This is a genomic window from Weissella koreensis KCTC 3621 (assembly GCF_000277645.1).
Genome location: NZ_AKGG01000012.1, coordinates 171,993 through 216,387, shown reverse-complemented (window position 1 = coordinate 216,387; position 44,395 = coordinate 171,993). Strand labels below are relative to the sequence as shown.

Sequence of the window (44,395 nt, the reverse complement as noted above, 5' to 3'; positions counted from 1 at the left end):
AAGCCACTCTTGATTCATACAAAGAAACAGGTGTAGAACAGTATGAATATTTGGCGACATTAGAATCTAATACATGTGATGTATGCGCAAAATTAGACGGTAAAATTTATGATGTTAAAAATAAAAAAGATGGTGTTGATTATCCACTAATTCACCCTAATTGTCGTTGTACAACAGTCCCTTATTATGGCGATGTGAAAGATGAAAAGCGATGGTCTCGCAATCCTGATACTGGGAGAGGTGAGATTATTGATGGTATGAGTTTCAAGCAATGGTCGGATAAGGTTGGATTATTTACTGAACGTGATTTTGGTAAAGGCTTTGTTGATATGAAATCCCATATTAAGGGTAAAACATCTGCTAAGTTGTATAAAGATACTATCAATAGGACTCGTAGATTGGCTAATGAAGATCCTAATATTCGTGATTATGTGGCTAAACATGGTCTAAAGGTTGGTTTTGAAGATGATATATCGACATCATACGCTGTTACTGAGTGGGGTAAGAATTATCCAAAGATGGAAATCAATTATAATAATAAGAGATTTGGTCGTAAGAACCTTCATCGTAAGGCTATCGAAGGAGACATTGATGCTGGTTGGCTGATGAACATTCCAAAAAATCAAGCATTGAATTATATACCAACTCATGAAATGGGGCATGTGTTGCATAATGTTTTGTTTGAAAAACACAATCCAGATTTACCTAATACAAAATTTTATCGTAATGATTGGATTGATGGCGTTTTTGATAAGGTTTATAATGAAGCTACTAAGAAAACTGGGATGACGAGCAGAGAATTGAATGATCTGTTTGTTTCTGGATATGGTAAGCACAATAAACGTGAGTGGTTTGCAGAAATGTATGCAGAAATGAAACTAAGTGATGGAAATCCATTGACTGAAGCATTCAAGAAAGTATTGAGGGAATTGTAATGGCATTATCAAGACCATATTTTCTAGAAAATAAAGACTGGTATGTTGAAATTGATACTTTTCCTAATGAGAATGAGTATGGTAATTTTATTGATTACGAATTAACTGATAAGGCTCCACAAAAAGCCATTGATAGTTACAATGAATTTATGCCTTTATTGCGTAGTGATAAAGATTATTAAATAAAATAGTTTATTAGGGCAACTACATAATTGTAGCTGCCTTTTATTTTGCACTTGACCTGAACACGTCGTAAAAAGGTTCTTTTTTCATACTAAAATCTAGCTTGGTTAGCGTAAAAAACCGTAGGAGGACGTTATGAAACGTGATTTTTTGAAGAACTTAGGTATTACTGATGATGAAACTATTAAACAGATCATGGATGCAAATGGTCAAGATATTGAAACTGCTAAAACCGGTTCTCAATCGGATTATGATGCTGTTGTTGCTGAACGTGATGGTTTACAAGAACAGCTGAAAAGTCGTGATAAAGATATGAAGGACCTAAAGAAGCAGGCTGGAGATAACGAAGAGTTGAGTAATAAGTATACAGAGCTTCAAGCAAAGTATGATGAGGATACTCAGTCGTTAGCAGCAGATTTATCAAAGACAAAGCTCAACAGCGCTGTATCAGAAGCATTAGCGAATACAAAGGCTCGTGATGTTAATGATATTAAGGCTTTGTTAGATATGGACCAAGTGGCATTAGGTGAAGATGGTAAATTATCAGGATTAGATGAGCAAATCGAAGGGTTACAAGAAACTAAGTCGTATCTGTTCGAAGGAGAAGTTATCGCTAAGGGTGGCAATCCAGCGGACGGTAAAGGTGGTAAAGGTGCAACTGATCTTATGGCAGAGGCATTAGGTATCATCGAACAAAAATAGAAAGGTATTTATAAAATGGCAGATCGTAACAAAAATTATAATTACATTACTAAAGATGACAACATCTTTGATCAAAAGATCAATCAAGGATTGATTACAGGAATTTTAGGATCACCAAACGTTAATTTGGTTAATGGGGGAAAGTCATTTACTTTGACTACTATCTCGACATCAGGTTTAAAAGATCATAATCGTAATAAAGGGTTTAATGTTGGTACCGCTAAGAATGATAAAAAGGTCTATACCATGGAGCAAGACCGAGATATTGAGTTCTATATTGATAAGCAAGATGTTGATGAGACGAATCAAGATTTGGCAACAGCGAATATCACGAAGACCTTTGTTGAAGAAAATGTTCAACCGGAAATTGATGCCTATCGTTTTGCTAAGTTAGCGAAGAGTGCGGTTGAAGCAGAGCACGGCACTGAAGAAACTTTAACTGTTGATAATGTTTACTCACGATTAAAGGCTTCAATCTTACCTATTCGCAAGTATGGTTCACAAAATATTGTTGGATTTGTTTCTAGCGAAGTGATGGATATGTTGGAACGTTCAAAAGAATTCACTCGCAACATTACCAATCAAAATATTGGACAAACTGCATTAGAATCTCGAATTACATCTATTGATGGTGTTCAACTGATTGAAGTTTGGGACGAATCACGTTTCTTTGATGGATTTGATTTCACTGATGGTTATAAGCCAGCAACAGATGCTAAGGCAATTAATTTCTTATTTGTGGTTAAGCCAGCGGTTATTGCTATCGTTAAGGAAAATGCTATTTACTTATTTGCTCCCGGAGAAGTTGGTCAAGGTGATGGTTATCTTTATCAAAACCGTTTATATCATGATTTGTTCGTCAAGGAACAAGAAAAAGACGGAATTGCGGTATCTTTAAAGCCGAGTAGTAGCACAAAGTAAGCCGAGTATAAGCTTGGATTCTGTTACTGATACAACGGCAATAATTAATGTGAAGGAGGACTAAAATGTCATATACATTTACTGATAATACTGGAAAAGTTCTAGGTTCTAATCTTGAACCAGATGAGAACGGAAACGTAACCATCACAGGACTTTCACCAGAAACAACTTATTCAGGAGTTACTACTATTGGAGATAATGGTGCTCAATCAAATTCGATTGATATTACCACTAATGCAGCAGCTCCAGTCAATGTTTCGGTAACTGGAGTAACGATGTCTCAAAAGACAGCTTCAATGAAAGTTGGAGATACTAAGCAAGTAATTGGTAAGGTTGCTCCTGAAAATGCAACCAATCAAAACATCACATATTCATCAGAAGATGAAGCGATTGCCACTATTGATGATCAAGGTAATATTACAGCCATTGCAATTGGAACTGTTAATGTAATTGGTACGTCGGAAGATGGATCATTTACTGATAAAACAGCTGTTACTGTTGCCGAAGCAACAAAGTAGGTTAGACATGATCGATGTAGAAAAGTTAACTAAAAATGTAACATCTATGAACCCAAAGGCTGATGATGGTCAAACTGATGATCAATATAAGCTTATCTTGGATATGTTGATCAAGAAGCTTTTAACTGACGTTTCTGCATACTTGAATGTGATTACAGAGGATATTCCAGAGCAACTATATCCGGATATTTTGATGGTTATCACTAGTTGGATTCAGGATAATAAAATTCTATTACCTGATGAAGAACGAAACTCTGGACCAGTATCGAGTATTACTGAGGGAGATACCAGCGTTTCTTATGCGGTAAGTCAAACTGCTGTATCTAAAATTTCAGGAGCGGACTTTTTGTCCGTATCTGGATTTAAGCAAACATTACGTAGATATAGAAAGGTGGACAAACCATGGGGGATGCCTTACGACTTGCCTCCTCAATGAAGCACGCTAAAAGTTCGATTGAATCAATGTATCGAGATAAGATTAGCGTATTCAAAAAGGTGGATAAACCTACAAACGTTGGTTTTGATAATCGAAGTGAATTAGTAGAATTGTATTCTAATATTCCGGCTAAGGTTTCTATGAGTGGTCTTAAATCAACCGCAAATGAAGCACAACCAATGCAACAATATGATGCAGTCATTTACACCTCTAATAACATTACAATCCCAGCAGGGGCGATTATTAAGATTAGGGATAGTAATGGGAATGCTATTACTTATCGTCGGGCATCTCATGGTTATAAATCGTATGCTACTCATCAAGAAATTCAAGTCGTTTATGACGAGGTAGATTAATGGGTAGTGCTAATTTTGATTACTCTGAATTTGAAAAATACGCTGATAACTTTAAGAAAATATCATCAAAGATTGTTAACTTGGATACAGCAGTCGAAGCGTTACAACGAGCTGGTAATAAATCATTAACAACTGTTAAAAAGGCAACACCTACTAAAGGTGGGACTTTAAAACGTGGTTGGGCTGTTGAGAAAGTTAAAAAATCTTCAAATGGTGCGAGTTTGATGCTTATTAATAACATTGAATATGCACCATTCGTGGAATATGGTCATCGTCAAAAGGTTGGGTTATACGTTCCTGAGTTGGGTAAGAGATTAGTTAAGCCGTGGGTGAATGGGGCGTTTATGCTAACAGATTCAATGGATGAAATAGCCCGACATTTAGATGATGAAGCGGATAAGTTAATGGCTCAATTAACAAGCATGCTGGAGGATTTTTAATGTTAGAAGTCGCTGAAATGATAGCAACTACAATCAAGCAGATTATTCCAAATGCTAAGGTATCAGATGAATTCCATGACGATGCCAGTGATATGGTCGGTACTTTTGTAGTTAATCAAACAAATATAGAAAGCACTTATAAGCCTTCATCAGAACAGATGATCGCTTTTTTATTTGATGTTGTTTATTTCCCTAAGAGTGAAACTGGAAAACGTAAAAGAGAACTAAGGCAGACGGAGGAAGCGTTGATTAGTGGGATTGATCCATTAATAAATGCAGATGGATCGCCTGCCTTTCATGTATCTAGACTTGAATCAAATACAATTGATGATATTTTACATGTGACTTTTACAGTTCGTGCAAGGATGGCAAAATTTGATGATCCGTACTTTTCTGGTGAAGTGAGCACTAATACAAATATGAAAAATTAGGAGGTACTAATGCGAAAATATACACGCAATGAGTTAGTAAATATGAGTTCATTTCCAGGTTATAAGCGAGATTTATATAAACTAGCTTTACAGGATGGAATTCGATATACATTGGCGGAAGCTGATGCGTTGGTACAAGAATTTAAGGAGGACATGTTTTAATGGCTGGTGGAAATTGGAAAGATCAAAATAAAAAACTGCCTGGTACGTTTATTAACGTACGGACTGCTGCGCAAAATCCAGTAATGTCTGATGGAGATCGTGGAACTGTTTTGACATTACTATCTGGTCTGAATTGGGGGCCTGAAGGAATTGTAGAAGTAAATAAAGGGACTGACTTTATTTCTGCCTTGGGTCATGATTTAACTGATGATGCATTGACCGGTATTCGAATGATTTTAGCTAATGCTAATAAGGTATTAATTTTCAACGTTAATCCAGGTGTCAAAGCGACTGGAACTGCGGAAACGATTCCTTGGAAATTTGAAGCTAAGTTTAATGGTGCCGTTGGTAATGATGTAGCTGTGACTGTGGCAAGTGATGCGAATGATGCAACAAAGGCAATCATTACTACTACATTTAAGGGAGCTTTGATTGATAAACAATCAGCACGTAAGGCATCTGAATTCAATGGTAATAATTTTGTAGTAGCAACGGTAAAGCTTGACATTAATGACGACGGTTTGGAAATGATTTCAAACTTGGTTACCCCGGTAGCTATTCAAATGAGTGGAGGCGCTGCTGAAACCAGTGAATCAAGTCTTACTTTAAACGAAGTAAGTGACACAACTGCCACTGTAAATATCCAAGAATATTCAACAGGAGATGGTGCGGACCCAGTTACTGAATTCCAAAAGGCGATGGATACTTATGAATTCAATGTAGTTGTAGCCGCTAATTCATCTGATAAAGCGTCAATTAATCGAGTTATTGCTGCTGGAGTTGAACGATTGCGTGATGAACAGGGTCGTAAAGTTATGGCGGTTGTTCCGGCAAGTGCTGGAGTTGAAGCAGATTATGAAGGAGTCATTTCATTAGGAAATGCGTTAGTATTTAACGACTTGAAATTGACACAGGCTCAATCTGCTGGTTGGGTGGCTGGAGCGACTGCTGCTGCTGAATCTAATCAATCGCTAACGTATCGCCAAGTTAATGGGGCAACTGATGTGGATGTTCGTTTTACAGAGGAACAAGCAATTTCAGCTATCAATGATGGTCAAATGTTGTTCACTGCTTCTCGTGGAGCTGTGAAGGTGCTGGAAGATATTAATTCACTGCATACTTTTACTGATGATAAAGGAAAAGCATTTTCTAAGAACCGAGTAATGCGTGTTGTAGACGATATTGCTAATTGGGTTCGGATTAATTGGGAAGATAACTATATTGGTAAAATTACAAATAATTCCCAAGGACGTGACCTGTTCAAATCGGCTATTGCTACAAAATTAACTGATTTACAAACAGCACAAGCTATTCAAGATTTTGCTGTTGAAGACATTACAATTGCTCAAGGAAATGATAAAGATTCTGTTGTAGTTGGCTTGGCTGTGACGCCAACCGATGCCATGGAGAAGCTTTACATGGATGTAGTAGCAAACTAAGGAGGACAATATGACATTTAAAAAGCCTGGTGATGTAATTAATTCTCGATCAGGATTAATGATTATGACGGTTGATGGTGAGAATAGAACTCTTGCCGAATTGACTGAAGTAGAAGCACAAATAGAAGGTAATATCGAAGAAATTAATTTATTAGGACGGCGCATGAAAGCACATAAGTTGACTAGCCTTGAAGGTACGGGTTCACTTAATTTCTATCATGTTTCTAGTGATTTTTTGGTTATTTACAACGAATATAACGAAACAGGTATCTGGCCAGATATTTCTATTACCATGACTGTTGAAGATACGTCATCAAATACAGGAAAACAGGTTGTTCAATTAATAGGAATAACCTTCGCTCAAGCTGCAATCGGAAACTTAAATTCTGATGATGGCTTCCTTGAAGGTGAAACTGATTTCAACTTTGACGATTATAAGATTATTCAAACATTTGCATAATAAGGAGAATTAACATGACTGAAGAAAATAAGAACGTAAGCTTAGAAGCATGGTTGTTGCCTGAACAAGAAGATGAAACGGTTGAGTTAAAGGTTTCTGAAAAGCTTCCAAATTTCATTATCAAAAAGATTTCTGCAACTCGTATTAATAAGTTACGTAAGCAAGCAGAACGCCCCACAGGACGTGGTAAGCAACGTGAGGTTGATGGAGATGTCTTGTCTTCATTGCTAATCGGCGAAGCCGTTGTGGAACCTGACTTAAACAATGCAACAATTCAAGAACACTATGGAACAATGGGTGATCCAGATGCTACGCTACAAGCAATGCTGTCTGCTGGACAATATGGATCGTTATCAACGGCTATCAATGATTTCAGTGGTGGAAATTCAACTCTTGACGATATGGTGGCCGAAGCAAAAAAATAAGTAAGCACTCTGGTTTAGAGTTTAATTATTATTGGCGTGCAATGTTTGAATTTGGTTGGACACCCTCTCAATGGCTTTCATTTACTGTAGAGGAGAAGGCGTTAATTATTGCTGGATTCCAAAGGCATGATGAAGAACAAAAAAGAGAAGAGCAAAGAGCTAAATCAAAAGTAAAACATCATTAACGAACTAAGAGCATGGGAGGGATATTCGTTCCTACTCATGCTCTTTTTTTGTAGAAAGGAGTTTAAATGGCTAAAGAAGTCTCAACAAGATTAAGCTTGGTTGATAATTTTACAAACACTTTAGGATCGATTAATTCATCGTTAGGAAAGGGATTATCATCAATGAGTGCCTTTAGCAAAGGTACTACATCGAGCATGAATGGAACCAAAAATGGGCTTAATGAAGTTGGTTCAGCTGCCAATGAGACAGGTAGTATTTTTAAGTCCGTTTTGGGAGCAAATATAATTGGGTCTGGTGTTACCAAAGGTATTGGATTAGTTACGACTGGTATTCATGGAATGATTGAAGAGCTAAATAGTTCTTCAAAGGCATGGCAAACATTCGAAGGAAACATGAATCAGATGGGTGCGAGTCCAAAAGAAATCGCCAAAGCTAAGTCATCCATGCAAGATTATGCAACTAAAACCATCTATTCTGCTTCAGATATGGCGTCGACTTATGCACAATTAGCCGCCGTTGGAACTAAGAATACTGGTAAATTAGTTAAAGGTTTTGGTGGATTAGCTGCCGCTTCAGAAGATCCTACACAAGCAATGAAGACGTTGAGTCAACAGGCCACTCAGATGGCTGCTAAGCCTAAGGTTGCATGGGAAGACTTTAAACTTATGTTGGAGCAGTCTCCAGCTGGAATGTCTGCTGTTGCTAAATCCATGGGTAAATCCGCTGCTGAATTAATTGCTGATATACAGAATGGAAAAGTTAAAACACAGGATTTCTTTGATGCAATTTCTAAAACTGGAAATAATAAGGATTTCACCAAAATGGCTACTCAATTTAAAACAGTTGGCCAAGCTATGGATGGTGTCAAGGAAGAGCTTTCCAATAAATTACAACCATCATTTAAAAAGATTAGCGATGCTGGTATTAAGGCAGTGTCGGCAATTGGTAGCGCCATTGGAAATATGAATTGGGATGCAATAGCTGGTGGCGTTGATAAAGTATTGAATACTATTAGCAAGTTAATTAATTACGCCTCAGATCATTCAGATTGGATAGCTCCATTAGCAAGTGGAATATTTAAATTTGTAAAAGCCGCTGCCCCAGTGGCTGGCGTATTGATTGGTGCTTCTGGAGGAGTATTAGCTTTTAATAAAGCTTTGTCTGGTATTTCGACGGTGATGGGAGCAATTATGAAGCACCCCATTATTTCGCTAATAGTTGGTTTGGCCACCGCATTTATGTATGCATACCAAAATGTAAAACCTTTCCATGATGCTGTTGATAAAGCCATTCAAAAGATTGGTGAGTTAGCTGGTAAATTATCAGAATCTAAGGGATCGCTTGGTAATTTCGGATTTGCACTTGAAGCTCTTGGAGGAGTTATCGGAGCAATTGGCATCGCCAGATTAGTAAAAAAGTTTTTAGGTTTTAAAAAAGCTATGTCATCTACTAAGACTGCTGCCGAGGGAATGGCTGGTGGTCTTAAAAATGGTGCTAAAGGCACAAATAGTCTTAAAAATGGATTAAATGGATTGATGAAAGGAGCCAGTATTGCATTGATAATTGCATCATTAGCATTACTTGCAGCTGCTATAACTCCATTGTCTAAAACGGGATCACAAGGTGCTATTGCAATGATTGCTTTTGGTACTGCAGTTAGTATTATGGCGGCAGTTTTAGGCTCTATGGGTACAAAATTACAGACCAGTATGACTGGTATTTTAGCATTTAGTTTAGCTATATCTATGATGGCATTAGCTATGGCACCATTGGCGCAAACCGGAACGCAGGGAGCTATTGCAATGGCAGCATTTGGTGTAGTTATTGGTGGATTAGCTATTGTTATGGCATTAGTTGGACCTGCCTTAACAGCTGCATCAATTGGAATGTTGGCATTTGGCGCTGCTATTTTGATGGCTGGAATAGGTGTTGGAATAGCTAGTGCTGGAATGGCGTTATTGGCAACTCAGTTACCAATAATTTCTCAATATGGACTTAGTGCCGCATTGGGATTAGCAGCATTAGGATTGGCTGCAATTGGATTCGGAGTTGGTGCATTAGCTGCTGGTGTTGGATTGGTTGTTTTATCAGCTGGTCTTCTAATACTTGGAGTTGGTGCAACAATAGCAGCTGTGGGTATGGTTTTGCTAGGAGTTGCCACAATGGTTTTCGCAGTTGGAATTGCACTGGTAGGTGTAACCATTATGATTGTTGCCCTTGGGCTAACAATGATGTCTGCTACCTTACCGACGGTTGCATCTGGTTTAATGATGGCGACAATGGGAATGGTAATGTTTTCTGCTTCAGCAATACTTATGATGGCTATGTCAATTGTATTAGTTCTTGAATTCACATTGCTAGGTGTGGCTTCTTTGATACTTGGCGCTGGATTAATGGTTGTCGGAGCAGGAGCTATGGTTGCTGGTGCTGGATTTATGGTATTAGGCGCTGGTTTAATGGTTACGGCTGCTGCTATTGCTATGGTATCCACTGCTGTGATGATGATGTTTTCTACATTTGTGTCGATATTTAGTCAAATTGTTTCAGCTGTTACTTCGGCTATGAGTAATGTGGTTACGGCTGTTAGTAATGGTATTCACCAAGCTGTTAATGCAGTTAAAAATGTTGGGAGCTCCTTAATAAGTGCTGGTACAGATTTTGTTATGGGATTTGTTAAGGGTATTGAGGGAGCTATTGGAGATGCTGTTGCTGCGGCAGGAAAGATGGCAAAATCAGCCGTTGATGCTGCTAAGAGTTTCTTGCATATTCACTCACCATCTCGTGTAATGCGTGATCAAGTTGGTTATTATGTAGGCGCTGGTATGGCCGTTGGAATTGATGGATCAGCTTCAATGGTTGCTAAAAGTTCTACAAATATGGCAGAAAAAGCATATAGTGCAGCTTCTGCTGTATCTACACCTACATTGGCAGCACCACAAATTGATAAGATGGCAGAAGTTACAAATGTTGGATCAACATTGGCTAACGGGTTTATTCAAGCAACAAATGCATTGAGTGGATTCTTGCAACAGTTAACAGCGTTAAATAGTCAATACAATGTAGGTATTAGTGCAAGGACGAGTGAGGTTGGTGTGTCAACTTCACAATTAAAGCCCACATCTATTACGGGTAATAGTGTGCAAAATGATGAAAGAAATTCAAAAACAAGTTCAATTGTTATTGAAAAGGGAGCGATTCAAGTTGTTACGCCTGATCCTGAACGTAGTACTGAACAAATGATTCAAGAAATAGAAGATTTTTTGCTGAAGAGAGAAGACGGTAATTTATCTTTTGCTAGGGGGTAAAAATGGCAATTAGTTTATTTATAACTAGAAAAGATGGATCAGTTCATGAGATGCCAATGGTTCCTGAAACGATTAGTTACAGTAAAGAATCCGGCAATTCTCAAATTGATGTTATTCAATTAGGCGAAATTACACGGCTTGGAAATACAAAGTTATCTCGTATTGATCTAGATATTCGTTTGCCCGTAGATTTACGGGCTAATAAGTCATATATTACGGCTTCTAGATTAGAATGGGATAGCGGTAATAAATATCAAGATATGTTACATGATATTTTTGAAAATCATGAAGTGGCTAGGTTCGTCATTACAGATACATTTTTCAATGATGTATTTACAATTGAGAGTTATGAACCAACTCTTAATGAACAGGCTGGTATGTACACCGTATCGCTTAAATTAGTACAATGGGTCGATTATGCACCATTAATATTAACTCAGGCTCCAGTTCCAAAATCGCAACATGCAAGACCAACGCAGGTACAAAATCCTAGATCAAGTGGTGGAAATATTGGAGTGGGTTCAGTGGTAATAGTGAACGGTCAATTACATCGTGATTCATATGGAAGCGGGCCAGGATTAACGGAAGCCAATGCTACAAGAAAGGTTAACTTTACGGCTCCCGGACGTGCCTACCCATATCATGTAACGATGATGGATGGTGGTTGGCGTGGTTGGGTCAGTGCAGAATCAGTGAGGTTAGCATGATGGTTAGTAATGGTTATTTTTCAAATCAACAATCACATTTTACTGAAAAAATCACTAGGTTAACTGTTTGGAATTCAGCGTATAACGAAGATATGGACATGATCCGGAACGCTTCAGATGTTAAGTTACAGTATTCGATTGATGGTGCCACAACTTTGACATTCACAACCTTGAGATCATATTCATATAACTATATTCCTAACAGTGGAGATTTGGTTACTATGGACTTTGCTGGTAAACGGGTATTTACTGGTCGAGTATTCGTTCGAGAGTTATCGGATGATGTAAAATGGGCTATCACTGCATATGACAATATGCGCTATTTAAAAGGTACTGGTACGATTGTTTGGGGGGCGACGACATCTAGTCAACGCCTCAAAACTATCGCTGAAACATTAGGATTGCCTTACGAAATAAGGCATAGTAGTTTGACTGCTGCACCGGCAGAAGTATCTGATGGAGTTACTTTTTTCGATATGCTATCTAAAGCAATTGAATATGCCAATCATGATGGGAAATTTGTTATTTATGCAGATGAGTATGGTAAGTTGATCCATGAAGATGCTAGTTATTTGGATTATGGTCTGTTAATTGGAGATAGAAATGGGGCAATTGATTTTACATTTAAAGCCGATATTGAGGATTTGTATAATCAAGTCACTGTTACTAATGAAGATTCAGAGACAAAACAACGTACATCAAAAACAGCTAGTGATTATGAATCAATGGATAAATACGGACCATTATTTATGACAGAAAATGCCGATAGCAATACGAATTCATCTCAAATGTTAGATAAGGCTAAAAGTTTATTAAATGAAAAAAATAAGGAAAAAATATCGTTCTCTCTAAGTGCCATTGGTGACATGCGCTTTAGAGCAGGGACGATTTTTTATGTTGATATGTATGCGACTAACGCTATTGGTGTTGGTCAAAACAGACGAGTGTTTGCTACACAAGTTACACATACATTTGACAAAGGACACACTATGGAAATCGAGGTTGATTTACTATGACCCAAAAAAATAATGCTGGTAATTATTTGTTGTCAAAGTTAAATAGTAAAGGTGGAAAAGAGACTGATTATACTGATGAAGTTTTTGGCCAAGTAATCAGTACCTCACCGTTAAAGATATTAGTTGATTCTAGAATGACATTAACTGCTGAATTTTTAGAAGTGAGCATGTTGGCTAAACCATTATCTGTGAACGTTAAGATTCCAATTAAGGATGAAGATAATAAATTTGCTGAAGGGACAGTTAAAATTTGGAATGGTATGACAAGTGGCGATAAAGTGAGAATGCTTAGAGTTTCTAGTGGACAACGATTTGTGATTATGGAGGTAGTTTAATGTCTGAGTTAGATACAACGCCATTACCTTCAAGAACTTATCGAGTTTCTAACGGTCGAATTGTCATGATTGCTGATGGAGCTGAGGCGATGAACCAAGCGATCGATAAAGTATTGAGAACACCGAGATTTGAAGTGCCATGGCTTAGTCAACAATACGGAACTGACGTATTTCAATTAATTGGTCAACCAATTGATTATGCTAAAAGCGAAGTGGAACGTATGATTACTGAATCACTTTCTGTTGATGACAGAATTATTGATATTTCTGTCAATTCTATTGAACAAACAAGTAATACAGATTTGTTAGTTAAACTGACTATTACTACTATTTTTGGTGAATTTAAAAAAGAAACGGAGGTTAGTAAATGACAACGCCTAATGATTTATTAAGTGAATTGCAAAAACATAATTTTCAATATTTTATGGATATTATGTTAGAACGTGTTCCTGTAAATATGGACGTTCGTGAAGGGTCTGTTATTTATGACGCTTTGGCTCCTGTATCTTGGGCACTTGCTGAACAAAACATCAATATGGTGAATGTTTTACTAGATACTTACACTCAAACGGCAATTGGGGATGCATTAGATTGGCGTGGCGCTGAGAGGGGAATTGTTCGCAATATAGCTACAAAAGCTAGGGTCAAAGCATCGTTTAAGGACATGGAAGGTAATCCTTATAATCCTGAAGTTGGAACTCGATTCTCGTCAATTACAAATGATCAAACAGAACTAATTTATTATCAAGTTAGCGAAAATATTGTTGATGGTCAGGCTGAATTAGAAGCCGAAGCTGCTGGAGGTAATGGTAATTATTATCTTGGACAAATTCTACCAATAACTAATATGAATGGATTAGGCTATGCTGAAATTATCGAAATTACTGTCCCAGCACGAGAGGCGGAGAATGATGATGATTATCGAGCACGTATTTTGGATTATTCAAGCGTTGCCGAATACGGAGGAAACGTTGCGGATTATTTAAAATTTGTTGGTGAAAATGATGATATTGGTGCTGTTCAAATCTATCCAACTTGGAATGGTGGCGGGACAGTTAAAGTGGTGATCCTTGATAATGATTTAAAACCTGCCAGTGATACTCTAGTCAAAGAAGAACAAGAGATACTTGATCCGATAGAATTAAGTGGCGATGGATATGGAATTGCCCCAATTGGCCATACTGTAACTGTTGTTGCACCTGAAATTCATGCAGTAGCCGTGGATCTTACAATTGAAACAGCGACGGGGATTGATCCTGAAGATGTGGCAAATGAGGTTAAAGGAGCTGTTAAGGATTATATAGAAAATGAAGTTAAGTTAAATTGGGCTAATGCAACAGATACTAGAATTTATACAATGATAATTTATCGATCACAAATAACAGCTGCCATTTTAAAAAATACAACTTCAATTATCAACGTTCAAAAGGTATTAATTAATGGTAAGGAAGTTGATGAGATTATTAAAATGGATGCTAAAAAGCAGGAAGTTCCAATTACTGGTGAGGTGACTGTACATGCCTAGATTGATAAGGCTAATTGATTTAATGCCAACATATTATGATGAAGTTTTGGAAATGAATACTATTTTATCGGTTGAACAACCAATACTTGATGAACTTGAAGTAGTTATGGAGGAGCAAGCAGCTAATCAATTTGTCATGACGGCAGATGAAAAAGGGATCGGAGTATGGGAAACACTTGTTGGAATTAAAAGCGATAATAGTATGGATTTGGAGTCAAGGCGATACAATGTCTTGGCTTTAATTTTACCTGCAAATAGAATTACTATTCGATACTTAAGAAAGCTTTTAACGTCACTTAATATAAATGCAAATCTAACTGTAGATGGGCCTAATTTTAAAGTTAATGTCGATTTTTATTCGACAGATATGGGAGCATCAAAAAGATTAACTTCATTATTAAGGGCTTTGCTTCCTGCAAATCTTTCGTTTACTGCAATTAATAGTGGAGAAAGTTCAGAAAATACAACTATTTATACTGGTGTGGCTGGAATGTATAGCCGAATTAATACGAATAAGGGGGAAACCAATGGCTGAAAGTTATAACAAATGGTACATCACTCAAATGCAAATGAACGCCCAACAGGCGGCGACAAATGCAAAGAATCAAATTATTTTTAAACGGATTATTGCGTCATCTGATGTTTATAAGCAATCAGATTTGCAAACTTTAACAAACAGCGCAATTGGAACAATCAAGGTTAATCAAAGTGCACTGGTAGGGATGATTAAAATTGACCAAAATACCATAACTGTTGCTGCTAACTTTACTAATAGCGGACTAAAAGATGCTTACCAAATGAATACGTTATACTTAATCGCAGAGTACAATGGATCAGAATATTTGGCAGCTGCAACAACCGCTGTAAATCCATGGTACATGTCCGAAGAAAAACCAGATGAGCGTGTTGAATATACGTTCAAGGTTAAGATAGTAATTAGCAATACCGCTATTGTTAATACAACAATTGATCCAAATGTTGAAGTTTTACATGAAGAATTTGATGATTATAAAAAACATCAAGATGAACGAGATGTTGGTCAAGATGGTAAAATAACCGCTTTAGAAGAAGCTGATAAAAATAATGTTAAAATTACTGGAGAACAATCTATTGATGGCCCTAAGACGTTCATTCAAAAGATTCTTGGAAATATTTCAGGTACAGCTGGAGCAGCAATTAAGTTGTTGACCGGACGTAATATTACAACTAATCTAGCTTCAACTAGTGCAGCTAAATTTGATGGAACAGTTGATATAACTCCTGGAGTGTCCGGTATATTGCCTGTGTCTAACGGTGGAACGGGTACAAATAATGGTAAGACACCTAGTGCTTCTAGTGCTGATAAATTAAGTCAAGGTCGTAAAGTTCAGGTTGATTTAGCCTCTAATAATCCAATAAATTTTGATGGCACTGAAGATGCATACCCTGGTGTATTTGGTGTACTGACACCTTTTAATGGTGGAACTGGTAATACAACTGGTAATGCGCCGAGTGCTAGTAAATTAAATCCTGGGCGATATATTCGAACTGATTTATCTTCAACCAATACAGCAATATTTGACGGAACAGCAAATGTTACCCCTGGAGTTACTGGTGTATTACCTATTGCTAACGGTGGTACTGGACGGAGTGATGGTTTGGCTGATCCTTTAGGACGTTCAATTAGTTCTAATTCAGATTTGAATACTATAGTGAAGCTAGGATTTTATCATGCATCTCAAAATGCAACTGTGGCAACTTTTAAGAATAGCCCAACTAAGTATGCTTTTTCTATGGTAGTAGAGAGAAACGGTGCTGATGATGATGGAACGCCTACTAAATCAGGTTATGGTACTAAACAAACTTTAAGCGTCTACAACAGTTCAGATACTTATACTCGATATAATACGGGTGGGACTTGGAGCCGTTGGGTCAAGGTTCTTTTTGATTTTCCTAGGGCTATGTCAGGTAACTTCTCTGATATAAAATCTATCCTTACAGACATTCCAAAATGGTCAGGTCGTTGGTCCGCCTCTAATATGGCAATAGCTAACAAGCCTACAGGATTTGGAAATTATTGGGTTCTGGAAGTCATTCCTGGATATAATGCACAGAATGGGGTTCTAGTTGCTCACGACTATCAGTTAGGAAAACATAGTTTAGCAACAGTTAACAATGGAATATTGTCGTCTTGGACGTCGATTGGGGATGATACAAATACTGTGCATAAAAATGGTAACGAGACCATAAAAGGGGTTAAGAGTTTCGAAAATAATCTTCATATGATCAATCATCAGGCCATCTATTTTGACGCTCTTGAAGCTGACAAGATGAATACTCTGATGTATGCGACGCATCCTACAAAAAGTGGTAGTCCTGTTTTGCAGGTAATGTATGATTCCTTTGGACATATGCTTGGATTAGGTGCTGGTGGAACTACAATGGTTGGGGGAGGTGAGTCTGTTCTAACTTACATGAATCTTTTGAACGCAGGAGGAGCGAGACCTGCTGCGTTGAAAGATGTGGGGCCTAGCAACGAGCAACTATTACTAGCTTCCGACGGCTCTGTTATCATTCATTCTGGATATAATGCAGGAGGTACAACTGGAGCAACATGGCAGTTTGATTCTTCAGGTAATCTTCAACAATGGTATTCAGGGAAGTGGGTTAGTCGTATTAGTTCTAACGGAAATATGCTAGGTAACTTAGATGGTAATGCATCTAGTGCCACAAAACTTGCTACAGCTAGAACAATCGGTGGTGTTTCATTCAACGGAACAGCTAACATTAACTTACCTGGTGTGAATGTCGCTGGTAATCAAAGTACTACTGGTAACGCTGCAACTGCTACTAAGGCAGTAAGTGCTGATAAATTAACCACAGCTCGTAAAATTAACGGGGTTGCATTTAATGGAACAAGTGATATTTCTATCACTGATCCAAATGCCGTCCATAAAAATGCTGCACTCTCTATGAAAGAGTATTCTGTAAACTTTTTCGGAGCTACTAATGCACTTCAATTCCATGTAACTGATACTGGGGTTGGAGTAACAGTTGCTGGAACGTTGCACATGGCGCCAAGTAATGGTGGTGAAAAAGCTGGAGTTCAAATTCCAGCAGGAGTACCGCTTCCGCCTTATGATATTAGAATCCCATGGACTTCATGGGCTGGTATTGGGGGCGTCACACTTAGATCGGGATTTCATGGATTCTTTTTATTAAAGAAAGATTCAAGAGATATTTATTATAAGCAGCTATCGTTGAGAGAAAATGATGATAAGGACTACACTATATCAGCGGGAGTTGATACGAGTGGCTTTTATCCTACACATTAGTCAAAGGGAAGTAGAATGGAACAATTTTTAAAAATAATGTATATGAATTTAAACGGGGCCACGGAATCTACGGTCCTGTTTTTATTTATGATGATTGACACAGTATTTGCGAATACTTGGCGAAGACGTCGAGGTGTAGCAATTACAAGTGGAGGCGGATTAGGTGGATTAATTAAATCAATTCCATTGGCACTGATGCCAGTATTAATTTGGATTGTGGAAATTCCATTATCTTTGGCGCCAGATCATATTGCTGGATTGGCGATTAATTTTAACCCGGCTATTTTCGATCTAATTGCTTTCCTAGTCTTCATTTTAATTGCTTGGTATTGGGTAAAATCAATCTTGGCCAACGCAAAATTAGCTGGATATAATCCACCAGATTGGCTAGAAAAATTTATTGAAGATGAGTATCACGTTAAATTAGGCAAAATCGAAACTGAACCTAATTCAGCAAAAAAAGATCAAAAGATTAATGTATCTCAAACGTATGGTAGTCGAAATGATGACGACAAATTTAAATAGGAGGAAACAATAATGACAGAAGTATTTTCAAATTTAGCAACTAGTTTAGACCCTCGACCAGTATATAATGGTGGATTACGAACACGAGCAATCGACTTCGTGGTAATCCATCATAATGCTACTACCAGCAAAGAAGGAGCTATTGGAACGTGGGTAGTTGGCTCTGGAGCATTCACTTCGGCGCACTACGAAATAGCAAATGGCGAAATTATTGGAACATTGGGCGAAAACTTCATAGCTTATCATGCCGGTGGAACTGGTGGGACAGATGTTCCTAAGATTAGTGACATTAACAATCGTTCAATTGGACTGGAGTTTTTAAACTCGACTGGTGCACCGAATTGGGAAGTCGGAGATGAGACGTTACGATCTGGCGGTAAATTACTAGCAGATATTTGTGCTCGTTATGGATTGCCGATTGATCGAAGTGCTATCAAACTACATGGTGAGATTACAGCCACACAATGTCCCGGTGGATTAGATATTGATAAGTTAATCCAATATGCTCGTGAAGCTGCTGGCGGAAACGGTGGTGCAAGCAATGATACACCAGTGGAAGAATCAGAAGCTATGCGAAAGTTCAAAGAAGATAGCCAGTTTACATTGTATAAACCATTTAAGGTAGATAAAGTTGAAAATATTTATGGAATGTGGCAAGCTATCAGTTTTGAGATGGCAGGGGGTAAAGATGCAAATTGGCTCGATCATGGGATTCCACTTGCGTTAGTACATCGAACTGATGGTGGAGATAACAATGATGTTGAACCAGGGGCAATGATTGCTTTTGACAATGGATATAATAATGGAACTATTGATAAGTATGATGAACCTACAAATGGAGTTTATATTTCTTGGGGAAGTACTTATGACGGTACATGGTTTAATGCAGATGCATTGATGAATCATTAAAATAAATTAAAAGCCTACTGACTTAATTGTCGGTAGGCCTTTTTTGTTTGCGATAGTAGCGAACAGTAATATCATCATGATAAGACTGTACGATACACGAAAAACGCATTTTATTTATCATAAATAGCTTTCTGTAGCCGTTCACTTAATCTAATAAGAAATATGGTCTTAAGAACTAATTAAGCCTATGATAACCCTGGTGTCAACAAATACGTTGGTATATCAGGGTTTTTCTTTGTTTAAAAAGGTCGTTATGGAATATGATCGTTTGTGATGGGAATTGAATTTTGGGCACCTTTTGGGCACTTTTTCATGGTTATTTTAAACTTGGACACCATTTAGGCATCGTTTAAAAAACATTTGGTAGTATTGAAATAAAATAGCTGTTATATTCTTAATGAAGTTTATAAACCAAAAATATTTATGGGATAATGTCTATATAATGGAAAGGATATATGAATAAGTGTATAAAAAGACCTAAAGTATGAATTTCAATAATTTTAAATATCTTTAATCGATAGGATATAAATAATTGTGATCATATTTATTAGGTTTATTTTATTCATAATCATATGTAATAAATAATGAGAAAAGTAGATTTAATTTTAATGATTTTGGTAATTACAACAACTGTTATAAATATGTTTATTAATACTGGTTGGTTAATAGTGTTTTCATATTCATTAATGTTTGTGTGGGGGGTATGGCGTTATAGGACTGAGAGAAATCAAGCTTATATGTGGGTCTCGATCCTTTCTGTTATTACAATCATTTTATCAATATTGTAAATCATAAATATAATGATAAAAAGAAGTGTATGGGATTGTCGTGTATATTAAAATTAAGATGAAACATTTAGTGTAAGCTGATGATATGATTGGTAAAATAAAGTGTTGCTTTTTGTAATAAAAGATGTTAATATTAGTTTATTGGTGCTGATAAGCACTTAACAAATTTCGTAAATTTGAGAAATCACTAGTTAATAAACTATAAAATGATTCTTTTAGATAAAACCTAAATAAATTTATGAATGTGTATTTGTAGCATAAATGGTAATGCAATTTAATTCTTTATTTCCATACAGAGAGATGTTATGATTCTGATTTAGTGAGATATGAGCTCGAAACTCTTCAGATACATTTGTTAATAAATCAAGGTGAGAGTAGTTCACCTATGTAAAATGTACTAACTCATCGTTAGTGCATTTTTTTGTATACAGAAATAGATAAGGTGGTAAGAGTATGTTAAATACAATTTTTCATATTGATGAAAATAGTAAATGGGAAATGGTAAATTCAAATATATACCATTTATTTGAGTGGATGAAGTTTAATCATGAAAATGGGATTATTGAATTAGTCATTAATGGAGATGCTGTTGAAATGGCTAAAAAAGATTCATCTGTAATTTTAAAAAAATTGACTGAATTAGATGTTCAAGTTATGATCTGTGAAAATTCATTAAATCAAAGGAATATTTTTTTGAATGAAATTCAAGATCAAGTTAAATCAGTGTCATCTGGGGTGGTTGAACTGTCTTTGCAACAAAGGGCGGGATTCAGCTATATTAAACCTTAAGTAAAGTAAGATAAGTTAAATGGGTGGATATTTAAGATGAAATGAGTTAAATTAATGGTAACCTTGTCTATTAATCACTTAAGGAGCTTGCTATGCCAAAAAAGATGCTGATTTTAATTGATTTTCAAAATGATTTTATTGATGGTTCATTAGGAACGCCTGAAGCTCAACAAATTATTCCTGCAGTTTTGAAAAAGTTATCCGAATATTCAAAAGATGAACGAATTGCTACGATGGATACGCATGGTGAAAATTATTTATCTACTCAAGAAGGTAAGTATTTGCCAGTCATACATACCCAATATAAGTCACACGGTTGGGAAATTTATCCAGCAGCTCAAGTAGGATTTAAATATATTATTGAAAAAAGTACCTTTGGTTCAATTGAATTGGCTCAATTATTATTAAATGAAAAGGTGGAAGAAGTTGAACTAATCGGTTTAGATTCTGATATTTGTGTAATATCTAATGCTATTTTGATTAAAAATATAGCACCAGAAATTAAAGTAATGGTAAGTGCCCACGCAACAGCGGGAACTACTCCACAAAAGCATGAGAATGTATTAGAAGTTTTAAAAACATTACAAGTCGATATTATTGATTAATAAATAATTGAAATGAATAGATTGTGAGAACGATCATTTTATATAAAGGCAAGGATGTTTATTTCCTTGCCTTTTTTGTTATAAATATACAATGTGATTTAGATTTGCATTGAAGCACTTTTGTTAAAAAAAGATAAGAAAAAAACTCTTAAATGAATACGCTTTCATTTTTAAGGCATTTCTGTTATTCTATAAATAAGGAAATTTAATTCAATGTAAATTCAAAGGAGGCGACAATATGTTTAATTTATATGCAAACCGTATGCGTGCATTACTAGGTGCCACTGCTTTAGTTGGAGGGCTATTGACAGCTCCCATCTTAATTAACGCCGCACCTCTAGCAAATTCTAATGGGAGCACAACTTTAAGCCTGACAAGTGATCCGAGCGCTATCACGCTAGATACTGTTCCTAGTTTTGATTGGGGTAGCTTAACAACCAAAGCTGCAATTAATGAAAACGGTATCGTTGGATCCCCTGCTCTTCAGGTAACTGATAGCCGTGGAACTGACGCAGGATATCAAGTGACGGCTAAGGCGACAGATATGCAAAATATTGATGAGGTTAATTTACCCATTGTATCGATGACCTTGGACACAGCAGTGAGCGATGCTTCTTTGACAGGAGCGACAAATGCTGATATTAAATCTGGGGAGGCACTGATTCTATCTGGAAATGGTAACTCTAATGGAACGAAACAGACTCAAAGTACAAAAGGTAACATAAAAATTTCAAATAATGCCAAAGTTGGTACATATACTGGAACAATTATATATACTATTAATGATGGTGCTTTGAGATAAAATACTTTTGAGGTGAAGACCTGCTTCACACCTAATCAGATTTAATCAAAGCAGGCCTAATGGTCTGCTTTTTACATAAAATAGGTAATTAATTATGAATATTAAAAAAATATTGTTTTCGCTTGTGACATTATTAATAATTGGTGGTGGAACTGGTGGAGTCGTTGTGTATGCGGATGATAATCAGCCACAAGCTGAATTTACGGTGGATGGCAAAGCTAATGAATTTCAAACCGATAAGGACACAACCTATGATTTGAAAATGCAACCCGGTGATGAAACGACTTTAAATTTAACAGTTCAGAATCTGTCAGATGAAAAAGCGACTTATCGGATTGCAATTAATCCTGCTCAAACGTCTGATAATGTCATTATTGAATATGGTAAAAGCGGCAATGCAGATGGATTTGGCGCCAAACCAAATATTCAAATCCGCCAAATTACTGAAATTAGTGACACCAAGTTGACTGTTCCTAGTCATCAAAATAAGGCCTTTTCAATTAAAATCAAAATGCCTCAAAAAAAATATGATGGGATCGTTGCTGGTGGGATTAGAGTTGAAAAGATTACTGAAAGTAGTAAAGAAGGAATTACTAATAAATTTGCTTTTGTAAAGGGATTAGTAATACATCAAAACGATAACAAAGTTAAACCTAAATTAACGATTAATTCCATTAAAGCGAGCCAATATCAATATTTGCCAGGCGTAATTGTGAAAATGAGAAATCCAACAAATATTAATATAACCGAGTTGAAAATGGATACTAAGGTTGTAAATGATAAAACAGGTAAGACTTTAATTAAGAAAAAAGTCGATCAAGGATCAGTGGCCCCAAATTCTCAATTTAATTATGTGCTGCGTCATGATGGTAAAATTCCGGCGGGTAAGTATCATTTTAAAGGGTCTGCAAAAGACAAATATGGGAATCAATGGCAATGGAATAAAGCGTTTGAGGTCAAAGAAGCAGTTAAAAAAGAAACTAATTTTAAAGTTAATGCTACCAGCCCTTGGTTAATAATTTTGTTGGGAGTGATTATCTTATTGCTAATTATTGCATTGATTTGGCTATTTATTTTACTGAGGCGGAAGAAGGAGCAAGAAAATGCGGAATAAAATGAAAATAGTTTTAATCATTTTAGGCGTATGGTTAGGTGCAGGACTTTACGGTAATAATCAAGTTGAAGCCAGTATTACTAATACTAATAATGTTTATCACATTACAACAGGAGCCGATTTAGTAAGCTTAATTGGAGCAACTAATATTGCTGGGTATTGGAGTATTACAAATCCAGCACCAAGTTCTTTATCCATATCGGTGGATAAAGATATAACTATTCCAGACATTAATCTGGGAGTGAATAGCAATATTAAAAATTTGGATATCGATTTTAATAATCATATGTATTATGTCAAGAATCGGATATCTTCTTCGTTCATTATGTCCAACTTACAACCTAGCCTTAACGTAACATTGCATAATATTAAATCTTCGAGTGAATATACTAGTGCAACCAACGGAGATGCGACTGTACCGGATCCAACGAATGAGACGGGTAAAACTAGTGGTTATCTATTATCTTACTATTCTTTATTTCGAGGAGATTGGAGTATCGTACCTAGTAATTTTTCAGGTAGTTTGACCTATGATAATGTAAGTATTAATTATCCTAATTTATCAGACGCTGGTGCACAAATGTTTTCAGCTTATTATGTGCCATTACGATTTACTGGACAAAATAATTTTAATATTAAAGGTACTTCTACCCAAGAATTTGCAGAAATATCTGATTTAACGGTTGTTAACGGTAAAACAGCGATGACTTGGGGAAGTGGTGGTGGTAATGATGGAATGTTTAGTGTTGCTTATACTGGACGTAATACATCTAATATTTCGGTGAATACCGGTGCTACTTGGGAAGTAAATAATAACGCTAAAAAAAATATCTTGTATTATGGTCGTGGAATAACAACTAACACCGTGAACATTACTAATAATGGAACAATGAATTGGAATAATCTAGGTTATTCCAATTCAGAAACACCAGCTGCTAATTCAGTTTGGGGCGGGGTGATCTTACCCACTACAACTAATATCAATTTAGGGAATAATGCGGTTACTAATTTCATTTCAAATATTTCGGTACTGAACCCGCAATCTATGGGTAAACTAACATTGACGGCGCAAAATGGAAGCCAGACGATACTGAAAACCAATAATACTAGCACTAATGTTAATCAACGAGTGATTAACGGAAATGGGGCTAGTGGTTCTAAAATTAATTTAAATGCGGTGAAGCTATTTTCGATGCAGGGGCAAACCATTCCACCCGTTCAGGCCAACAATTTAATACTAGATTTGGGTACAACTAGCCCATTAACAATTAAAGGTTTTCAAAATAATGAGCTAAATAGTTTATTTGTGGCTGAGTTGGGTAGCATCGCCGGTGATTGGAAAACAAATGATCAAATGAACCCTAAAATTAGTGGTAATAGTTATTTAAGTAATTTGCAGAATGCAACTAGAGTGGATATTCAACCAGGTGAAATTAACAATACTAATCAGGTAAAACCGTCAAATTGGGTATATCAATTAGCTGATAGTATTTTCCCAAATGATAAAAGTAAAGTTTGGTTACCACGAAATGGGGCGACTGATAATCAACAAGTTTTTTCGGTTTTTGATTCACGTGCTCAGCAACACAATTTCACATTACAAGCTTCTGTATCCGGAGATCCAGAACATCAATATGGATTTAAGAAGAATGGCAGTGCAGATGTTATTAATCTAGGATCTGGCGCCCAAAATATTCTACAGGGTGCTGATTTTAATGCCGGTACAAATGGTGACCCTAATTCTGCGGGAAAACTAACATATACTACAGATGCAGAACATGGGTTATTAGTTCAAAGTTCAAAAAGTGATAAGGCTGGGGTATTTAATGGAACAGTTACTTATACATTAGTTGATGGTGGTATTGAATAATATATTTTTAGAGTAAAAAAATGTAAAACTGTATGAGAAATTATTGTAGGTAAGTAATATTCATTATTAGTAGCTTTTTACTTGAAAGGTAGATATATTTATATCTACCTTTTTTGATATAAAAATAAAATTTAATTAAATTAATTTACGGTAAACTGTATTATAAATCACAAATGTTTTTAAATTGGATGAATGGTCATTGAGGAGAGTGAATATAATTATAAAGTTTTAATTTAATTAAACAATCCTCATCATAGATACATTAATTAATAGAATTAACATATATTAAATTAAGGATTGAATAATTTATTACAGGTATTATGAGTCGATACAGTTATTTATTTTTTCAATTAATGAACACTTCTAACTTTTTATTGTAAGTATATTCACAATCAAGAGTCACAAAAGGTCAAAATAGAGTAACAAAAAGCCTTGCAACTGAAAGCGCTTTCAAACTATAGTTAAGGCGTAGTAAAAATATTAATCAGTAAACTTTAAGGAGTGTTACTATGTCTGATAAAATGAAACAGCGTTTTGCTTATGCTTTTGGTGCGTTTGGGCATGATGCATACTATGTAACGTTATCAACTTATTTTATGATTTTCGTTACAAGTACATTATTTACAGGTGCTGATAAAGCAACTGAGGCTAAATATATCGGTTTAATTACCTCATTAGTTGTTGGAATTCGATTAGTTGAAATTATTTTTGATCCAATTATTGGAAGTATAATTGATAATACGAAGTCTAAGTATGGTAAATTTAAACCATGGTTAGTCATTGGTGGGTTAGTGTCAGCGGTGGCCTTGGTAATTATTTATACTAATTTCTTTGGGTTAGCAGTTAGTCAACCATCATTATATTTAGGATTATTTGCCGTAATTTTTATTATTTTGGATAGCTTTTATTCATTTAAGGATATCGCCTTTTGGTCAATGATTCCTGCATTGTCAAATGATACCGCTGAACGTGGCACCTTGGCAACTTTTGCCCGGTTCGGATCTTCATTAGGGGCTAATGGTACGACTGCTTTGGTAGTTCCAATTGTGGCTTTCTTTACGGCAATGACAGGTGGTAAAGGTGATGAAAGTGCAGCTGGTTGGTTCTGGTTTGCAATTGTTATTGCAGTTATTTCAGCTGGATCAGCAATTATAACAGCTAAGTTCTCAAAAGAAAATAATACGATCTTACGTCGACAAGAAAAGAATGAGAAATATAGTATTGTAGATGTTTTCAAGGCTATATTTATGAATGATCAATTAATGTGGTTGGCTATTTCATATATGTTTTATGCGATTGCTAACGTAGCAACGACTGGTGTCTTGATGTTTTACTTTAAGTTTGTAATCGGTCGAGTGTCAGAATTTGCTTTGGTTGGAGTTATCTCAATGATTACTGGAATCATTGCTGCCCTATTTCCGATTTTGACACGGTTAATTCCCCGCCGTTATGTCTTTATTTTGGGAATTATTTTAATGTTATTAGGATATACGTCATTTTTGGTAGCCGGTAATAATATTGGTATTATTACTTTAGGCTTGATCTTGTTCTATTTCCCACAACAATTAATTTTCTTGTCAGTTTTGATGACAATTACCGATTCGGTTGAATATGGTCAATGGAAGAATGGAGTTCGAAAGGAAGCTGTAACCTTATCTTTGCGACCATTACTTGATAAGTTGGCGGGGGCCTTCTCAAATGCCATTGTGGGATTTGTAGCTATTGCTGCTGGTATGACCGGAAGCGCTACGGCAAGTGACATTACGGCGAGTGGTATTCGAACATATCATTTGTATGCATTCGTAATTCCAGGTGTTCTAATGCTAGTTTCAATGATTATTTTCATTTGGAAAATTACATTAACAGAGAAAAATCATGCTGAAATTGTTAAGGAACTTGAATCACGTTACAAAAAAGACGAAAATACAAAATTATAGAAAATGAGGATTAAGATTATGAAGCGAATTAAAGAATTAAATACAGCTTTTGCTGAAAAATTTGGGCCTAAGACTACACAACAATTTTTTGCTCCAGGACGAATTAACTTAATTGGGGAGCATACTGATTACAATGGAGGACATGTTTTCCCGGCTTCGATTACTTATGGTACTTATGGAGTAGCCGCTAAACGGAATGATTCAAAAGTCTTTTTGTACTCAATGAATTTTGCCACCGAGGGAGTTATTCAAGTTGATCTTGATAATTTGGATTATGATCCAAAACATGGTTGGGCGAACTATGTTAAGGGAATGATTAAGAAGTTACAAGAACAGGGATATTATTTTGACAATGGTTTTGATTTATTAGTTCAAGGAAATATCCCTAATGGAGCGGGGTTATCGTCATCAGCTTCGTTAGAATTATTGGTAGGAGTTATGTTAGAAGACTTATATCAATTAGAAGTGAATCGTTTGGATCTAGTAGAGACTGGTCAAAAAGTTGAAAATGAGTACTTTGGGTTGCATACTGGAATTATGGATCAATTTGCTATTGGCTTTGGAAAAGAAGATGAAGCCATTTTATTAGATGTTAACACCATGAAACATGAAATGGTGCCTGTTGTACTGGGCGATTATGCGATCGTTATTATGAATACCAATAAAAGACGTGAACTCAGTGATTCTAAATATAATGAACGACGATCTGAGTGTGAAGAAGCGCTACGCCGCCTTCAAGCTGGTGGGTTAGAAATTGATTCATTAGGCCAGTTAACGAATGCTGAATTTGATGAAAACCAAGATTTGATTCAAGACGAAATTTTGATCAAGCGTGCTCGACATGCAGTTTATGAAAATCAACGTACGATTGATGCCAAGTTTGAATTGTCAGCTGGTAATTTAAAAGCATTTGGTAAATTATTAGATGAATCACATGCATCATTGCGAGATGACTATGAAGTGACTGGATTGGAGTTAGATACATTGGTATCATCAGCTCAAGCCCAAGAAGGTGTCTTGGGAGCTCGAATGACCGGAGCTGGTTTTGGTGGTTGTGCCATTGCTTTAGTTAAAGAATCTGAGATAACTAAATTTGAAAATAATGTGTACGATGACTATTTGAAAATTGTTGGTTATACACCAGAATTTTACGTTGCCCATATTGGGGATGGTGCAATGAAGTTAAAAGATTAAATTCAAAACGGGGAGATGGGATAAATGAATGTTGGTCAAGCAGTATATGATTTAACGACCATTGCAATCAAAAATGGTCGAATTGAGGAAGAAGATCGAATTTATCATCAAAATGAATTATTAAGATTGATTGGCTCAAATAATTTGGGTACGCCTGAAGTTAAAACGCCAGAGGAATTGGAAACAATTGTATCAACTTTAATGGATGCGGCTAAAAGGAATGAAATGATTAATGATAAAGTTAATCTAGATATGATGGAAGCGTTAATTATGGATACAATTACGCCTTTACCTAGTCAAGTTAATCATAAATTCTGGGAATATTATCAACAGCAACCAAACGCGGCTACCAATTATTTTTATCATTTATCTCAACAAAATAATTATATAAAAATGCGATCAATTGCTAAAAATATTCATTATTTTGCACCTAGTCCATATGGAGAGCTAGAGATTACGATTAATTTATCGAAACCAGAGAAAAATCCTAAGGAAATTGCTGCAGCATTGAAGTTACCACAAAATAGTTATCCAGATTGTGCACTTTGTATTGAAAACGAAGGTTTTTTTGGAAGCTTAAATCAAGCTGCTCGAAGCAATCATCGAATTATTAATTTAGAATTATCTGGTGAAAAGTGGGGCTTTCAGTACTCACCCTATGCATATTTTAATGAGCATGCCATTGTTTTAAATCATATTCATCAACCCATGATAGTAAATAAGAAAAGTTTTGAGCATCTAGCTGATTTCGTTGAACAATTTCCAGAATATATGATCGGATCAAATGCCGATTTACCAATTGTGGGTGGATCCATTTTAACGCATGATCATTACCAAGCTGGAAAACATGATTTTCCAATGGCTAAGGCACCTATCAGAGAGAAGATTAATTTAAATAATTTCCCAATGGTTCAGGCGGGAATTGTTGATTGGCCAATGAGTGTGATTCGTCTTAAATCCGCTGACAGAGAAGCTTTAATTGAAGCGGCGGAAATGATTCGTTTGAAATGGAATCAATATGACAATATTGATTTATTGATTCAGGCAAGTGATGATCAAGGTACAAGACATCACACTGTAACGCCAATTATGCGACGGCGTGGGGATGATTTCGAACTTGACTTAGTTTTACGTGATAATAATACAAATGATCAATATCCGGATGGTATTTTTCATCCACATGCAGATGTTCAACATATTAAGCAAGAGAACATTGGTTTAATTGAGGTGATGGGACTAGCGATTTTACCTCCACGTTTGGTCAGAGAATTGGATGAAGTCAAGGCGTTTTTGATGAATAAGGCTGAGAAGGTTAATCCAATTCATCAAGAATGGGCTGATCAATTAAAACAACATTCTTTTACCGATGTCGATGCTTATGTTAAACAAGCTGTGGCAGATGTCTTTACTAGAGTACTATCCGATGCGGGTGTATTTAAAGATGATTCAGAAGGTCATCGAGGGTTTTCTGAATTTATTGCCACTTTTGATTAGAATTTAAAAATAAAACCGATGATCTTTAAATTTGATATTTATACTGCTTCCCACTAAAAATGAGAAGATAAACAGCATATTATATCAAAAGACTTTAGACATCGGTTTTTTATATTTTTATGTAGTTTGACGAACAGGTTTAGCTGCTTTTAGTAAATCTTTAATTTGCTGATTATGTAGATTAGTTGTTCGTTTAAATTGACGATTTTTACGATATTTACTGGGACTTTCGCCGACCATTTTGTTAAATGATCGACTGAAAACTGAGACATTGTTAAAGCCTACAGATTCGGAAATTTCATCAACTGACATTTTTTCCATTTGCAAAAGCTCGCTGGCCTTATTAATCCGAACCCCAATTAACCAAGCTTTAGGCGACAGACCAAAATTACTAGTAAAAACTCTAGTTAAATATGATCGGTTAACATTTAATTCATTAGCTACATCATTTACATTTATTCCTGTTTCGAAGTATTCATCCATATATTCACGTGCTTGACGGGCCAGCTTTGATCCTTTGAAATCATTTTGTGGATTTTTCTGTGATGGATATTCTTGGATTACTTGAATCAATAATTCATGAACTAATTGATTCAATTGTAATTCGCTTTGTGGTGATGAATCTGACCAATTAAGTGTTTTTTGGATAAGTTCTAAATATTTTAATTGATTAGCTGTATTGAAAACATGGTTCTCATTTTTAAAAGGGGAAAAATGTTCGATAATTTGTTTAGCTTCAGATCCATTGAAGGAAATCCAAGCATAGGTCCATGGATTCTTAATATCAGATTGATAAAAAATGGATTCGCCTGGGCGAATCAAAAATGAATCACCAGCTTGTAAATGAAATTGCTCATTATCTACAAAAAAAATTCCTTGCCCATTTAGTACAAAATGGATAATGTAGTCGTGACGTTTGGCAGGGCCAAAAGTATGGAAGGGTAGGGTTTGACTGATACCACTAAATTGGTAGTAGATACTAGCATTAAAGGTATGATTATTAACGACATTAAAAATTGATTTTTCCATAATGAGCAACCTTTCTCAAACAGACAAGTCATTAACCTAATTATAGCATTATCGAAAAGTGTATATGGTATACCAGATGCGATCTTTATGTTTTGCAGTTTCTAGAGATATTATTTAATTTTACTTGTACTTTAAAAATTTGTGTCATATAATTGGTATATACCATTATGAAGTGAAAGGTTGGGAATAAGAATATGAAGATTATTAAAGTTCAAGATCAGGTTGAAGGTGGACAAGTTGGTGCTCGCGTTTTTCAAGATGCCTTACAAACTAATGCCAAAGTTTTTGGATTAGCCACTGGCTCAACACCTATTTCAATCTATGATGCTATTACTAAAAGCGATATGGATTTTTCAGATAAAATTTCAATTAATTTGGATGAGTACAAAGGTTTATCTGGAGATCATGAACAAAGTTATCGTTACTTCATGCAACAGCATTTATTCAACGAGAAGCCTTTCAAAGAAAGCTATGTTCCCGATGGGTTAAATCCTGATGGAATAGCTGAATCAGAACGATATGATGCTATTTTGGATCAATTCCCACGTGACTTACAAATTTTAGGTTTGGGTCAAAACGGGCATATTGGATTTAATGAACCAGGAACTTCTTTTGAATCAACTACACATGAAGTTGATTTAACAGCATCAACGATTGAAGCGAATGCACGTTTCTTTGACGATCAAAATGACGTTCCACGCCAAGCTTACTCAATGGGAATCAAGTCAATTATGTCAGCCAAGCAAATTTTGATGGTGGCTTATGGTGCAAATAAGGCTCAAGCAGTTCAAGCTATGATTGAGGGGCCAGTAACTGAGAATGTACCTGCATCAATTTTACAAAAACATGACAATGTTGTTGTAATTTTAGATGAGGCTGCGGCTAGCAATTTAAATAAATAATTTAGATAGATAATATCTATGCATTTTATTTTGATATGAAATGATGATATGACTAGTTTTCGTTTTTCGAATGCTGGTCATTTTTTTACACATTCGGATGATGAAAAAATCAATATCATGTAAATTAAGATCTGTAGATTTTATGCTGAGTTAAATTAATAGATATAAGTTATAATTAGGATAATAATTTATGAAAAAGAGGCAAACCAGATGCGATATAAAATGTTAATATCTGACTTAGATGAAACCTTATTGAACGATAATGGGACCATTAATGAAAAAAATGTTCAAGCAATTAAAAAAGCTGTTCAAATGGGTTTTAAATTTGTACCAAACACTGGTCGATCTTTTAATTCAGTTCAGGGTGTCTTAGATAAATTAGGTCTAAAAAACAAAGCACAACAATATGTAATTTCCTATAATGGAGGAGCAATTGTTGAAAATTTGAATAATGAAGTTTTAATTGCTCGTGATATGGACTTGATGTTAGCGGACTTAATTTTCAAAACTGGGATCCAGAGTGATCCTTTGACTGATGCTCACATTTATACGACCGATAAATTATTTATTTATAATATTTCAGTGGCTGATAAAAATTATATGGATGAACGAGGAGTTTCTTATGAATTGTTAGAGGAACCTGATCTATCTTTTTTGAAGCATGAAGAGCCTCTGATGAAAATTATTTTTGAACATTCTAATTTGGAAGTGCGTGAAAAGATAATGGCAAATGTTTTGGTAGCAGTGGGCTCTGAAGCAGTGGAAGCGACTTATTCCTCTGGAAGATATGTTGAATTTAATCCTGCAGGTGTTGATAAAGGCTCAGCTGGGAATGTCCTGGGTGCTAAATTAGGAATTAATCCTGAAGAAATTATTTCAGCCGGCGATAATTCAAATGATATTGCGATGATTAAATCCGCTGGATTAGGTATTGCTGTTCAAAATGCTATTCAACCAGTCAAAGATGTAGCTCAAGTTATAACTGATCGAACAAATAATGAGGGTGCAATTGCGGAAATTTTAGAACGATTTGTTTTGGGGGATGATTAAAAAATGCAAAGAACCTTGTCATTTATAACAGGATTAGCGATTTTAATTGTATTTTTAATTTGGGGTAATTTGGCGACAAAGCTAGATTTATCAACAGTATTAACGATTATTGGTTACATTGTATTATTGGTTATAACGACGATTATAATGACCATAATTACGGTTTATATTCAAAACAAGAAAGCTGTTGATGAGGATAAGAGTCGTGATAAATAATAAAGGTGTTTGGAAAGTTGGCGGATTAGGAATTTTATTTATTTTAATTGGGTTGCTTTGTGATGTGATTATTCAAAACTTTGGTCTGTTGATGCTCAAATTAATAGCTAAGGCATTCAATATAAACGAAAATACTTGGATACCAATTTTAGCAATGCTTTTAACGATGGGCGGGTTGCTTTATATCACATTGTTGTATATGAAAAAGTACATTCAACTAGCTGCTCCTGAAAATAAACTTGAGCCCTTTCGACGTCAAAAGACGCTCTGGATTATTAAGGGATACGTTTTAATTATCGTAGCTGGTATGTTAGTGACCATCGTAAAAATTTTAATTACTGGAAATAATGTTGAACCTGCTAATCAGTTGGCGCTAGTTGAAATGGCGCATGCTGGTTTAGCAACTAAAATATATTTAATCTTTTTATCAGTTATCTTGGCTCCGCTACTAGAGGAATCGATTTTCCGAGGAATTTTGATGAATTACTTTATGAAAAATTCATATTGGTGGGCCAATGTAGTTGTTTCAGGAATGGCCTTTGGATTATTCCATGTCATTTTTCAACCATTTCAATTAATGGCATTTATACAATATTCATTAACTGGGATAATTTTGGCATTTGTTTATAAGAAGACTCAGAAATTACAATATTCGATGGCGACACATTGCTTAAATAACTTGGTTGCGATGTTGATTTTATTATTTCAATAATTACTTTCAATTTGAAAGATGGAGGATAATATAATGGGAAAAGAATATATTTATACTACTTTTGGTACTAAAGATGTTTTACAAACTGTTCAACAACGTTATTCTAATCGACCAATATATTTAACATTTGATCTAGATGATCATGAACATTTTCAATTGATTGAATATTCAATCAATGAGAAAAGCCCATTTAGTTCTGGAGTGCAATATGATGTTTTATTTAAACAAAATCAATCACTTGATTTACGAGGATTGATGGATTGGAACTATCTAACATTAAATGATGACGAGCGAGAACATTTTATTATGCGCGCGAAGGCATGGATTACTGATCATCAAGATGAAACTGGATTAATTAATATCTTTTTACTACAAGTAAATGAAGGTTTTGATTATGCAATTTTAACGACTTGGAAAACGGAAAAACAGTTACAGGAATTTAAACCGATAATAGATGATTTTTTCAAATCATTTCAGTATGCATCAAATGTTCATTACCGTGAGAAGAAATTCCAATTTGCTAAATTTTAACAATAAGTAAATTAAAGATCAGAAACTTCAGATTATTCTGGGTTTCTGATCTTTTTTATAAAATAACCGAACTGAAAAACTACAATTTATGCGATGAAACGTGTATAGTTACTCTTATTGTGTTTGATTAAAATCTGAAAATGGTAGGTGTTAAATGAAAATTAGAAGAATTAATTATTTAATTGGATATATATTAATCCTATTAATGGTAGAATTTTCAGTAAAAATGGGGAACCATCATTTGATTTTACCTGAATTTGCAGTACTATGTGTGGGAGTTTTAGCTTTGCAAGAGGCACATTGGATTGTGAATCCTTTTAAAATTGTTTTGATGCCATCGATTACTGCAATATTGGGATTTAGTATTAATTTATTGAAAATAGATTACTTATTTAAAATATATCTAGTTATATTAATAATGTTAGTTGTGTTGAAAATAGCTAATTCAAAATTAGCACCTTCATTTGCAACGGGACTTTTACCAATTGTTACTAATACTAGTCATTGGTATTTTATTTTAGTTGTTGTGGGTATGACAAGTATTTTAATGCTTGGAGTTTTATTGAGTGGTAGTTATAAAAATATTCAAAATCCTATAAAATCTCTTGAAAGAGATGCAATGCGTCAATATTTGTAAATATTATTATTATGGATTATATTAGTACATTTGTTGGGCGTTGATATGATGATTGCCATTCCGCCGGTTTTAGTTTTATTGTTGGAAGTCATTCAAAAAGAGCATTATCCTGTAAATGTATTTTTGAAACAGGTTATCATTTTAACGGGCATTGCATATCTTAGCATGGGCGTGCATCAATTAATTTCAAATGATGTCATTTATATTTCAATGATGATGCCTTTGATTCTGATAATTTTAAAAATGTTTAGAATTCAATTACCAGCAGTCTATGCTTTTCCATTGCTAATTTTAGTTATTCCAACACCTATGACTCAACAATTGGGATTATATACACTGTTTGCTAGTGGATTTAGTTTAGGTTGTGTTTATATTTTGAAAAAGTATTCTTTAAAAGAAAGACTTATTCATATAGTGAAAAGGGTTATAAATTGATGAGTGGAGTCGAATTAATTAGGAAATATTGATTTGTGTTTAAACTTAACATTTTTAAAATAAAAAGGACTAACAAACTCCGATGTGGGAGTGTTTGTTAGTCCTTTTTATTTTATTAAGTATATTTTATATTTTTTTCATTGAAATATATATAGCGTAGGTTGGTTGACTTTCATTTATAAAAACTAGCCATTTTAATGTAGTTTTACTTATCATACTAAGTGAAAGGATAGAAGAATGAATTGGGATTTTCATTAATTGTTAGATTTAAAATTTTACCGTTATTAGTTGCTAAAATAGGGGTGAAGCTCTTAATAATTTCAAAATCACCGAAGAAATTAACGTCTGTTGCTTCTTTTAATTCTTCAACAGTAAAATCTGATGAACTTTTAGACATGTCACCAGAGATACCAGCGTTATTGATAATAGCGTTTATATCTGAATGATTTTGGCCTATATATGAACGAGTAATCCTGATGGTTTCTAGATTATTTAAATCTATTTTAATAAATTCAACATTATTAATACCTTATGATTTCAATATCTCATTAATGATCAATGGTCAATTTGGTAAGGTAAGTGGTATGGATTGAATTACGATATGTCGATTAATCCAATTGACTACAATAATTTAATTCCAGCTGGGCCAATTACAATGACTGATTGATATGGTAATAAATTATCTGATCAAACTATCCACGGAAATGATGGTAATGTAGAATTCTTTACTTTAAATGATGATTACAAAGTTATGAGTCGTGTAGGACAATACATTGAAGTTAATATTGGTGGAGAACCGGTTTGGTTGAAAGCAGCATACGCAGAATAGGATAAATTAAAAGGCTAATCGGTTAGGAACTTCCTAGCTGGTTAGCCTTTTTTATTTTGTATCAGTATCCAATAGCGCATGAACGACATTATATAGTAGAAGTTTATTAATTGTATATTTGATGTTAAAAAATACAAAGTGCTACAAGAGTGCTACGATAAAAAAATAAATAGCTTACAAACGCCGTTTAATCAGTGTTTATAAGCTATTATATATTTTAATATATGCCACTGACAGGAGTCGAACCTGCACGAGAATACTCTCACATCGATCTGAACGATGCGCGTCTACCAGTTCCGCCACAGTGGCAAATACGACTATAATTATAGCATAAATTTATTTTTATTTTGGATAAAATATATTTTCTCGATCCTTACTAATGTGTATAAAAATGATTGTTAACCGGAGGGATAATAATGGGAAAAACAAATAAATTAATCCAACAATATCAAATAAAGTTAGGATCAGAACCACAAGAGGAGTGTTGGGCTGTCTATCTCAATACACAAGCACAAATTATTGGCGATTTTTGTGTCGCTAAAGGAAGCTTGGCTAATGTCCAAATTCATCCACGTGATGTATTTCGAAATGCCATTGCCTTAAATGCTTATGCTTTGATTTTAATACATAATCATCCTAGCGGAAATTTAGCGCCATCACAATCGGATCTAAAAACGGCTCGCCAAATTGCAATTTGTGGAACCTTAATGCAAATTCACGTACAAGACTTCATTATCATCAGTCAAGTAGACTATTGCAGTTTTTCATTACATTATGACGTAAGAACAATTATGGAATTATGGAATTTTGATACATCAATTTTTAATCAATAGTTAGGTGCGAATTACAATTATATTATCCTGGAATTAGTTTAATAATTATAGACTTAATTTTGATAGTAAAATCAGTCTAAAAAAGGTCGTTAACATTGGGGATAGTTTGTGCTTCATAAACGGTGTAGAATAAGTTTACAAGCTAGCATAATTATTATGATATTTAATTGGAAGACAAGTCATATTTGTGATAAAATTTAAACTATTATTGGATAAGATCAGATTATAGAGAAAAGTGGGTGATTGTTGTGTTTTCATTTGGAACTCGAAATGTAGGAATCGATTTAGGAACTGTTAATACACTTGTCTACATTGAGGGGAAGGGTATTGTACTTCGAGAACCCACCGTTGTAGCAAGAAATAAGAAAACAAATAAGGTTGTTGCTGTGGGGTCTGCTGCCAAAGATATGCTTGGACGTACTCCTGGATCAATTAATGCTATTCGTCCAATGCGCGATGGTGTAATTGCTGATTACGACACCACGGTAGAAATGCTCAAACATTATTTAGGAACTGCATTATCGGGTTATGGTTCAAAACCTTATGTTACTGTAGGAGTTCCTTCAGGTGTAACGGCAGTTGAAAAACGAGCTGTGATTGATGCTGCTCGGGTAGCTGGTGCCAGAGATGCTTATGTAATTGAGGAACCATTTGCTGCTGCTGTAGGTGCTGGATTGCCTGTATCAGAGCCAACTGGTTCAATGGTCGTTGATATGGGTGGTGGAACAACTGATGTTGCGACGATCTCACTTGGGGGGATTGTTTCATCTCGTTCGATTCGTTTAGCGGGTGATCGGTTAGATGAATCAATTGCATCATATATTCGCCAAAAGTACTCAGTTTTGATTGGGGAACAGACAGCAGAACGCTTAAAGATGGAAATCGGATCAGCTGATATTGAATCTGCAAAAGAAATGCCATCAAGTAGTGCTCGGGGACGTGATTTAGTGACTGGTTTGCCTAAAACAATCGAAATTACGGCCGTGGATGTGGCTACATCTATACGTGATGTGATCGCAGAAATTATTATTGCGATTAAAGAAACCCTAGAAGAAACTTCACCTGAAATTGCAGCCGATATTATTGATCATGGAATTGTACTGACTGGGGGGGGCGCTTTGTTAAAAAATATTGATGAAGTGATCTCAGAACAGACTAAAGTGCCGGTGTTTATTGCGAATGATCCATTGGAAGCTGTGGCGATCGGTACTGGAGAAGCGTTGAAGTCAATTGATGCAATGAAAAACAATTAATCCTGGAGGGGCCGGATTCGCTTAAGAAAGTGGAACTGAAAAAAGGGTATTGTAATGAAAAAAATATTTACGGCACGACGATTAGTAATTGGGGTTATTATTACAATTTTGACTCTAGGTGTTTTGACATTTAGTTCGTATTCATTGCGTTCTGATAAAGGACCATCAATGCCAAATCGAATGTTAAACGATGTTACTAGTTGGATTTCCAATACGGTGTCCATTCCAGTTGGTGGTGTACAACATGGTTTTAACAGTATTGATAATCTAATTAGTACCTATCAAGAAAATAAACAAATGAGTGCGAAGGTGGACGAATTAGCACAAGCTAAAGTTCAACTACAAGTTATGCGCTCAGAAAATAAAGCGTTAAAAGATCAACTTAAATTAACAGATACATTAACAGACTATTCCTTAGTGAATGCCTCGGTTATTTCACGTTCACCTGTAAATTGGCAAACTCAACTGGTGATTGATCAGGGTTCAAATGCTGGAATTAAGAAGAATATGCCAGTCATGGGGTCAGGTGGTTTGGTTGGTCGAATTTCACAGGTTTCAAATACCAGTTCAAAGGTTGAATTGTTGTCAGATAATAGTCAAACCGCAAATCGATTTGCGATTCGTATTGCAACTGACAAGGGACAAATGGTTGATGGACTAATTACTGGATTTAATCAGACTAAGAATAAAATTTTAATGGAATATGTTACTTCAGATGTTGAAATCAAACCTGGAGATAAAGTTACTACATCAGGATTAGGCGGAGTTACTCCAGCAGGATTATTTGTTGGAACAGTTAGCTCAGTTGAAGCGAATGATTATGGTTTGTCAAAGAAAATCTATATCAAACCTTCAATGAATTTCAATAATATTCCAGTTGTTTCTGTTGCTATTCAGAAGTAACTACATACTTGATCATTGAAATTAATTACAAGAGGTTTGGAATTGTTCCAAATCTCTTGTTTTTTCGAGTAAAGAAAATGAGGATTAAAAATGCTTACACAAGCAATGATAATGTTATTAGTTGGTGTTATTGCAGGCTTAATAGGTTCCATTTTAGGATTAGGTGGGGGTATTTTAATAACGCCGGCGTTAACCTTAATGGGTGTTGATATTAAATATGCAATTGCAGCATCAATTATTGCGGTTATCGCAACTTCTTCTGGTTCATCCATTGCATTTTTAAAAGATGATGTTTTAAACCTTAGAGTTGCCATGTTTTTAGAAATATTTACTACTGTTGGAGCATTAATCGGGGCTTTATTAACCGGTTATTTTAACGGAGTAGTTCTATATTTCTTATTTGGAGCTTTATTGATATTTCAAGCTTGGAATATGTGGAAGAAATTACGGGCAAAAAATTATGAAAAAATTGAGGTTAATCATGATGATTTAGCTGAAAAACTACAATTAAATGGATCATATTATGATAAAAACACTAAAAAATATGTAAGTTATTCTTTGAAGAATGTTCCAGGGGGAGCAGCCGTTATGTTTGGAGCTGGTATTGCATCTGGCTTGCTTGGAATTGGCTCAGGTGCTTTCAAAGTTATGGCGATGGATGGCGTAATGAAAATGCCACTTAAGCCTTCAACGTCAACTTCTAATCTAATGATGGGAGTTACTGCAGCGGCCTCGGCTGTGATTTATTTTTTCAGTGGGATGATTCAGCCAGTAATTGCAGTACCAATTGCTTTAGGAATTATCGTAGGGTCTTCCATTGGAGCTCGATTAATGCAACATTTACCAGCTAAGTTAATTCGCCAAATTTTTATACCATTTGTGTTATTGATGGCGTTACAGTTAATTTTGAAGGGGTTGGGGATAGGCTAATGAAAGATGAAATGAGTCGATTGGAATTAATTATCGGTAAAATATTGCGTGTTGGAATAGCAATTTCTATCGGGTTAATGCTATTTGGTTGCTTGCTCTTAGTCTTTAGGAATAATAAAGAGATTATTCCATACTATTCATATCTTGAATTAAATAAAATTTTAAGTGGAATTTTAGTGCTACAGCCCAATGCATGGCTTATGGGTGGACTGTTTGTCCTAATTCTAACACCAGTGATACGAGTTTTAACCTCTGTGTTTGCTTTTATGAAGGTTAAAGATTGGACTTACATGTGGATTACATCATTAGTTTTGCTGATATTGATTGTTGCGATGATTTTTGGAATTAGTCAAAAGTAATAATTATTTAATAATTGACATATATTATATAGCAAAGTATAATTTGCTATTATAAACGAATAAAGATTAGAGGTCGCAATTGACATCATTATTTAGCGGAGCTGGTAGGCTTAGAGACTAAAGAAAGGGGATATTGCCGAAATGGAAAATAGACATATTTTTCATTGGTCTAGGTGTTAATAGCAACTAGATTGTCGTAATGATACATTACGGAGCGCTTATCGATGATTCCTATCGAATTGACTTTAAATAAGTCTGCGAAACGTTATGTAACACTCTTACATAGTATTTCGTAGGCTTTTTATTTGTTTAAATATACTATATTGTGTTATGAAGAAAAGGATAGGAGACTTTTTATGTCAGATAATGGTGATAGTCCGCAAAAGCTTAAGCGAACCATGAAAACACGACATTTGTCGATGATTTCATTAGGAGGAACATTAGGAACAGGCTTATTTGTTACTTCTGGAGCTACAATTTCGCAAGCCGGCCCTCTAGGAGCGTTAACTGCATATGGGGTTATGGGAATTATGGTTTTCTTCCTAATGACTTCTTTGGGTGAGATGGCAACTAACAATCCAGTTTCGGGATCATTTTCGGTTTATGCCGATCAGTATGTTGAACCGGCCCTTGGATTTGCTATGGGGTGGAATTATTGGTTTAATTGGGCCATCACAGTTGCAGTTGAAGCAGCTACTGTGGGTGTGGTAATGGGCTTTTGGTTACCTAATGTTCCATCTTGGATTTGGTCAGCATTAGTATTAGTTTTAATTACATCAATCAATTTACTTTCGGCTAAAGCATATGGTGAAACAGAATTTTGGATGTCGATGGTCAAGGTGATTGCAGTTATTGCTTTCTTGATTATTGGAGCCTTAATGATATTTGGAGCTTTCACTTATCAGCCAGATGTAGCTCATAATTTGAGTGCTGGTGGTAAACATGGATTTGTAGGCGGAATTAATGGGATTTTAGCTGTCTTTATGGTTGCAGGATTCTCATTTCAAGGAACTGAATTAATTGGAATTACAGCTGGTGAATCAGAAAACCCAACTAAGTCTATTCCAAAGGCGATTCGACAAGTATTTTGGCGAATCTTGATATTTTATATTTTAGCTATCTTTATCATTGGGGCCATCATTTATTACAAAGATCCAAATTTATTACGGTCATCAGAAAGTAATATTGCGATGTCACCCTTTACCTTGGTATTTAAACGTGCTGGATTTGCTGCAGCTGCTTCGATTATGAATGCTGTGATCTTGACGGCCGTTATTTCAGCTGCTAATTCTGGCCTATATGCATCATCAAGAATGTTATGGTCAATGGGTGAAACTAAGTTAGCACCGAAAATTTTTAGTAAAGTTAATAGTAAAACAGGAATACCAGTACCAGCAGTTTTGGCAACAGTCTTTATAGGTTTATTGACATTTTTAACTGCCATTTTGGGGCCAAATATTTATTATTACTTGGTAGCTGCTTCTGGATTATCTGGTTTTATCGCTTGGATGGGAATCGCTATTTCACATTATCGTTTCCGTCGAGCCCTACACCGTCAAAACCATTCAGTTCATGAATTGAAATATCATGCTAAATGGTTCCCGATCGGTCCATTGCTAGCATTGTTCTTGAGTATTGTTGTCGTAGTCGGACAAGATTTAAGTGCCTTTCATGGAAAAATTTCCGAGTGGAACTGGGAAGGTATTATTACCACCTATATGGCAATTCCTTTATTTTTGCTTTTATATTTTGGATATAAGATTAAAAATAAATCTAAACTAAGAAAATTAGAAGAAATTGATTTAGGAGCTGTTGGTGAAGCTAAAAAATAGGCTTAATGTTTGAAATATTATTATAAATAAAATAAGGAATTATTTTCCTTAGATGGGCCTTGAATGTCAATTTGACATTCGGGCTTTTATTTTTAAATAAAATATTATTTTAAATTGATAGAAAATAAAATGGTTTAAAAGTTAAGTAAAATATTAAAGGATAATTTTATCTTTAAAATTCAGAATGTATTAAATAGAATGATATGATATTCTTAATATTATTAAATTAAATTAAGTGAGGAAAATAAGATGAGCTGGCACACAATTGAAGTGGAGACTCAAACTGAAGCAGTTGATGCAGTTAGTAATATTTTAATGGAAGCAGGGGCTGAAGGTGTTCAAATTGAAGATTCTGCTGACGTTGATCACTTTGAACCAAATGATGCAACTGTTTTTATAGATTGGGATGATGTAAAACATCGTGAAAATGGAGCATTAGTCATTGGCTTCTTTGCATTTGGACTTCATCTGCCTGAAATAACACTTGAAATTACTAACAAAGTGCAACAACTAAATGAATTTGGATTAGATGCTGCACCAGGAACTGTTACGTCAATTGTAGTGTTGGATCAGGATTGGGAAACAGAATGGCAAAAGTATTATCATCCAGTTCGTGTAACTCGGCAATTAACAATCGTTCCTAAATGGGAAGAATATACACCCCAAGATCAAATGGAGAAATTAATTGTTTTAGATCCTGGTTTGGCTTTTGGAACGGGGACACATCCAACTACTAAATTGATGCTGCAAGCTTTAGAAATGGTAGTTCGGGGAAACGAACGCGTTTTGGATGTCGGGACGGGATCTGGGGTTTTGAGTATTGCGGCTAAACAATTGGGCGTGGGAGATATTTTAGCCACTGATATTGATGAAGTGGCGGTTCGATCAGCTCAGACTAATTTAGATTTAAATCCGATCGCAAAAGATGTATCTGTTATAGCTAGTGATTTATTAAAAAGTGTTCCAAAAACGGAAAAATATAATTTGGTAGTAGCAAATATGTTAACAGAGGTTTTGCTACCGTTAATTCCAGAAGTGGAGGGATATTTGCAACCAGGTGGTGATTTCTTATTATCAGGTATCTATTTTGATAAGATTGAGGTTATAAAAACTAATTTGGTTAATGCAAATTATGCTATTGATGAGGTTATGCAGATTGGTGATTGGTACGGAGTAATTGCACATTTGAAAATTGCAGGAGAATAATATGCAACGTTATTTTTTAGATGAAATACCTGAAAATGATTTAGTTAAATTACCAGATGACATAAAACATCATTTGATGAAAGTCTTGCGTGGTAAAATTGGTACAAAGGCTGAGTTTGTTTTTAATGATCAGCAAACCATTCGGGTGGGTGAGGTGATTTCAATTGATGATATGGAAACAATTGTTAAGTTGGGACCAGTTCTAGAGCAAACTGTAGAATTGCCTGTGGAAGTAACGTTGATTCTAGGATTAACAAAGGGTGATAAACCTGATGATGTCATAAAAAAAGCGACGGAATTAGGAGCACATCATTTTATTTTAGTAGAAACGGACTGGTCGGTAGCACATTGGGGAAGCAAAGCTCCGCGTAAAATCGAACGTTTAAATAAAATTGCTCAAGGGGCAGCTGAACAGAGTCATCGTTTAAGAATACCAACGGTTCAGTATTGTGAAAAAATCGAACAGCTTGATTTACCAGATCAAATGGTTAAAGTGGTAGCTTGGGAAGAAAGTGCCAAATCCGGTGAAAAAAGTCAATTAGTTCAATCGATTGAAGATGCAGAGGTAGCCAAATCAATTGGCTTTATGATAGGACCTGAAGGTGGCCTTTCAGTGCAAGAATTAGGTAGGATAGAGGACTTAGGGTTCAAAAAAGCTAGTTTAGGTGCGCGTATTTTACGAGCAGAAACAGCACCTTTGTATGCCATGAGTGTATTGAGCTTTGCATTAGAATTAGATCATTCGCAAATTAAAATTAAATAAGGAGGGGCTATTATGCGCGAATTTAAAAAGATTGCTGACTGGAAATTTTGGATTTTAATGCCAGTTTTTGGATTGTTAATCCCATTTGCTATTAAAGAATTAACAGGTAATTTAAAAATTTTGGGAGTAATTATTAGCTTATTTATTATTAA

At 35.3% G+C, this 44,395-nt stretch carries 50 protein-coding genes, 1 tRNA gene and 1 riboswitch (1 of these 52 running past the window's edge); of the genes, 48 read left to right on the top strand and 3 right to left on the bottom strand.

Features of this window, described 5'->3' with window-relative positions:
• The 32 genes from JC2156_RS05265 to galT all read left to right on the top strand — a co-directional run.
• A partial coding sequence (locus JC2156_RS05265; protein WP_038241140.1) for a minor capsid protein occupies positions 1-935 on the top strand: 935 nt, incomplete at its 5' end.
• Positions 935-1,117, top strand: coding sequence for a hypothetical protein (locus JC2156_RS05260; RefSeq protein ID WP_006845690.1), 183 nt, complete (start codon positions 935-937; stop codon positions 1,115-1,117). The genes JC2156_RS05265 and JC2156_RS05260, both read left to right, overlap by 1 nt.
• Positions 1,118-1,253: 136 nt before the next feature.
• The gene (locus JC2156_RS05255; RefSeq protein ID WP_006845689.1) at positions 1,254-1,820 is read left to right on the top strand and encodes a phage scaffolding protein; all 567 of its coding nucleotides are present in this window, start codon (positions 1,254-1,256) and stop codon (positions 1,818-1,820) included.
• Positions 1,821-1,835: 15 nt separating this feature from the next.
• Positions 1,836-2,741, top strand: a complete 906-nt coding sequence (locus tag JC2156_RS05250) for a hypothetical protein (RefSeq protein WP_006845688.1) — start codon at positions 1,836-1,838, stop codon at positions 2,739-2,741.
• Positions 2,742-2,806: 65 nt separating this feature from the next.
• Positions 2,807-3,259 (top strand): Ig-like domain-containing protein, encoded by a 453-nt coding sequence (locus tag JC2156_RS05245; RefSeq protein WP_006845687.1) that lies wholly within the window; start codon positions 2,807-2,809, stop codon positions 3,257-3,259.
• A 7-nt stretch (positions 3,260-3,266) separates the two neighbouring features.
• Positions 3,267-3,695, top strand: a complete 429-nt coding sequence (locus tag JC2156_RS05240) for a head-tail connector protein (RefSeq protein ID WP_006845686.1) — start codon at positions 3,267-3,269, stop codon at positions 3,693-3,695.
• Positions 3,662-4,051, top strand: a complete 390-nt coding sequence (locus JC2156_RS08590; RefSeq protein WP_006845685.1) for a hypothetical protein — start codon at positions 3,662-3,664, stop codon at positions 4,049-4,051. Before JC2156_RS05240 ends, JC2156_RS08590 begins: the two co-directional genes overlap by 34 nt.
• The gene (locus JC2156_RS08585; RefSeq protein ID WP_006845684.1) at positions 4,051-4,491 is read left to right on the top strand and encodes an HK97 gp10 family phage protein; all 441 of its coding nucleotides are present in this window, start codon (positions 4,051-4,053) and stop codon (positions 4,489-4,491) included. Before JC2156_RS08590 ends, JC2156_RS08585 begins: the two co-directional genes overlap by 1 nt.
• Entirely contained in the window at positions 4,491-4,922 is a 432-nt protein-coding gene (locus JC2156_RS05225; RefSeq protein ID WP_006845683.1) for a phage tail terminator family protein, read from the top strand. The genes JC2156_RS08585 and JC2156_RS05225 overlap by 1 nt, the downstream gene beginning before the upstream one ends.
• A gap of 9 nt (positions 4,923-4,931) precedes the next feature.
• Positions 4,932-5,084 carry a hypothetical protein gene (locus JC2156_RS08900; protein WP_006845682.1) on the top strand — a complete coding sequence of 51 codons (153 nt, stop codon included), beginning with the start codon at positions 4,932-4,934 and terminating at the stop codon, positions 5,082-5,084.
• On the top strand, positions 5,084-6,523 hold the full coding sequence (locus tag JC2156_RS08580; RefSeq protein ID WP_006845681.1) for a phage tail sheath family protein: 1,440 nt from the start codon (positions 5,084-5,086) through the stop codon (positions 6,521-6,523). The genes JC2156_RS08900 and JC2156_RS08580 overlap by 1 nt, the downstream gene beginning before the upstream one ends.
• Positions 6,524-6,533: 10 nt before the next feature.
• The gene (locus JC2156_RS05215; RefSeq protein WP_006845680.1) at positions 6,534-6,983 is read left to right on the top strand and encodes a phage tail tube protein; all 450 of its coding nucleotides are present in this window, start codon (positions 6,534-6,536) and stop codon (positions 6,981-6,983) included.
• 14 nt (positions 6,984-6,997) lie between these two features.
• Complete coding sequence (locus JC2156_RS05210) at positions 6,998-7,408, top strand: phage tail assembly chaperone (protein ID WP_006845679.1); 411 nt, start codon at positions 6,998-7,000, stop codon at positions 7,406-7,408.
• 41 nt (positions 7,409-7,449) lie between these two features.
• The gene (locus tag JC2156_RS08895; RefSeq protein WP_006845678.1) at positions 7,450-7,593 is read left to right on the top strand and encodes a hypothetical protein; all 144 of its coding nucleotides are present in this window, start codon (positions 7,450-7,452) and stop codon (positions 7,591-7,593) included.
• A 66-nt stretch (positions 7,594-7,659) separates the two neighbouring features.
• Positions 7,660-10,899 (top strand): tape measure protein, encoded by a 3,240-nt coding sequence (locus tag JC2156_RS05205; RefSeq protein ID WP_006845677.1) that lies wholly within the window; start codon positions 7,660-7,662, stop codon positions 10,897-10,899.
• 2 nt (positions 10,900-10,901) lie between these two features.
• Positions 10,902-11,606 carry a hypothetical protein gene (locus tag JC2156_RS08575; protein WP_006845676.1) on the top strand — a complete coding sequence of 235 codons (705 nt, stop codon included), beginning with the start codon at positions 10,902-10,904 and terminating at the stop codon, positions 11,604-11,606.
• Complete coding sequence (locus JC2156_RS05195) at positions 11,603-12,622, top strand: XkdQ/YqbQ family protein (protein WP_006845675.1); 1,020 nt, start codon at positions 11,603-11,605, stop codon at positions 12,620-12,622. Before JC2156_RS08575 ends, JC2156_RS05195 begins: the two co-directional genes overlap by 4 nt.
• A complete protein-coding gene (locus JC2156_RS05190; protein ID WP_006845674.1) occupies positions 12,619-12,957 on the top strand; it encodes a DUF2577 family protein in 339 nt (112 codons plus the stop codon). Before JC2156_RS05195 ends, JC2156_RS05190 begins: the two co-directional genes overlap by 4 nt.
• Complete coding sequence (locus tag JC2156_RS05185) at positions 12,957-13,328, top strand: DUF2634 domain-containing protein (protein ID WP_006845673.1); 372 nt, start codon at positions 12,957-12,959, stop codon at positions 13,326-13,328. Before JC2156_RS05190 ends, JC2156_RS05185 begins: the two co-directional genes overlap by 1 nt.
• The gene (locus JC2156_RS05180) at positions 13,325-14,482 is read left to right on the top strand and encodes a baseplate J/gp47 family protein (protein WP_006845672.1); all 1,158 of its coding nucleotides are present in this window, start codon (positions 13,325-13,327) and stop codon (positions 14,480-14,482) included. The genes JC2156_RS05185 and JC2156_RS05180 overlap by 4 nt, the downstream gene beginning before the upstream one ends.
• Positions 14,475-15,017 (top strand): putative phage tail protein, encoded by a 543-nt coding sequence (locus JC2156_RS05175; RefSeq protein WP_006845671.1) that lies wholly within the window; start codon positions 14,475-14,477, stop codon positions 15,015-15,017. The genes JC2156_RS05180 and JC2156_RS05175 overlap by 8 nt, the downstream gene beginning before the upstream one ends.
• Positions 15,010-17,796 carry a pyocin knob domain-containing protein gene (locus JC2156_RS09045; RefSeq protein WP_006845670.1) on the top strand — a complete coding sequence of 929 codons (2,787 nt, stop codon included), beginning with the start codon at positions 15,010-15,012 and terminating at the stop codon, positions 17,794-17,796. The genes JC2156_RS05175 and JC2156_RS09045 overlap by 8 nt, the downstream gene beginning before the upstream one ends.
• A gap of 15 nt (positions 17,797-17,811) precedes the next feature.
• Positions 17,812-18,321, top strand: a complete 510-nt coding sequence (locus JC2156_RS05165; RefSeq protein WP_006845669.1) for a phage holin family protein — start codon at positions 17,812-17,814, stop codon at positions 18,319-18,321.
• 12 nt (positions 18,322-18,333) lie between these two features.
• Complete coding sequence (locus JC2156_RS05160) at positions 18,334-19,230, top strand: peptidoglycan recognition protein family protein (protein ID WP_006845668.1); 897 nt, start codon at positions 18,334-18,336, stop codon at positions 19,228-19,230.
• Positions 19,231-20,471: 1,241 nt separating this feature from the next.
• On the top strand, positions 20,472-20,807 hold the full coding sequence (locus JC2156_RS05155; protein WP_006845667.1) for a DsrE family protein: 336 nt from the start codon (positions 20,472-20,474) through the stop codon (positions 20,805-20,807).
• A gap of 92 nt (positions 20,808-20,899) precedes the next feature.
• Positions 20,900-21,412, top strand: a complete 513-nt coding sequence (locus JC2156_RS05150) for a cysteine hydrolase family protein (protein WP_006845666.1) — start codon at positions 20,900-20,902, stop codon at positions 21,410-21,412.
• A 238-nt stretch (positions 21,413-21,650) separates the two neighbouring features.
• Positions 21,651-22,214 carry a WxL domain-containing protein gene (locus JC2156_RS05145; protein WP_006845665.1) on the top strand — a complete coding sequence of 188 codons (564 nt, stop codon included), beginning with the start codon at positions 21,651-21,653 and terminating at the stop codon, positions 22,212-22,214.
• Positions 22,215-22,308: 94 nt separating this feature from the next.
• A complete protein-coding gene (locus JC2156_RS05140) occupies positions 22,309-23,328 on the top strand; it encodes a WxLIP family cell surface protein (protein ID WP_006845664.1) in 1,020 nt (339 codons plus the stop codon).
• A complete protein-coding gene (locus JC2156_RS05135; RefSeq protein WP_006845663.1) occupies positions 23,318-25,198 on the top strand; it encodes a hypothetical protein in 1,881 nt (626 codons plus the stop codon). Before JC2156_RS05140 ends, JC2156_RS05135 begins: the two co-directional genes overlap by 11 nt.
• Before the next feature lie 509 nt (positions 25,199-25,707).
• The gene (locus JC2156_RS05130) at positions 25,708-27,135 is read left to right on the top strand and encodes a glycoside-pentoside-hexuronide (GPH):cation symporter (protein WP_006845662.1); all 1,428 of its coding nucleotides are present in this window, start codon (positions 25,708-25,710) and stop codon (positions 27,133-27,135) included.
• A gap of 18 nt (positions 27,136-27,153) precedes the next feature.
• Complete coding sequence (locus tag JC2156_RS05125; protein ID WP_006845661.1) at positions 27,154-28,329, top strand: galactokinase; 1,176 nt, start codon at positions 27,154-27,156, stop codon at positions 28,327-28,329.
• 24 nt (positions 28,330-28,353) lie between these two features.
• Complete coding sequence (gene galT / locus JC2156_RS05120) at positions 28,354-29,823, top strand: UDP-glucose--hexose-1-phosphate uridylyltransferase (RefSeq protein ID WP_006845660.1); 1,470 nt, start codon at positions 28,354-28,356, stop codon at positions 29,821-29,823.
• Between the two features lie 117 nt (positions 29,824-29,940).
• Here the strand turns inward: galT and JC2156_RS05115 are convergent, their stop codons facing one another.
• Positions 29,941-30,852: an AraC family transcriptional regulator gene (locus tag JC2156_RS05115; protein ID WP_006845659.1), complete on the bottom strand. Its 912-nt coding sequence runs from the start codon at positions 30,850-30,852 to the stop codon at positions 29,941-29,943.
• A 194-nt stretch (positions 30,853-31,046) separates the two neighbouring features.
• Here JC2156_RS05115 and JC2156_RS05110 point away from each other — a divergent pair, with 194 nt between their 5' ends.
• The 7 genes from JC2156_RS05110 to JC2156_RS05080 all read left to right on the top strand — a co-directional run bounded on the left by JC2156_RS05110 (position 31,047) and on the right by JC2156_RS05080 (position 35,335).
• A complete protein-coding gene (locus JC2156_RS05110) occupies positions 31,047-31,754 on the top strand; it encodes a glucosamine-6-phosphate deaminase (RefSeq protein WP_006845658.1) in 708 nt (235 codons plus the stop codon).
• Positions 31,755-31,964: 210 nt separating this feature from the next.
• Positions 31,965-32,804 carry a Cof-type HAD-IIB family hydrolase gene (locus JC2156_RS05105; protein WP_006845657.1) on the top strand — a complete coding sequence of 280 codons (840 nt, stop codon included), beginning with the start codon at positions 31,965-31,967 and terminating at the stop codon, positions 32,802-32,804.
• Positions 32,805-32,807: 3 nt separating this feature from the next.
• A complete protein-coding gene (locus tag JC2156_RS05100; protein ID WP_006845656.1) occupies positions 32,808-33,020 on the top strand; it encodes a hypothetical protein in 213 nt (70 codons plus the stop codon).
• Complete coding sequence (locus JC2156_RS05095; protein ID WP_006845655.1) at positions 33,010-33,732, top strand: CPBP family intramembrane glutamic endopeptidase; 723 nt, start codon at positions 33,010-33,012, stop codon at positions 33,730-33,732. Before JC2156_RS05100 ends, JC2156_RS05095 begins: the two co-directional genes overlap by 11 nt.
• A gap of 33 nt (positions 33,733-33,765) precedes the next feature.
• A complete protein-coding gene (locus tag JC2156_RS05090) occupies positions 33,766-34,263 on the top strand; it encodes a hypothetical protein (RefSeq protein ID WP_006845654.1) in 498 nt (165 codons plus the stop codon).
• A 154-nt stretch (positions 34,264-34,417) separates the two neighbouring features.
• Positions 34,418-34,900: a hypothetical protein gene (locus JC2156_RS05085; RefSeq protein WP_006845653.1), complete on the top strand. Its 483-nt coding sequence runs from the start codon at positions 34,418-34,420 to the stop codon at positions 34,898-34,900.
• A 45-nt stretch (positions 34,901-34,945) separates the two neighbouring features.
• Positions 34,946-35,335 carry a hypothetical protein gene (locus tag JC2156_RS05080; RefSeq protein ID WP_006845652.1) on the top strand — a complete coding sequence of 130 codons (390 nt, stop codon included), beginning with the start codon at positions 34,946-34,948 and terminating at the stop codon, positions 35,333-35,335.
• 217 nt (positions 35,336-35,552) lie between these two features.
• Here the strand turns inward: JC2156_RS05080 and JC2156_RS08760 are convergent, their stop codons facing one another.
• Positions 35,553-35,843 carry an SDR family oxidoreductase gene (locus JC2156_RS08760; RefSeq protein WP_081482762.1) on the bottom strand — a complete coding sequence of 97 codons (291 nt, stop codon included), beginning with the start codon at positions 35,841-35,843 and terminating at the stop codon, positions 35,553-35,555.
• A 546-nt stretch (positions 35,844-36,389) separates the two neighbouring features.
• Positions 36,390-36,473, bottom strand: a tRNA-Leu gene (locus JC2156_RS05070).
• 107 nt (positions 36,474-36,580) lie between these two features.
• Here JC2156_RS05070 and JC2156_RS05065 point away from each other — a divergent pair.
• The 9 genes from JC2156_RS05065 to JC2156_RS05025 all read left to right on the top strand — a co-directional run.
• Complete coding sequence (locus tag JC2156_RS05065) at positions 36,581-36,997, top strand: JAB domain-containing protein (RefSeq protein ID WP_006845649.1); 417 nt, start codon at positions 36,581-36,583, stop codon at positions 36,995-36,997.
• A gap of 248 nt (positions 36,998-37,245) precedes the next feature.
• Entirely contained in the window at positions 37,246-38,250 is a 1,005-nt protein-coding gene (locus JC2156_RS05060; protein WP_013989195.1) for a rod shape-determining protein, read from the top strand.
• A gap of 54 nt (positions 38,251-38,304) precedes the next feature.
• Positions 38,305-39,153: a rod shape-determining protein MreC gene (mreC, locus tag JC2156_RS05055; protein ID WP_006845647.1), complete on the top strand. Its 849-nt coding sequence runs from the start codon at positions 38,305-38,307 to the stop codon at positions 39,151-39,153.
• A gap of 90 nt (positions 39,154-39,243) precedes the next feature.
• Entirely contained in the window at positions 39,244-40,083 is an 840-nt protein-coding gene (locus JC2156_RS05050) for a sulfite exporter TauE/SafE family protein (RefSeq protein ID WP_006845646.1), read from the top strand.
• The gene (locus JC2156_RS05045) at positions 40,083-40,442 is read left to right on the top strand and encodes a DUF1634 domain-containing protein (protein WP_006845645.1); all 360 of its coding nucleotides are present in this window, start codon (positions 40,083-40,085) and stop codon (positions 40,440-40,442) included. The genes JC2156_RS05050 and JC2156_RS05045 overlap by 1 nt, the downstream gene beginning before the upstream one ends.
• A 59-nt stretch (positions 40,443-40,501) precedes the next feature.
• Positions 40,502-40,670, top strand: a riboswitch (Lysine riboswitch).
• A gap of 128 nt (positions 40,671-40,798) precedes the next feature.
• Positions 40,799-42,274 carry an amino acid permease gene (locus tag JC2156_RS05040; RefSeq protein ID WP_006845644.1) on the top strand — a complete coding sequence of 492 codons (1,476 nt, stop codon included), beginning with the start codon at positions 40,799-40,801 and terminating at the stop codon, positions 42,272-42,274.
• Positions 42,275-42,523: 249 nt separating this feature from the next.
• Positions 42,524-43,480, top strand: coding sequence for a 50S ribosomal protein L11 methyltransferase (gene prmA, locus JC2156_RS05035; protein WP_006845643.1), 957 nt, complete (start codon positions 42,524-42,526; stop codon positions 43,478-43,480).
• Between the two features lies 1 nt (position 43,481).
• Positions 43,482-44,243, top strand: coding sequence for an RsmE family RNA methyltransferase (locus JC2156_RS05030; protein WP_006845642.1), 762 nt, complete (start codon positions 43,482-43,484; stop codon positions 44,241-44,243).
• A gap of 12 nt (positions 44,244-44,255) precedes the next feature.
• A protein-coding gene (locus JC2156_RS05025) for a hypothetical protein (RefSeq protein ID WP_006845641.1) crosses the window boundary here: on the top strand, positions 44,256-44,395 show its start. 247 nt of this gene lie beyond the right edge of the window; the window shows 140 of its 387 coding nt (coding positions 1-140); it begins with the start codon at positions 44,256-44,258; its stop codon lies beyond the right edge, outside the window.

Excerpts from the sequence above, each read along its gene's own strand:
- JC2156_RS05130 (WP_006845662.1), top strand. The coding sequence starts at position 25,708 with ATGTCTGATAAAATGAAACAGCGTTTTGCTTATGCTTTTGGTGCGTTT.
- JC2156_RS08590 (WP_006845685.1), top strand. The coding sequence starts at position 3,662 with ATGGGGGATGCCTTACGACTTGCCTCCTCAATGAAGCACGCTAAAAGT.
- JC2156_RS05245 (WP_006845687.1), top strand. The coding sequence starts at position 2,807 with ATGTCATATACATTTACTGATAATACTGGAAAAGTTCTAGGTTCTAAT.
- JC2156_RS05225 (WP_006845683.1), top strand. The coding sequence starts at position 4,491 with ATGTTAGAAGTCGCTGAAATGATAGCAACTACAATCAAGCAGATTATT.
- JC2156_RS05150 (WP_006845666.1), top strand. The coding sequence starts at position 20,900 with ATGCCAAAAAAGATGCTGATTTTAATTGATTTTCAAAATGATTTTATT.
- JC2156_RS05250 (WP_006845688.1), top strand. The coding sequence starts at position 1,836 with ATGGCAGATCGTAACAAAAATTATAATTACATTACTAAAGATGACAAC.
- JC2156_RS05050 (WP_006845646.1), top strand. The coding sequence starts at position 39,244 with ATGCTTACACAAGCAATGATAATGTTATTAGTTGGTGTTATTGCAGGC.
- JC2156_RS08585 (WP_006845684.1), top strand. The coding sequence starts at position 4,051 with ATGGGTAGTGCTAATTTTGATTACTCTGAATTTGAAAAATACGCTGAT.
- JC2156_RS05135 (WP_006845663.1), top strand. The coding sequence starts at position 23,318 with ATGCGGAATAAAATGAAAATAGTTTTAATCATTTTAGGCGTATGGTTA.
- JC2156_RS09045 (WP_006845670.1), top strand. The coding sequence starts at position 15,010 with ATGGCTGAAAGTTATAACAAATGGTACATCACTCAAATGCAAATGAAC.
- galT (WP_006845660.1), top strand. The coding sequence starts at position 28,354 with ATGAATGTTGGTCAAGCAGTATATGATTTAACGACCATTGCAATCAAA.
- JC2156_RS05240 (WP_006845686.1), top strand. The coding sequence starts at position 3,267 with ATGATCGATGTAGAAAAGTTAACTAAAAATGTAACATCTATGAACCCA.
- prmA (WP_006845643.1), top strand. The coding sequence starts at position 42,524 with ATGAGCTGGCACACAATTGAAGTGGAGACTCAAACTGAAGCAGTTGAT.
- JC2156_RS05160 (WP_006845668.1), top strand. The coding sequence starts at position 18,334 with ATGACAGAAGTATTTTCAAATTTAGCAACTAGTTTAGACCCTCGACCA.
- JC2156_RS05125 (WP_006845661.1), top strand. The coding sequence starts at position 27,154 with ATGAAGCGAATTAAAGAATTAAATACAGCTTTTGCTGAAAAATTTGGG.
- JC2156_RS08900 (WP_006845682.1), top strand. The coding sequence starts at position 4,932 with ATGCGAAAATATACACGCAATGAGTTAGTAAATATGAGTTCATTTCCA.
- JC2156_RS05045 (WP_006845645.1), top strand. The coding sequence starts at position 40,083 with ATGAAAGATGAAATGAGTCGATTGGAATTAATTATCGGTAAAATATTG.
- JC2156_RS05215 (WP_006845680.1), top strand. The coding sequence starts at position 6,534 with ATGACATTTAAAAAGCCTGGTGATGTAATTAATTCTCGATCAGGATTA.
- JC2156_RS05205 (WP_006845677.1), top strand. The coding sequence starts at position 7,660 with ATGGCTAAAGAAGTCTCAACAAGATTAAGCTTGGTTGATAATTTTACA.
- JC2156_RS05085 (WP_006845653.1), top strand. The coding sequence starts at position 34,418 with ATGAAAATTAGAAGAATTAATTATTTAATTGGATATATATTAATCCTA.
- JC2156_RS05180 (WP_006845672.1), top strand. The coding sequence starts at position 13,325 with ATGACAACGCCTAATGATTTATTAAGTGAATTGCAAAAACATAATTTT.
- JC2156_RS05030 (WP_006845642.1), top strand. The coding sequence starts at position 43,482 with ATGCAACGTTATTTTTTAGATGAAATACCTGAAAATGATTTAGTTAAA.
- JC2156_RS05140 (WP_006845664.1), top strand. The coding sequence starts at position 22,309 with ATGAATATTAAAAAAATATTGTTTTCGCTTGTGACATTATTAATAATT.
- JC2156_RS05260 (WP_006845690.1), top strand. The coding sequence starts at position 935 with ATGGCATTATCAAGACCATATTTTCTAGAAAATAAAGACTGGTATGTT.
- JC2156_RS05090 (WP_006845654.1), top strand. The coding sequence starts at position 33,766 with ATGGGAAAAGAATATATTTATACTACTTTTGGTACTAAAGATGTTTTA.
- JC2156_RS05175 (WP_006845671.1), top strand. The coding sequence starts at position 14,475 with ATGCCTAGATTGATAAGGCTAATTGATTTAATGCCAACATATTATGAT.
- JC2156_RS05190 (WP_006845674.1), top strand. The coding sequence starts at position 12,619 with ATGACCCAAAAAAATAATGCTGGTAATTATTTGTTGTCAAAGTTAAAT.
- JC2156_RS08580 (WP_006845681.1), top strand. The coding sequence starts at position 5,084 with ATGGCTGGTGGAAATTGGAAAGATCAAAATAAAAAACTGCCTGGTACG.
- JC2156_RS05165 (WP_006845669.1), top strand. The coding sequence starts at position 17,812 with ATGGAACAATTTTTAAAAATAATGTATATGAATTTAAACGGGGCCACG.
- JC2156_RS05110 (WP_006845658.1), top strand. The coding sequence starts at position 31,047 with ATGAAGATTATTAAAGTTCAAGATCAGGTTGAAGGTGGACAAGTTGGT.
- JC2156_RS05065 (WP_006845649.1), top strand. The coding sequence starts at position 36,581 with ATGGGAAAAACAAATAAATTAATCCAACAATATCAAATAAAGTTAGGA.
- JC2156_RS05145 (WP_006845665.1), top strand. The coding sequence starts at position 21,651 with ATGTTTAATTTATATGCAAACCGTATGCGTGCATTACTAGGTGCCACT.
- JC2156_RS08895 (WP_006845678.1), top strand. The coding sequence starts at position 7,450 with ATGTTTGAATTTGGTTGGACACCCTCTCAATGGCTTTCATTTACTGTA.
- JC2156_RS08575 (WP_006845676.1), top strand. The coding sequence starts at position 10,902 with ATGGCAATTAGTTTATTTATAACTAGAAAAGATGGATCAGTTCATGAG.
- JC2156_RS05185 (WP_006845673.1), top strand. The coding sequence starts at position 12,957 with ATGTCTGAGTTAGATACAACGCCATTACCTTCAAGAACTTATCGAGTT.
- JC2156_RS05115 (WP_006845659.1), bottom strand. The coding sequence starts at position 30,852 with ATGGAAAAATCAATTTTTAATGTCGTTAATAATCATACCTTTAATGCT.
- JC2156_RS05040 (WP_006845644.1), top strand. The coding sequence starts at position 40,799 with ATGTCAGATAATGGTGATAGTCCGCAAAAGCTTAAGCGAACCATGAAA.
- JC2156_RS05100 (WP_006845656.1), top strand. The coding sequence starts at position 32,808 with ATGCAAAGAACCTTGTCATTTATAACAGGATTAGCGATTTTAATTGTA.
- mreC (WP_006845647.1), top strand. The coding sequence starts at position 38,305 with ATGAAAAAAATATTTACGGCACGACGATTAGTAATTGGGGTTATTATT.
- JC2156_RS05080 (WP_006845652.1), top strand. The coding sequence starts at position 34,946 with ATGATGATTGCCATTCCGCCGGTTTTAGTTTTATTGTTGGAAGTCATT.
- JC2156_RS05105 (WP_006845657.1), top strand. The coding sequence starts at position 31,965 with ATGCGATATAAAATGTTAATATCTGACTTAGATGAAACCTTATTGAAC.
- JC2156_RS05195 (WP_006845675.1), top strand. The coding sequence starts at position 11,603 with ATGATGGTTAGTAATGGTTATTTTTCAAATCAACAATCACATTTTACT.
- JC2156_RS05210 (WP_006845679.1), top strand. The coding sequence starts at position 6,998 with ATGACTGAAGAAAATAAGAACGTAAGCTTAGAAGCATGGTTGTTGCCT.
- JC2156_RS05155 (WP_006845667.1), top strand. The coding sequence starts at position 20,472 with ATGTTAAATACAATTTTTCATATTGATGAAAATAGTAAATGGGAAATG.
- JC2156_RS05255 (WP_006845689.1), top strand. The coding sequence starts at position 1,254 with ATGAAACGTGATTTTTTGAAGAACTTAGGTATTACTGATGATGAAACT.